The organism is Streptomyces sp. 142MFCol3.1 (assembly GCF_000424945.1).
In the GTDB taxonomy this organism is placed as follows: Bacteria; Actinomycetota; Actinomycetes; order Streptomycetales; family Streptomycetaceae; genus Streptomyces; species Streptomyces siamensis.
In genome coordinates this window covers 342,770-399,057 of sequence record NZ_AUKV01000001.1, presented here as the reverse complement: position 1 = coordinate 399,057, position 56,288 = coordinate 342,770, and the positions used below count along the sequence as shown (strand labels likewise).

Sequence of the window (56,288 nt, the reverse complement as noted above, 5' to 3'; positions counted from 1 at the left end):
GCTCCGCATGCTGGACGCCTTCGAGGCCGATCTTCACCGTGTGTTCGACTCGACCCCGCGTCATCCCCTGCTGCGCAGGCTCCAGCCGACCGTGCGCCGCGCGGCCCTCACCCCCGAGCCCTTCCTCGGCCTGATCGCGGCCAACCGCCAGGACCAGCTCGTCGCGCGGTACGAGACCTACGACGACCTCGTCGCCTACTGCGAACTGTCCGCCAACCCCGTCGGCCGCCTTGTCCTCTCCGTCACCGGCACGTCGACGCCGGAGCGGGTGCGCCTCTCCGACGCGGTGTGCACCGCGCTGCAGATCGTCGAGCACCTCCAGGACGTCGCCGAGGACCTCGGACGCGACCGTGTCTACCTGCCCGCCGAGGACATGAAGCGGTTCCACGTGCGGGAGGCGGACCTCGCCGCACCCACAGCAGGCGCATCGGTGCGCGCACTGGTTGCATACGAAGCAGAACGCGCCATGAACCTCCTGAATGAAGGCACCCCCCTCGTGGGTAGCGTCCACGGCAGGCTGAAGCTGCTGCTCGCGGGGTTCGTTGCGGGGGGAAGGGCGGCGATCCGTGCGATCGCCGCCGCCGAATACGACGTACTTCCCGGCCCGCCCAAGCCCGGCAAGCTGCAGCTGCTGCGCGAGGTGGGAGTGACTCTGCGAGGAGAGGGGTGATCCGGACCGTGGAGTCGGAACAACACGTGTCCGCACCGGTACTCGCCGCGTACAGCTACTGCGAGGCAGTGACCGGTCAGCAGGCCCGTAATTTCGCGTACGGCATCAGGCTTCTGCCGACGCCCAAGCGTCGCGCGATGTCGGCGCTCTACGCGTTCTCGCGGCGCGTCGACGACATCGGCGACGGCGCGCTCGCGCCCGACGTCAAGAGCGCGCGCCTGGAGGAGACCCGGGCGCTGCTCGCGCGGGTCCGCACGGGGTCCGTGGACGAGGACGACACCGACCCGGTCGCGGTGGCGCTCGCCCACACCGCCGAGATCTTCCCGGTGCCGCTCGGCGGCCTCGACGAACTCATCGACGGCGTGCTGATGGACGTGCGCGGCGAGACGTACGAGACCTGGGACGACCTCAAGGTCTACTGCCGGTGCGTGGCCGGGGCGATCGGCCGGCTCTCGCTCGGCGTGTTCGGTACGGAACCGGGGGCGCGTGGAGCAGAGCGCGCGCCGGAGTATGCCGACACGCTCGGGCTCGCGCTCCAGCTCACCAACATCCTGCGGGACGTCCGGGAGGACGCCGCGGGAGGGCGCACCTATCTGCCCGCCGACGATCTCGCCAAGTTCGGCTGCTCGGCCGGGTTCGACGGACCGAACCCACCGGAGGGTTCCGACTTCGCGGGCCTCGTGCACTTCGAAGTGCGTCGGGCCCGCACTCTTTTCGCCGAGGGATACCGGCTGCTGCCCATGCTCGACCGGCGCAGCGGCGCGTGCGTCGCCGCCATGGCCGGCATCTACCGCCGGCTCCTCGACCGGATCGAGCGCGAGCCCGAGGCGGTGCTGCGCGGCCGGGTCTCGCTCCCCGGACGCGAAAAGGCGTACGTCGCCGTACGCGGTCTGTCCGGGCTCGACGCCCGCCATGTGTCCCGGCGCGCCGTCAGGAGGCGCGCCTGATGGACAATCTGGGCCAAGGTGACACCGGCGGCGAAAAGCGGCGCGCAACCCTCCGGCGCCGGGCGGCGTCCCTGACTGAGACGGCCGACCGTGCACCGCTCAACCATCGCGGCGCGGCCGCAGGGGAGGGGGCACGATGAGCGACGTCACGCAGTCCGCGGGCACTTCGGGCCGCCCCGAGGGGGCGGCCGCCGTAGTGGTCGGCGGAGGGCTCGCCGGGATCACCGCCGCGCTCGCGCTCGCCGACGCCGGGGTCCGGGTGACCCTGCTCGAAGGGCGTCCGCGCCTCGGCGGGCTCGCCTTCTCCTTCCAGCGTGGCGATCTGACCGTGGACAACGGGCAGCATGTGTACCTGCGCTGCTGCACCGCCTACCGCTGGTTCCTCGACCGCGTCGACGCCGCCTCGCTCGCACCCCTGCAGGATCGTCTCGACGTGCCCGTTCTCGACGCCGAGGGCAAGCCTGGACGACGGCTCGGCAGACTCGGCCGCACCGCGCTGCCCGTGCCCCTGCATCTCGCGCGCAGCCTCGCGACCTACCCGCATCTCTCACTCGCCGAGCGCGCCAAGGTCGGGCGTGCCGCGCTGGCGCTGAAGAGCCTGGACCTCGCCGATCCGGCACTCGACGCGCAGAACTTCGGCAGCTGGCTCGCCGAGCACGGTCAGTCGCGGCGTGCCGTCGAGGCACTGTGGGACCTCGTGGGGGTCGCCACCCTCAACGCGGTGGCCCAGGACGCCTCGCTCGGGCTCGCCGCGATGGTGTTCAAGACGGGTCTGCTGTCCGCCCCGGGTGCGGCCGACATCGGCTGGGCACGCGTCCCGCTGGGCGAACTGCACGACACCCTGGCCCGCAAGGCGCTCGACTCCGCGGGCGTCCGTACCGAAGTCCGTACACGCGTCACCTCCATCTCCCCCAACGAAAACGGGCGTTGGGACGTTCAGGTTCCCGGCGAGCGCATCGAGGCCGACACGGTCGTCCTCGCCGTGCCGCAGCGCGAGAGCCACGATCTGCTGCCCGAGGGAGCGCTCGACGCCCCGGAGCGGCTCCTGGAGATCGGCACCGCCCCGATCCTCAACGTCCATGTCGTCTACGACCGGAAGGTGCTCGGCAAGCCGTTCTTCGCCGCGCTCGGCTCCCCGGTGCAGTGGGTCTTCGACCGGACCGAGGCGTCGGGACTGCGCGAGGGCCAGTACCTGGCGCTGTCGCAGTCGGCCGCGCAGGAGGAGATCGACACGCCCGTCGCCGACCTGCGCGAGCGCTACCTGCCCGAGCTGGAGCGGCTGCTGCCCGCCGCACGGGGCGCCGGCGTGAAGGACTTCTTCGTGACCAGGGAGCGGACCGCGACGTTCGCCCCCACCCCGGGAGTCGGCCGCCTGCGGCCCGGCGCCCGCACCAAGGCACCCGGCCTGTACCTGGCCGGAGCGTGGACCGCCACCGGGTGGCCCGCGACCATGGAGGGTGCGGTCCGCAGCGGTGTCAGTGCGGCGGACGCCGCGCTCGGCGCCCTGGGCCGGCCCCGCGATCACCTCCTCGCAGTCTTCGAGGAGGCGGCATGACGCTCGACCAGAGCACGGCAGGTCCCCGCACCTCCGGTACCGCAACAAGAGGAGAGACTGTGCCCACTGTGCCCCCGGCCGAGACGGCTGCCGACGCGGTGGACGTGACCGCGCTCCTGGAGCGCGGCCGGACCCTGGCCACACCGGTCCTGCGGGCGGCCGTCGACCGCCTGGCGGCGCCCATGGACACCGTCGCCGCCTACCACTTCGGCTGGATCGACGCCGAGGGCAATCCCGCGGACGGCGACGGCGGCAAGGCCGTGCGCCCCGCGCTCGCCGTGCTCTCCGCCGAGGCGGCCGGTGCCGCCCCCGAGGTGGGCGTGCCCGGCGCGGTCGCGGTCGAACTGGTGCACAACTTCTCGCTGCTGCACGACGACCTGATGGACGGCGACGAGCAGCGCCGCCACCGGGACACCGTCTGGAAGGTGCACGGCCCCGCCCAGGCCATCCTCGTCGGCGACGCCCTGTTCGCCCTGGCCAACGAGATCCTGCTGGAGCTCGGCACCGTCGAGGCGGGCCGTGCCACCCGCCGTCTGACCACGGCGACCCGGGCCCTGATCGACGGTCAGGCCCAGGACATCTCGTACGAGCACCGCGACCGGGTCAGCGTCGAGGAGTGCCTGGAGATGGAGGGCAACAAGACGGGTGCCCTGCTCGCCTGTGCCTGCTCCATCGGCGCGGTCCTCGGCGGCGCCGACGACTTCACCGCCGACACGCTGGAGAAGTACGGCTACCACCTCGGCCTGGCCTTCCAGGCCGTCGACGACCTCCTCGGCATCTGGGGCGACCCGGAGGCCACCGGGAAGCAGACCTGGAGCGACCTGCGCCAGCGGAAGAAGTCCCTGCCGGTGGTGGCCGCGCTCGCCGCGGGCGGGCCCGCCTCCGAGCGGCTGGGCCGGCTCCTCGCCGAGGACGCCAAGGCCAGCGACTTCGAGAACTTCTCCGAGGAGGAGTTCGCCGCACGCGCGGCGCTCATCGAGGAGGCGGGCGGCCGCGAGTGGACGGCCCAGGAGGCGCGCCGCCAGCACACGATCGCCATCCAGGCGCTGGACGCCGTTCAGATGCCCGACGAGGTCCGGGCCCAGCTCGTGGCGCTCGCCGACTTCGTCGTCGTACGGAAGAGATGATCATTATCGGTCGAATACACCTCGCGTAGTCGCCGGCCGGTGCGACCCCGAGCCCAGTGATCTTCCGGGCAGGGACATCGCCTTGGAGCGACGCACCGGCCGACGGCGGACCCACAGCAGAGACGTACCACTGCACGAAGGGGAAGCCATGACAGCGACGACCGACGGAAGCACCGGGGCCTTGCCGCCCCGCGCTGCCTCGGCCAGCGAAATCCAGCACGAGACGACTCCCGAGGCGGCCGGGACAGTCGGGACCCGAGACGCCGCCACGCGCGCGATGCGGCGCGCCACCGACTTCCTGCTCGCACGCCAGGACGCCGAGGGCTGGTGGAAGGGCGACCTGGAGACGAACGTCACCATGGACGCCGAGGACCTGCTGCTGCGTCAGTTCCTCGGCGTCCTGGACAGGTCCACCGCCCACGCGGCTGGGCTCTTCATCCGCGGCGAACAGCGCGAGGACGGCACCTGGGCCACCTTCTACGGCGGTCCCGGCGAACTCTCCACCACCATCGAGGCGTACGTCGCCCTGCGGCTGGCCGGCGACGCACCGGACGCCCCGCACATGGCGAAGGCCTCCGCCTGGATCCGTGAGCGCGGAGGGATCGCCTCGGCCCGCGTCTTCACCCGGATCTGGCTGGCCCTGTTCGGCTGGTGGAAGTGGGAGGACCTGCCCGAACTGCCGCCCGAGCTCATCTACTTCCCGAAGTGGATGCCCCTCAACATCTACGACTTCGGCTGCTGGGCACGGCAGACGATCGTGCCGCTCACCATCGTGTCGGCCAAGCGGCCGGTACGGCCCGCGCCGTTCCCGCTCGACGAGCTGCACACCGACGCCGGCGACCCCAACCCCGTCAAACCGCTTGCTCCCGTGGCGAGTTGGGACGGCGCCTTCCAGCGCCTCGACAAGGCTCTGCACCAGTACCGCAAGATCGCACCGCGCACGCTCCGCCGCGCGGCGATGAACAGCGCCGCCCGCTGGATCATCGAGCGGCAGGAGAACGACGGCTGCTGGGGAGGAATCCAGCCACCCGCCGTGTACTCGGTCATCGCCCTGCACCTGCTGGGCTACGACCTCGAACACCCGGTGATGCGCGAGGGGCTCGCGTCGCTGGACCGTTTCGCCGTGTGGCGCGACGACGGTGCCCGGATGATCGAGGCCTGCCAGTCACCCGTGTGGGACACCTGCCTGGCGGCCATCGCGCTCGCCGACGCGGGGCTGCCCGCCGATCACCCGCAGCTCGTCAAGGCCGCCGACTGGATGCTCGGCGAGGAGATCGTCCGGCCCGGCGACTGGGCGGTCAAGCGTCCCCAACTGCCGCCCGGCGGATGGGCGTTCGAGTTCCACAACGACAACTACCCCGACATCGACGACACCGCGGAGGTCGTGCTCGCGCTGCGCCGCGTCAGGCACCACGACCCGGAGCGCGTGGAGAAGGCCATCGGGCGGGGGGTCCGCTGGACCCTCGGCATGCAGTCGAAGAACGGCGCCTGGGGCGCCTTCGACGTCGACAACACCAGCTCCTTCCCCAACAGGCTGCCCTTCTGCGACTTCGGGGAGGTCATCGACCCGCCGTCCGCGGACGTCACCGCGCACGTCGTGGAGATGCTCGCCGTCGAGGGGCTCGCGCACGATCCGCGCACCCGCCGGGGCATCGAATGGCTGCTCGCGGAACAGGAGGCGGACGGCTCCTGGTTCGGGCGCTGGGGTGTCAACTACGTCTACGGCACGGGTTCGGTGGTCCCGGCGCTCGTGGCGGCGGGACTGCCCGGGTCCCACCCGGCGATCCGCCGCGCCGTGGCCTGGCTCGAAACCGTCCAGAACGACGACGGCGGCTGGGGCGAGGATCTGCGCTCCTACCACGAGGCCGCCGAGTGGAGCGGTCGCGGCGCGTCCACCGCATCCCAGACGGGATGGGCCCTGCTCGCCCTGCTGGCCGCGGGAGAGCGCGACTCCAAGGCGGTGGAGCGAGGGATCGCCTGGCTCGCGCAGACCCAGCTGTCCGACGGTTCCTGGGACGAGCCGTACTTCACCGGCACCGGCTTCCCGTGGGACTTCTCGATCAACTACCACCTCTACCGACAGGTCTTCCCCCTCACCGCGCTCGGCCGCTATGTCCACGGTGAACCGTTCGCCGGGGTCCAGGGGCGGCGATGAGCGCGACGACGTCCGGCCCGGCACCACTGCTGATCGCCTGCGCGCTCGGCATCGAGCATCTCGCCCTGCGCAGCGGCGACCGGACCGGGGCCGGCGCGCCCGTCACCGTGCTGCGCACGGGCATGGGGCCCAAGGCCGCCGAACGGTCGGTCACCCGCGTCCTCGCCGACCCGGCGCTGCACGGGGCCGCCGTCCTGGCCACCGGCTTCTGCGCGGGGCTCGCCCCCGGTATGCACCCCGGTGACCTGGTCGTCGCCGAGGAGACCCGGGACCCGCACGGCACGACCCCGTGCGTCGGCACCGACCTGCTCGTCAGGGAACTCGTGCGCGCCGTGCCGGGGCGCACCGTCCACACGGGGCCGCTCACCGGCTCCGATCACGTCGTCCGTGGTCACGAGCGGTCGGATCTGCTCGCGACCGGCTCCATCGCGGTCGACATGGAGTCTGCGTCGACGCTGCTCAGCGCCGTCCGGGTGGGTGTGCGCCCGGTTGCGGCCGTCCGGGTGGTCGTGGACGCTCCGGAACATGAACTCGTCCGTATCGGCACGGTGCGCGGTGGAATATCAGCTTTCCGTGTTCTTCGTGCCCTTCTTCCCGCTTTTTTTGAATGGCACCGTTCTTTGCTGCTCCCTCGGAGGTGAGCCAGATGGCCATGCCGCTTCGGCAGTCCATGAAGGTCGCTGCGTACTTGTTCGAACAGAAGCTCAGGAAGCGGGACAAGTTCGCCCTGCTCGTCGAGTTGGAACCGCTTTTCGCGTGCAACCTGAAGTGCGAGGGCTGCGGAAAGATCCAGCATCCCGCGGGTGTGCTCAAGCAGCGCATGCCCGTGGCCCAGGCGGTGGGAGCGGTTCTGGAGTCCGGCGCGCCGATGGTGTCCATCGCCGGCGGAGAGCCGCTGATGCACCCTCAGATCGACGAGATCGTACGGCAGCTGGTGGCGAAGAAGAAATTCGTCTTCCTCTGCACCAACGCGCTGTTGATGCGCAAGAAGATGGACAAGTTCAAGCCCTCGCCCTATTTCGCCTGGGCCGTGCACATCGACGGGCTGCGGGAGCGGCACGACGAGTCAGTGGCCAAGGAGGGCACCTTCGACGAGGCGGTCGAGGCCATCAAGGAGGCCAAGCGACGCGGCTTCCGGGTCACCACCAACTCCACCTTCTTCAACACGGACACCCCGCAGACCGTCATCGAGGTCCTCAACTTCCTCAACGACGACCTGAAGGTGGACGAGATGATGCTCTCGCCCGCCTACGCCTACGAGAAGGCGCCCGACCAGGAGCACTTCCTCGGCGTCCAGCAGACCCGGGAACTGTTCAAGAAGGCCTTCGCCGGCGGCAACCGGCGCCGCTGGAGGCTCAACCAGAGCCCGCTCTTCCTGGACTTCCTGGAAGGCAAGGTCGATTTCCCCTGCACCGCCTGGGCGATCCCCAGCTACTCGCTCTTCGGCTGGCAGAAGCCCTGCTACCTGATGAGCGACGGGTACGTGCAGACGTACAAGCAGCTTCTGGAGGAGACCGACTGGGACGCCTACGGCCGCGGCAGGGACGAGCGGTGCGCCAACTGCATGGCCCACTGCGGCTACGAGCCGACCGCGGTGCTCGCCACCATGGGCTCCCTCAAGGAGTCCCTGCGTGCCGCCCGTGAGACCTTCACGGAAAGCCGCGGGTGACGCCGTGACGGCCGTGTCCCTGGGCCTTCCCGAGGTGCCGGTCCGGCCGATCGCGGAGCGCCGTGTCTCACGGCGCATCCAGGTCGGACCGGTGGCGGTCGGGGGCGGAGCACCGGTGTCGGTGCAGTCGATGACGACGACGCGTACGTCGGACGTCGGCGCCACCTTGCAGCAGATCGCGGAACTCACCGCGTCCGGCTGCCAGATCGTCCGCGTCGCCTGTCCCACGCAGGACGACGCCGACGCCCTCGCGACCATCGCACGCAAGTCGCAGATCCCGGTGATCGCGGACATCCACTTCCAGCCCAAGTACGTGTTCGCCGCGATCGACGCCGGCTGTGCGGCGGTGCGGGTGAACCCCGGCAACATCAAGCAGTTCGACGACAAGGTGAAGGAGATCGCGCGGGCCGCGAAGGACGCGGGGACCCCGATCCGCATCGGCGTCAACGCCGGTTCGCTCGACAGGCGACTGCTCCAGAAGTACGGCAAGGCGACCCCCGAGGCGCTGGTCGAGTCGGCGCTGTGGGAGGCGTCGCTCTTCGAGGAGCACGGGTTCCGCGACATCAAGATCTCCGTGAAGCACAACGACCCCGTGGTGATGGTCAACGCCTACCGGCAGTTGGCTGCGCAGTGCGACTACCCCCTGCACCTCGGCGTGACCGAGGCCGGGCCCGCCTTCCAGGGGACCATCAAGTCGGCTGTCGCCTTCGGGGCATTGCTGAGCGAGGGCATCGGGGACACCATCCGGGTGTCCCTGAGCGCGCCGCCGGCCGAGGAGGTCAAGGTCGGCATCCAGATCCTGGAGTCGCTCGGGCTGCGGCAGCGCCGCCTGGAGATCGTCTCGTGCCCGTCCTGCGGCAGGGCCCAGGTCGACGTGTACAAGCTGGCCGACGAGGTCACGGCCGGTCTGGAGGGGATGGAGGTCCCGTTGCGCGTCGCCGTCATGGGCTGCGTCGTGAACGGCCCCGGCGAGGCGCGTGAGGCGGACCTGGGGGTCGCCTCCGGCAACGGCAAGGGGCAGATCTTCGTCAAGGGCGAGGTCATCAAGACCGTGCCCGAGTCGAAGATCGTGGAGACCCTCATCGAGGAGGCGATGAAGATCGCCGAACAGATGGAGAACGACGGCGTCGGGTCCGGGGATCCGGCCGTCACCGTGAGTTGATCAGCACGGACCGAGAGGGGGCCCGAGCGTGACGATTCTGGAGAACATCCGGGGACCACGCGACCTGAAGGCGCTGTCCGAGGCGGAAATCGGTGAACTGGCCGAAGAGATAAGGGAGTTCCTGGTGCACGCGGTCGCCAGGACCGGCGGTCACCTGGGGCCCAATCTGGGGGTGGTGGAGCTCTCCATCGCGCTGCACCGGGCCTTCGAGTCACCCGGTGACCGCATCCTGTGGGACACCGGCCACCAGAGCTATGTGCACAAACTGCTGACCGGACGTCAGGACTTCTCCAAGCTGCGCGGCAAGGGCGGCCTGTCCGGCTACCCGTCGCGCGAGGAGTCCGAGCACGACGTCATCGAGAACAGCCACGCCTCCACGGCGCTCGGCTGGGCGGACGGGCTCGCCAAGGCCCGTCAGGTGCAGGGGGAGAAGGGCCATGTCGTCGCCGTCATCGGAGACGGCGCGCTCACCGGCGGTATGGCGTGGGAGGCCCTCAACAACATCGCCGCCGCCAGGGACCGCCCGCTGATCATCGTCGTCAACGACAACGAGCGCTCGTACTCGCCGACCATCGGCGGGCTCGCGAACCACCTCGCGACACTGCGTACGACGGACGGCTACGAGAAGGTGCTCGCCTGGGGCAAGGACGTGCTGCAGCGCACGCCCGTCGTCGGCAACACCCTCTACGAGTCGCTGCACGGCGCGAAGAAGGGATTCAAGGACGCGTTCGCCCCCCAGGGCATGTTCGAGGACCTCGGCCTGAAGTACGTCGGGCCGATCGACGGGCACGACGTGGGCGCCGTGGAGTCCGCACTGCGCCGCGCGAAACGTTTCCACGGACCCGTGCTCATCCACTGCCTCACCGAGAAGGGCCGCGGCTACGAGCCGGCACTGGCGCACGAGGAGGACCACTTCCACACGGTAGGCGTGATGGACCCGCTCACCTGCGAGCCGCTCGCCCCCTCCAACGGCCCGTCCTGGACCTCCGTGTTCGGCGACGAGATCGCGCGGATCGGGGAGGAGCGCGCCGACGTCGTGGCGATCACGGCGGCCATGCTGCACCCCGTCGGACTCGGCAAGTTCGCCGAGCGGTTCCCCGACCGGGTGTGGGACGTCGGGATCGCCGAGCAGCATGCCGCGGTGTCCGCGGCCGGACTCGCCACCGGCGGTCTCCATCCCGTCGTCGCCGTCTACGCCACCTTCCTCAACCGCGCCTTCGACCAGCTCCTCATGGACGTCGCGCTGCACCACTGCGGTGTCACCTTCGTCCTCGACCGGGCCGGTGTCACCGGGGTCGACGGCGCCTCGCACAACGGCATGTGGGACATGTCGATCCTCCAGGTCGTGCCCGGCCTCAGGATCGCCGCGCCGCGCGACGCCGACCAGCTGCGGGCCCAGCTGCGTGAGGCGGTCGCCATCGACGACGCGCCGACGCTGGTCCGCTTCCCCAAGGAATCGGTCGGCCCCGCGATTCCCGCGGTCGGCCACGTGGGCGGGCTGGACGTCCTGCACCGGGCCGAGGGGACCCCGCAGGTCCTCCTCGTCGCCGTCGGGGTGATGGCGCCGGTCTGCCTCCAGGCCGCCGAACTCCTGGAGGCCCGCGGCATCGGCTGCACGGTCGTCGACCCGCGCTGGGTGAAGCCGGTCGACCCCTCGCTGCCCGGGCTGGCCGCCGAGCACCGGCTCGTCGCCGTCGTCGAGGACAACAGCCGGGCATCCGGGGTCGGCGCGGCCGTCGCGCTGGCGCTCGGGGACGCGGAGGTCGACATCCCGGTGCGGCGGTTCGGCATCCCCGAGCAGTTCCTCGCGCACGCCAAGCGCGGTGAGGTGCTGGCCGACATAGGCCTGACGCCCGTCGAGATCGCCGGGCGGATCAGTGCCGGCCTGGCCGTCAGGGAAGAGCTCTCCAAGGAGAAACAGGAATGACCGAACCAGCGCCGAAGGGGGAGTTCGACCTCGGCGCGCTCCTCGCCGAACGTGGCGCCGAGCGCTATGAGCTGCACGGCAAGTACCTGAACCACCAGCTACCCCGGATGCTGCACACCATCGGCTTCGACAAGGTCTACGAGCGCGCCGAGGGGGCGCACTTCTGGGACGCGGACGGCAACGACTACCTGGACATGCTCGCCGGGTTCGGGGTGATGGGCCTGGGCCGCCATCACCCCGTGGTCCGCAAGGCGCTGCACGACGTCCTGGACGCCTCGCTCGCCGACCTGACCCGCTTCGACTGCCAGCCGCTGCCGGGCCTGCTCGCGGAGCGGATGCTCGTCCACAGCCCGCACCTGGACCGGGTGTTCTTCGGCAACAGCGGTACGGAGGCGGTCGAGACCGCGCTGAAGTTCGCCCGCTACGCCACCGGGAAGCCGCGGGTCCTCTACTGCTCGCACGCCTTCCACGGGCTGACCACCGGCTCGCTGTCGGTGAACGGCGAGGACGGCTTCCGCGACGGCTTCGCACCGCTGCTGCCCGACACTGCCGTCCCGCTCGGAGATCTCGACGCGCTGGCCCGGGAGCTGAAGAAGGGCGACGTCGCCGCGCTGATCGTCGAGCCCATCCAGGGCAAGGGCGTCCACGAGGCACCGCCCGGCTACCTGCGCGCCGCCCAGGAACTGCTGCACAAGCACAAGGCGCTGCTCATCGCCGACGAGGTGCAGACCGGGCTCGGGCGCACCGGGGACTTCTACGCCTACCAGCACGAGGACGGGGTCGAGCCCGACCTGGTGTGCGTGGCCAAGGCCCTGTCCGGCGGATACGTGCCGGTGGGCGCCACCCTCGGCAAGGACTGGATCTTCAAGAAGGTCTACTCGTCCATGGACCGGGTCCTCGTCCACTCGGCGAGCTTCGGGGCGAACGCGCAGGCCATGGCGGCGGGGCTGGCGGTCCTGTCCGTGATGGAGAACGAGCAGATCGTGGCCAACGCGCGCGTCACGGGGGAGCGGCTGAAGTCCCGGCTCGGCGCGCTCGTGGACCGGTATGAACTGCTCGGTGACGTACGCGGCCGGGGGCTGATGATCGGCATCGAGTTCGGCCGTCCCAGGTCGCTGAAGCTGCGCAGCCGCTGGACCATGCTGCAGGCCGCCCGCAAGGGGCTGTTCGCCCAGATGGTGGTCGTGCCACTGCTGCAGCGCCACCGCATCCTCACACAGGTCTCGGGCGATCATCTGGAGGTGATCAAACTGATCCCGCCGCTGATCATCGGCGAACGGGACGTGGACCGCTTCGTGGAGGCCTTCACCGCGGTGATGGACGACGCGCACAGCGGCGGCGGCCTGATGTGGGACTTCGGCAAGACGCTGGTGAAGCAGGCCGTGGCCAACCGCTAGGGGTGCCGTCGCCGTACCGCGCCGGGCGCCCGTACCGGGGCGGGCTCCCCCGACGAGCCCGCCGCCGGTGCGCTGAGCCAGGTCGGGCGGGCGGGTTTGCCTCAAAGGCAAGAAATTTGCCCCAAAGGTAATAGTGCGGCTCAATGGAGGGCATGAACCCTGTCGAGGGTAGCGACCCTTCCACTCCGCAAGCGGCAGAGGGGCCTGCCGCCGAGCTCCCCGCCGTCGCGCCCCAGCTGCGCGAACTGCGCCGCCGTGCCGCCCTGACGCTGGAGGCCGCGTCCCGCGCGGCCGGGCTCTCACCCGCCCATCTCTCCCGTCTGGAGACCGGGCAGCGCCAGCCCTCGCTCCCGATGCTGCTCGCGCTCGCCCGCGTCTACGGTACGACGGTTTCCGAGCTTCTGGGCGAGACGGTCGTCGAGCGGCACGCGATCGTGCGCGCCGCCGACATGGAGCCGACACAGGCCGGCGGCTGGACGTACTGGCAGGCCGGAGCCCCGGGCCGCGGTATGCAGGCCCTGCGGGTGCACGTCCCGCACGGCTCGCAGGGCGACATCGTGCGCGTCCACCCCGGCGAGGAGTGGCTGTACGTCCTCACCGGGCGACTGAGTCTGCGCCTCGGGGACACCGCGCACATCCTCACGCCGGGGGACAGTGCGCACTTCGACTCACTGACCCCGCACCGCATCGCCGCCGCCGACCCCGGCGGGGCCGAGCTCCTCTTCGTACACACCCTGTTGCAAAGTCCGACCGCCGCGCTGTGCCTCGGCCCGGCGGCGGGACACCTCACCCCGGGAGAGCCGTCATGACCGAACCCACTCCGACCGGTCCCCGCAAGTCCATGGAGGAGAAGTTCCCCCGGGCGCTGTGGGTGAGGCTGATCATCTACGTCGCCGTCGGCCACCTCTTCGCGGCCTTCATCTACCTGCTCTTCACGCTGGGCGCGCAGGGCCAGTAGACGTGCCGGGCCGCAGGGCCGGTCCAGGGCCGCGTCAGTCGAGCAGGCGCTCGCGCAGGCGGTCCCGCACCTGCGGGGTGACCCGCAGCGCCTGCTCCAGGTAGGTGTCGACGCCGCCCCAGGTCTCCTCGATGGTCTCGAAGGCCGCCGTGAGGTACTCGGCGCGCGCGTCGAACAGGGGGCTGAGCAGCTCCATGACCTCCGGGGAGTACGCGGAGGGGGCGGAACTGCTGCGGTGCACCTTGTAGCGGCGGTGCTTGGCGTTCGACTCCAGGTAGTCGGCGACGATCGCGTCGCGCTCGACACCGAGGGCGAGGAGCGTCACGGCTATGGACAGGCCCGCGCGGTCCTTGCCCGCCGCGCAGTGCATCAGCGCGGGCACGCTGTCCTCGGCCAGCGAGTGCAGCACCTGGGAGTGCTCCGTCGTGCGCTCCTTGATGATCGTGCGGTAGGAGACGACCATCCGGTTCGCGGCCTTGCCGTCCGAGAGGATCGAGCGCAGCTGGTCGAGGTCGCCGTCACGGACCATCTTCCAGAACTCCGCGCCGTCGGCCGGGTCGGTGAGCGGAAGGTTCACGTTCCGTACGCCGGGGAGGTCGACGTCGGGGCCCTCCAGCTTCTGGTCCGAGGCGTTGCGGAAGTCGAAGATCGTGTGCAGGCCCAGTGAGGAGAGGAACGTGGCGTCCTTCTCGGTCGCGTGCGCGAGGTGGCCGCTGCGGTACAGCCGCCCCTGTTTCACCCGTCGGCCGTCCACGGTGGGCAGGCCGCCCACGTCCCGGAAGTTGCGTACTCCGGCCAGCTCGGGCTCGGTCGACGGGACCTGCTGCGTCACGTGGACTCCTCACATTCGGCCGCCGGTGCCGCCCAGGTCCTGCCCGGTGGCGTGTGTCGGCGGGTTGCGCTCTCGACCATACGACATGGGTTCCTGAGGCAATGAGTTGTCCACAGGCGTTGCCCGCGGGGCACGGCCGCCGGGAACATGCCGGTATCTGATCGAGGTCCGCGTGGAGCGAGGAGGAGCTCGCCGAGGCGCGGGAATGGGTCGGCCTCTACAAGGAGATCCGCCCTGTCGTGCAGCGCGGGGACCTCTACCGTCTGCGCCCTCCGGAGGGCGGCCTGAGTGCCGTGCAATACGTCCACGGCGACGAGACGGTGGTGCTCGCCTGGCTCCAGGCCCAGCGGTACGGCGAGCCGACAGCTCCGCTCCGACTGCGCGGACTCGACCCGGCGCAGGCGTACGAATGCCGCGAAACGGGTGAAATCCATCGTGGTGCAGTGTTGCTGCACCACGGACTGCGGACAGGCCTGCGAGGAGACCTCGATGCCGCGGTAGTCCGACTGCACCGCATATGACCGTTCTGCCGGAATCGGGACCTTCGTTCCAACTGGCCCTGGATTGGGGCGCCATGCGGTGGGCCGCGTGAGCAGCGTCATATTCGTGACGATGCGTCGCGGCCCGCTTTTCGCAACGCGCCCGTACCCACGGGCCGGTTGAGGGGGAGAAAAGATCATCTCTTCACGGAGTGTGACGGGCATTTCCGACATGGATCAAGAAAGGTGGGCGCGCGAAGAAATCTCCTGGTTGTGGATGCGCTCTCGTCTCGCTTACGTTCGCCCTCACTCCGGACGGACGCCTAATCCTGCCGCCGGCCGGAATCCGCACACAGACCCGCACACGGCAGGAGCGGGGGACCCAAGGTTCCATGCCTGTTCCGGTCTCCGGAACGGCTCGGGGTACAGCCGCGCCGACGCGTGGCCGGGCATCTCCAGCCCGCACCCGACAGCTCACCTCGCAGGCGCCGGAGAGGAACTCGTCATGCCCGCGAAGGGTAAGCACCGCCGCCCCAAGTCCCCCCGCCTCGCCCGCTCGATCGCCGTCGCCTCAACCGGTGGCGCCGCACTCGTGCTGCCCCTGCTGGGCGCCACGGGCGCCCATGCCGCGGCCCCCGCCGCCACCGTCGCGCAGAAGGCCGGGAAGGCCGTGGCCGCCGCTCCCGTCGCGGCGAAGAAGGTCGCCGGGAACAAGACCTACCGCGTCAAGGCCGGCGACTATCTCTCGAAGATCGCCGACGAGCAGAGCGTCCGCGGTGGCTGGAAGAAGCTGTACTCCGACAACCGCCCAGCCATCGGCGGCGACCCGGCACTGATCCACCCGGGCCTGGAGCTGACGATCGGCGCGAAGGCCGTGTCCGCCGGCGCCACCCAGTCGTCCGCTCCGGCCGCGAAGACCGCCGGCGCTCCGGCCGCGAAGACCGCCGGCGCCCCCGCCCCCCAGGCCGCCGCGAAGAGCTACTCGGGCTACACGCTGCCGGTCGCGGGCGGCAGCGTCGGCACCTCCTACAAGGTGGCGGGCAGCATGTGGTCCAGCGGCTACCACACCGGCGTGGACTTCGTGGTCCCGACCGGCACCACCATCAAGTCCATCGCCGCCGGGACCGTCGTCTCCGCCGGCTGGGGCGGCGCCTACGGCAACCAGGTCGTCATCCAGCACGCCGACGGCAAGTACTCCCAGTACGCCCACATGTCGGCCCTGTCCGTGTCGGCGGGTCAGACCGTGGCCGCCGGCCAGCAGATCGGCCTCTCCGGTGCGACGGGCAACGTCACCGGACCGCATCTGCATTTCGAGATCCGCACCACGCCGAACTACGGCTCGGACGTGGACCCGGTCGCCTACCTGCGCTCGCACGGTGTCGCCGTCGGCTGACACCTCACGCAGTCCCCGGCGCCCGCCGCTTCCTGCCGCGGACGGCGGGTCCCGCTCCTGACGGCGGGACCCGCCGTCCGCGAGGCAGGACCCCCTCCGAAGGCCGGACCCCCGATCCCCGGGGTCCGGCCTTCGGTGCGTCGACTCGTCAATCCGGCGCCACCGGTGCCGGATTGCGGCCCTCCGCGTGCGGACTCGGTCAACGCTCCTGATCAGGGCCCTATTCCGGATTGACCAATACTTGACGAGTGTCTTATATCACCATCCGTCAACCCTTCCTTACGGTCGCGTAGCTCACATCGAAAGGTGAATCATGGTCCGACGTGGCAGACGATTCGAAGAGTGACAACAGATCAGTGATCGGGTCGTACGTGGCGGTGGGGGACAGCTTCACCGAGGGCGTCGGCGACCCCGGTCCGGACGGGGCCTTCGTGGGCTGGGCCGACCGCTTCGCGGTGCTCCTCGCGGACCGGCGCGCCGAGGGCGACTTCAACTACACCAATCTCGCCGTGCGCGGGAAACTGCTCGACCAGATCGTCGCGGACCAGCTCGGGCGCGCCAAGGAACTCGCCCCGGACCTGGTCTCCTTCTGTGCGGGCGGCAACGACATCATCCGGCCCGGCACCGACCCCGACGAGGTCGCGGAGCGCTTCGAGCGCGCGATCGCCGACCTCACCTCCGCCGTCGGCACCGTCATGGTGACCACCGGCTTCGACACCCGTGGTGTGCCCGTGCTCAAGCACCTGCGCGGCAAGATCGCCACGTACAACGGACATGTGCGTGCCATCGCGGACCGCTACGGCTGCCCCGTGCTCGACCTCTGGTCCCTCAAGACGGTTCAGGACCGCCGTGCCTGGGACGGCGACCGGCTGCACCTCTCGCCCGAAGGGCACACCCGGGTGGCGCTCCGCGCCGGTCAGGTCCTCGGTCTCGACGTGCCGGCTGATCCGGACCAGCCCTGGCCGCCGCTGCCGCCCCGCGGCACGCTCGAAGTGCGGCGCGACGACATCCACTGGGCGCGCGAGTACCTGGTCCCGTGGATCGGGCGCCGGCTGCGCGGCGAGTCGTCGGGAGACCATGTGGCCGCCAAGGGCGCCCTCTCCCCGGACGACATCAAGATGCGCATAGAGGCGGTCGCCTGAGCCGCGCCGGCGCCGGCGGATTCCCCCGCGGGCGGCTCGACCAGTGAGGTGACGGCCCGGGAGTGGCGTGGGGCGGAGCGCGGCACGCGGTGCTGGGATGACCGCGAACCGCCCCCGCGTCCCGAGGGGGCCCGAAGGAGACCTCCATGCCCGCCCGCCGCGTGTCCACCGCACTCGCCGCGACCCTCCTCGCCCTCGCCCTCCCGCAGGCCGCCGCGGCCCCCGCCCTCGCGCTGGGGGCCCGCCCCGGCGACGCCGCCGAGTCCACCCCGTCCACGGTCACCGTCACCGGACAGGGCAGCGCCACCGCCACACCGGACGTCGCCGTCCTCGGCATGGGCGTCGCGGCCACCGCGAAGACGGCGAAGGAGGCTCTCGCCGCACAGACCACCGCGTCGAACGCCCTGCTCGCCGCCGCGCGCGCCCAAGGTGTGGAGGAACGGGACATCCGCAGCGCGAGCCTCTCGCTGTCGCCGGTCCACGAGATCCACGACGGGACCTCCGAGTCGACCGGCTACGAGGCGGCGCAGTCGTTCTCGGTGAAGGTCCGCGACATCGCCGCCACGGGCAGGGTCCTCCAGGCGGTCACGGACGCGACCGGGGACGCGGGACGCATCCAGTCCGTCGTCTTCGACGTGGCCGACCCCGCCCCGCTGCACACCGCCGCCCGCGAGGCCGCGTACGAGGACGCGCACGAGAAGGCACTCCAGTACGCGCGCCTGGGCGGCCACCGGCTCGGCCGCCTGGTGTCCCTCACCGAGGACGGCGGCGGCGAGTCCCGTCCGGTCCCGATCGCCGCGGCGGCCTTCGACCAGGGCGGGACGGTGCCGGTCGCACCCGGAGAGATCCGGGACACGATCACGGTCATGGCGGTGTACGAACTCCGCTGAGCCGTCGCCGAGGACCGCTCGGCCAGGACGGCTCCGGCAGGGACACCGTGGCCGGCGCTCAGGGCTCAGTCGTGCGCCGAGGTGAGGCGTGGACCGGCAGTCGCTCCCGCAGGGGGCGGGGCTCAGCGCACCGCCGCCACCAATGCGGCCCGCTCCAGGCCCAGTTCGCGCGCAAGGGCCTCGTCCACCCACTCGTGGGTGCGCGCCCGTGACACCGCGCCCGCGTACGCCGTCATCTGCACGGCCAGACCGTCCAGCAGCGCGGTGAGCCGCAGCGCCGCGCCGGTCGGGTCCGGGCAGTGGAACTCGCCCGCGGCCACGCCTTCCGCGATCACCTCGGTGAGCGCGGCCTTCCACTGCTTGTCGAGGTCACGCGTGACCTCCCGCAGCGCGGGCTCGCGCAGCGCGGCGGCCCAACCCTCGATCCACAGCCGCCAGCCCTTGGCCTGCCCGGTCGGCGCGTACCAGCGCACCGCGGTCCGCAGCCGGCGCAGCGCGGTGGTGCGTCGGCCGAGAAGTTTGCGCAGATGGGCGAGGTCGTCCTCGGCCGCGTGGGCGAAGGCCGCGGCGACCAGCTTCTCCTTCGTCGAGAAGTGGTACAGGACCAGGGCGTTACTCACCCCGAGCGCCGAGGCCACATCGGCGATCCGCACCGCCGCCACACCCCGCGCCTGGATCTGCTCGACGGCGGCCCGCAGCAACTCCTCGCGCCGCTCCGCCACGCTCAACCGCACTCTCGCCACGCCGCAACCCTAGTCCCTCGCCCCCGGTGATACGGGCGCAGGGCGCCATCGCGGGGCCCCTCCAGGCACGCGAACGCGGCATCCTCGGCCGGGCGTCCGCCCGCCCCGGCGCCCGCACCTCGACCCGTGGACCCGCCCGCCCGGCTGATGCCGGACCCCTTGACACCGTCGCACGGCGGCGACCACAGCACCGCGCCTACTGACTGTTCATTCAGTCAGTAGGCGTCAGGTGTGTGTCAAGGCATTGAGGCCGGTGAAGGCCTCCTCGAGGTGCGCCCCGTACGTCCCGCCGCTCGTGCCGTTCGTGGGGATCGGGCTCGCCTGCTACGCGGCGGGCGCGCGGACCCGGCGGGATAAGGGCCGGCCGGGGAAGCCGCCGGAACCGGCCGGCCGGACCGGCTGGTGCGCGTCGGGCGAGCCGCCTGAACCGGCCGCACCCGTCGGCCCGAACCCGGACGGCCCGGGCCGGGCCGGTTCCGGCGCTCCGGGTGATCAGTCGACGAACTGGTAGTCGGCCTCGATGCGGCCGTCCTCGCCGAGGACGAGGAACTCCAGGCCGCCGCCCGTCACCCGGTCCTCGACCCGGTCGAAGGATTCCCAGCGGAACGTGATGACGTCCCGGAGCACGCGGGCGGGCTCCTGGATCCTGAAGAGGTACGTCCCCGGCGCCACGAACTCCTCGTACGCGCGGGTCACGCGCGCGTGCAGTTCCTCGTGGCCGCGGGCCTCCAGGACGACGGTGCCGAAGCCCAGGGCCACCGCCCGGTCGTGCATCTCCTGCGGAGGGCGGAGGACGTGCAGGCCGTCCTCCGCCCAGAGGCCGTGGACGGTCTTGCGGCGGATCTCGGGGTCGGGCTCGTTCCAGACGCCGATGTAGCGCTCGATCAGGTCCTGCGCGTCGAAGGCGGGCATGATGCTCCTCGTGCGGGTCGGTGCGCCGGCCGCGGTGTCCGCGGCGGCCGGCGGGTTCTCGTGATGTCACCGACTCTGCTCGCGGCCCGCCCGTGCCTCAATTCCCGCCAGGGAATGGCCGTTCGGCCAGGACTCCGTGGACGCCCAGGGCGATCGCCCCGCCCGGGTGCGTCATCAGGGGGTCGACCTCATGCTCGGCGAGCTCGGGATGCTCGGCGGCGGCTCGGGCCGTCGCGCACACGGCCCCCGCGACGGCCCGGAGGGACACGGCCGGCGCGCCGCGCAGGCCGGTCAGCAGGGGTGTGTGCCGCAGCTCGGCGAGCAGGGCACGCGCGCGCGGCCGTCAGCGGCGCCGTGCCGGCCGGCTGCTCCGCCGTGACGCCTTTGACGCCCACCATCGTCAGGGGACCGAAGGCAGCGCCGGTCCGACCGGGCCGGAACGGCGCTTCGTCCAGTCCGCCGCCGAGCCGGTCCACCAGGTGGAGCGACCGGCGGCCACGGCGCGCCGGGGCGTCCTACGCCGGCCGGTAACCCCACTTCCCGGGGTTGCCGGACGCGCCGACCACGGCGACGGAGGCCGGGTCGAAGAGGGCGGCCAACTGCGCCATTGCCGTCATTCGTACCACCCGAAGCGTTCGGCGATCACCGGCAGCCGCTCGGTGACGAGGGAGTGCGCGGCGGCCCGCGGCGTCGTCCCGTCGGCCTCGGCGCGGGCCAGCATCTGGTCGATCAGGGCGCGCATGGACCGCCGTGTGTACGTGAACGCCTCGTCCGCGTCGGCGCCGATGTCACCGAACAGCGTCCACCACCACCAGGCGTTCGTGCCGGAGTTGACGACGACGTCCGGGAGGACGGTGACCCCGCGCGCGGTGAGCGACTCCTCCGCCTCCGGCAGCACGGGCATGTTGGCCGCCTCGACGATCCAGCGCGCGGTGATCCGCCGCTGGTTCGCGCCGTCGATCGCGTACGAGACGGCCGCGGGCACCAGGACCTCCGCGTCGGCGGACAGCCAGGCGTCGCCCGGCAGTTCACGGTCGACGGGCCGCAGCGCGGAGCGGTCGACCGTCCCGTACACGTCCCTGGCCGCGAGGAGCGCCTCCACGTCGAGGCCGTCGGGGTTGGCGATCGTGCCCTTGACGTCGGCGACGGCCACCACGCGCAGTCCCGCCTGGGACAGGAAGCGCGCCGTGGCGCCGCCCATGGTGCCGAGCCCCTGCACGGCCACCCGCGTGCCCGCGTACGGCACGCCCGCGCGGTCCAGCGCCGCGAGCAACGACTCCGCGACACCACAGCCGCCCACCAGTTCGTCGAGCCCGATGCCGTCGACGTCGACCGCGAAGGCGTTCGCGAGCCGTCGCCGGGCCGTGGCCTCGTCGTCGAGCAGCGGATACACAGCCTGGATGGAGGAGACGAGCCCCGCCTCCTCGACGGCACGGTCGACCAGGTCCTGGGTGAGGCCGAGGTCCTCACCGGTGGTCCAGCAGCGCTCGATGTACGGGCGCATGGCGCGCAGGTAGCGCACGAGGATGCCGTACGCCGCCGGGTCCTGGGGGTCGCAGTCGATGCCGCCCTTCGCGCCGCCCAGCGGGACGTAACGCCCCTCGGGGTTGTAGTGCAGCGCTTCCTTCATGGTCATGCCGCGGGCGAGCCCGGCGACCTCCTCCAGCGTGCATCCCGGGCGCATGCGGAGGCCGCCGCTGGAGACGCCTCGCACCAGCCGGTCGACCACGAGGAAACCCTGGCGGCCGGTGACGTGGTCCGTCCAGGTGAGTGACATAAGAGGGGCGGTCATGGGGTCTCCTCGGGGATGGTGATCAGGGTGAGGCCGGGGGTGCGCAGTGCCTGGGAGAGCGCGGTCGTCAGCTCCTGCGGGTCACGCGCGCGCGTGCCCTGCCCTCCGTAGGAGCGGGTCAGGGCGGGCAGGTCGACCGGTGCGAGATCCACCGCGGTGGGGGTGTCGCCCCGTGCGGCCGTCTCGTCGCGGATCTCTCCGTAGCCGCCGTTGTCGGACACCGGCACCAGCAGGGGAAGCCCGAGCCGCGCCGCGGTCGCCGGTTCCTGCACCGTGAACTGGAGGCCACCGTCGCCGCTGAGCGCCACCACCTGGCGATCCGGGCACGCCACCCTGGCGCCGATCGCCGCGGGCAGCGCGTGGCCGAGCGTGCCGAAGCCGGTCGGGTGAAGATAGCGGCCCTCGGGGCCCAGCGGGAGGTGGGGAAGGCCTCCGTAGCAGCGGCACTGGGCACTGTCCGAGGCGACGACCGCGTCGTCGGCGAGGACGGCACGGACCGCCCGCAGGTACGGCAGCCACCGGGCGTCGCGTGCAGAGGTCTCGGCGACGCGGGCCGCTCGCAGGAGCCGCGCCGCGTGGGCGGGCCCGGTGTCGTCGGGGACGGCGTCTTCGGGGACCGCGATGCGAGGGCGGTCCGGGCGTCCGCGGCCGTCGGCACCTCGGCTCGGACCGCATCGTCGTCGTGGACCGCGTCCTCGCCGTGGTTCGCGCCGTGGTCGCGGACGGATCTCGTCCCGCGCGAAGGACCGCGTCAGCTCCACGATGTCGCGCCGCTGCGCGCTGAGCAGCTCGGTGGGGAGGTCGGACATCGTGCCTCCGGGTGCGGACGGGGCGATGGGGCCGGGGCCGCGGGTGATCCGGGAACCGGAGGACCGGGTATCCCGGGGCCCGGCAGACGATTACTGAATCATCAGTCAGTATCGGAAGCGACCTCGTGCCGTGTCAACGTACTGAACGATGAATCAGTAAAAGGCGTTCTCACGTCCCTCGGCGGCGGGAGAGGAACCGGTGACTTCACGATGTACGCGGTGCGATGCCCCGGGGGCGACTTCGCCGGCTCGTGGTCGAGTACGGTTCCCTCGCGCGGAAGAAGTGCGTGCGCGGTGGGGTTGAGGGATGCAGAACGAGGCCGGTGGACATCGCGCTGTGACCGGGGCGACCCGGTGCTGTCAGAGGCGACGACCATAATGAAAAGCCTGACCGACTCCATCTGGAGGTATCCGTGACCGGTTTCCGTACGTTGAGCTCCGGGCTCCGCACCTTGCGGCCCGCCGCCTTCGGCGCGGATCCGGGTGGTGAGCGCCTGGAGCGCATCCGCCGGTCCCCGAACTTCGCGGACGGTGTCTTCCAGAATCCGGAGCGTGCCCGGACCCGCCCCGACGGGTCGATGCTGGAGTTCGCGAAGGTCTACTTCCGCTCGGAGGAGCGCGTCCACCGCACCCCGACCGGGACGGTACCGGTGCACGCGACGACGCTCGCCGACCTCGCGCGGCCCGCGCCGAGCGGGCTGCGGCTCACCTGGATGGGGCATTCCAGTGTGCTAGCCGAGATCGACGGGCACCGCGTGCTCTTCGACCCCGTCTGGGGCGAGCGCTGTTCCCCCTTCGCCTTCGCCGGCCCCAAGCGACTGCACCCGGTGCCCCTGCCGCTGGCCGCGCTCGGCCCGGTCGACGTGGTCGTCATCTCCCACGACCACTACGACCACCTGGACCTGCCCACCATCAAGGCCCTGGCCGGCACGGACACCCTGTTCGCCGTGCCGCTCGGCGTCGGAGCGCACCTCGAACATTGGGGAGTGTCGCCCGACCGGCTGCGCGAGCTGGACTGGCAGGAGTCGACGAAGGTCGGCGGCATCACCCTGACCGCCACTCCGGCGCGCCACTTCTGCGGGCGTGGCCTGCGCAACACCCAGCACACCCTGTGGGCCTCCTGGGTCGTCGAGGGCGACGCGCACCGGATCTACCACAGCGGCGACACGGGGTACTTCGACGGATTCAAGGACATCGGCGCCGAGCGCGGCCCGTTCGACGCCACCATGATCCAGATCGGCGCGTACAGCGAGTTCTGGCCCGACATCCACATGACGCCCGAGGAGGGTATGCGGGCCCACCTGGACCTCCAAGGCGGGCAGCCCACCGGCGTGATGCTGCCGATCCACTGGGCCACGTTCAATCTGGCGCCCCATCCGTGGGCGGAGCCCGGGGAGGGGACGATCGCCGCCGCGCGCGCGAGGGGCGCGCGCGCCGCGCTGCCCCGCCCCGGCGAGCCCTTCGAGCCGACCGCCGAGACGGTTCCGGCCGAGCCCTGGTGGCGAGGCGTGGCCACCGCACCGGCCGGTGGCTGGCCCCCGGCCGGGGGCGAGCGCACCGATACGCCGGGTGACGTCGCCGAGGGCGCGGCGGAGGGCACCGGAGAGCCGGAGACGGTGCCCGCGGGCTGAAATTCGTATCGACGGCGAGGGCCGGGGAGCGCATCGCTCCCCGGCCCTCGCCGTTTGTTTGCGACCGCTTCTGACCAGCTCCGATCGAATCGAGGCGCCAGGGGAACGCATGTCCGAGAGGGTTATCGGTCGGTCGTGCGACGCCTCATACCAGAGCGGGACGTCGGCCGGGGGACTTTGTCAACTGCCCACCGCACATGATGGCTTGGCGACTACTGTCAGTTGCCGTCGGGCGACGCGGGGCCGATTTTTTCGGCTCTCCCGACTGACACCGCGATGGCGCACGCCCGAGTCGCGGACCCGCGGGAGCCCCATGCCCCGACGTACCAGTACGAGGACGCCGATGTCTCACCTTCGCGCACCGGCCGCACGCGCAGACCGTCGTGAGGGCGGCGGGCGGCACGGACGGCCGGTCGCCCACACCGCCCCGTCGCAGCCCGAGACGCATCTGCGGCCCCAGCTGCTGCGCCTCGCGGTGCTCCCGCCGACCGCCGTGGCCCTCAGCGCGTGCGCGGCCGTCCTGTTCATCGTGCGCTCCACCGGAGCCCGGCCCGGCCTCGTCCTGTGGGCCGTCCTCGCCGGAGCCGGCGGCGTCGCCCTGGCCGGCATCCTGATCGCCGCCGTGGCGGCCGGCCGCGCCGCCAGGTCCGTACGGGACCGCGTCGGCGCACTGCGGCGCAGCAGCGCCCGCACCGAGGACGAACTGCGCGCCCTCGTCGAAGGACTGCGCCGTGGCGAGAGCCCGCCCGCGCGCAGGACGCGCCGTCAACCCCCCGCGCACGCCGACGACTTCGATCTGCTCGCCGCCGACCTCTCGCGCGCCCACGACGGTGCCGTCGCCGCCGTCGTGCAGGCCGCCCAGCTCTCCAGTCGGACGGGCAGCGAACAGAAGGTCGAGGTCTTCGTCAACCTGGCCCGGCGCCTCCAGTCGCTCGTGCACCGGGAGATCTCGATCCTCGACGAGCTGGAGAACGAGATCGAGGACCCTGATCTGCTCAAAGGCCTCTTCCACGTCGACCACCTCGCCACCCGCATCCGCCGCCACGCCGAGAACCTCGCCGTGCTGGGCGGCGCCGTCTCACGCCGCCAGTGGAGCAACCCGGTCTCCATGACCGAGGTGCTGCGGTCCGCGATCGCCGAGGTCGAGCAGTACTCCCGGGTCAAACTGGTGCCCCCGATCGACGGCACCCTGCGCGGGCACGCGGTCGCCGACGTCATCCATCTGCTGGCCGAACTCGTCGAGAACGCCACGGTGTTCTCTGCCCCGCACACCCAAGTGCTGCTGCGCGCGGACCTGGTCACCTCCGGCCTCGCCGTCGAGGTCGAGGACCGCGGCCTCGGCATGCCCGTGGACGAGCAGAACAAGATGAACGCGCTCCTCACCGATCCCGACCAGGTCAACGTCGCCAGCCTGCTCCAGGACGGACGGATCGGCCTGTACGTCGTCTCGCAACTGGCCCGGCGGCACGGCATCCACGTCCGCCTCCAGAGCAACATCTACGGCGGGGTCCAGGCCGTGCTCGTCGTCCCGCAGGAACTGCTCGGCAGGGCCCCGGGCGAGACAGGGGCGCTGCCGCAGGGACGGCCCGACGCGACGGGAAGGGGACCGCGCCCCGCGTCGGCGGATCCGAACCCGCATCCCGCGCCGGCGGGACCCGCCGCTCGGCCCGTGCCCGCACCCGCGGATGCCCGGGTGGCGGCGCCCGTGCCCCGGCAGGCCCAGCGGGAGCAGCAGCCCCGGCGTGTCCCGCAGGCCCGGCCCGGCGGTGCCCCCGCACCGCTCCCCGTACGCGGGACCCGGGCGGCGCGGCCCAACCCGGCGGACGCCGTGCCCGGCATCCGCCCGGAGGACCGGCACACCGTCGCGGAGAACGGGACCGCCCCGCCCACGCCACGCGTCGGGACCGTGCGCGGCACCATGGGCAAACCCCAACTGCCCAGGCGGCGGGCCCAGGAGCACATCGCGCCCCAGCTGCGTGACGGGCCGGCCCCACGCCAGGACCCCGAGTTCGTCGCCGGTCACGACCCGGGGCTGATGGCCGCCTTCCAGCGGGGCATCGGGCTCGCGGAGGCCGCGCACGCCGAGGCGGCGCGCGGGGAGGAACCGCCCGCGGACCGGCCGCACCTGGACCTGGTCCGCACGGACCTGCCGACGCCCCGGGCAGCGGGTGCCGCGGATGCCGGGCACGGCGGCGACCACCACGCAAGCCTCGGAGGCACGGGCTTGGGCAGCGAGGGTCCCGGGAGCGGCGGTTCCCATTACGCGGGTCTCGGCAGCGCGGGCCCCGTGAACGGCGGCGCCCATTACGCCGGTCTCGGCAGCGCGGGTCCCGGTCGTGCAGACCCCGGCAGCGCCGACGCCCACCACACGGGTCCGGGGACCTCGGGTCCCGGTCCCGGTCATGAGGGCCCCGGCAGCGCGGACGCCCAGCACACGGGCCTGGGCATCGTGGGTCCCGGGCACGGCGACGACCACCTCGCGGTTCTCGGAAACGCGGGCGTGAGCCACGCGAATGTCGGGAACGTGGGCCGCTGGGTCCGGGGCGCCGGTCCCGCGGATCTCGGGAGCACCGGTGCCGGTCACCCGCGCCTGGGGGACCTGGGCGCATGTCAGGCGGACCTCCGGAACACCGACGCGGGGTTCGGCAGCATCGGTGCCGGCGACCTGCTTCACGGAAACGCGGGCACCGGTCATACCGAGGCGGGGCTCGGGAGCACCGGCGCCGGTCACCCGCGCCTGGTGAACCCGGGCGCAGGCCAGGCGGACCTCCGGAACACCGACGCAGGGTTCGGGAGCACCGGTGCCGGTCACCCGCTTCACGGAAACGCGGGCACCGGTCATGCGGAGTCCGCGAGCACCCGCAGCGGGCTCGCGGAGGAGCCGGCCACGGCTCACATGGCCGAAGCGCCCACGCCGCACGGGCCGACACCGCTCGGGACACGACACACGGCGTACGCGCCGGCACCGCACGAGACACAGGGGACACGGCACACCCTGCCCGCGCCCGGACACGACCTCGCTCCCCGGCACGACGGGAGCGCTCCGGCCGGATGACCAGCCCCCTCACCACCCCCACCTCCTGCGCTCCCGCAGGCCTTCGTACCCCAAGGAGTCGATCCACCATGGCGAGCGATGCGCCGACCGGCCTCGTGTCCGACCTCGACTGGCTGATGAGCGGACTCGTACAGCGCGTGCCCCACACGACGAGCGCCGTACTGCTGTCCTGCGACGGGCTCGTGAAGTCGGTCCACGGTCTCGACCCGGACAGCGCCGACCACATGGCGGCGCTCGCCTCCGGCCTCTACTCCCTCGGACGCAGCGCGGGCGTCCGCTTCGGGGACGGCGGCGACGTACGACAGGTCGTCGTCGAACTCGACTCGACCCTGCTGTTCGTCTCCACCGCGGGCTCCGGCACCTGTCTCGCCGTGCTCGCCGGACGCGAGGCCGACGCGGCGGTGCTCGGCTACGAGATGGCGATGCTGGTCAAGAGCGTCCGCCCCTACCTGATGACCGCGCCCCGGCACTCCGTCGAACCCCCGGCGATGAGGCCTTGAGCGTGGCCGCGGCCGGGGACGGGCCTTGGCTCGACGACGCGGCCGGACGCCTGGTGCGTCCCTACACGGTCAGCAACGGCCGGACCCGGCCGACGACCGCGCTCGACCTCCTGTCACAGGTGATGGCCACCGGGGCGACCCCCCTCGGCTACCTCGGCCCCGAGCACACCCAGGCACTGGAACGGTGCCGGGCACCCGTCTCGGTCGCGGAGATCGCCGCCCACCTGCGGCTTCCGGCGGTGGTCACCAAGGTGCTGCTGTCCGACCTCGTCGACTGCGGGGCGCTCACCACCAAGCCCCCGGAGTTCCACCACAACCCCACTGACCGGTCTCTTCTGGAGGCAGTGCTCGATGGACTACGACGACAGCTCTGACCCGTTCCCCACCGCGCTGAAGATCTTGGTGGCGGGAGGGTTCGGGGTCGGCAAGACGACCTTCGTCGGAGCGGTGAGCGAGATCGCACCGCTCAGCACGGAGGAGCTGCTCACCACGGTCAGTGCCGCGACCGACAATCTCGACGGCATCGAGAACAAGGTCGAGACGACCGTCGCGATGGACTTCGGGCGCATCACCCTCGACCCGGAACACACGCTCTACCTCTTCGGCACCCCCGGGCAGGAGCGGTTCTGGTTCATGTGGGACGAGCTCTCCGAAGGCGCGCTCGGCGCGGTGATCCTCGCCGACACGCGCCGTCTGGAGGACTCCTTCGCGGCCGTCGACTTCTTCGAGCAGCGCGGTCTCGGATTCATCGTCGCGGTCAACGAGTTCGACGGTTCCTACCGCTACGACCCCGAGGAGGTGCGCGCGGCCATCGACCTCGACCCCGAGATCCCCGTGGTGCGCTGCGACGCCCGGATCTCCAGTTCGGGCGTGCAGACCCTGCTCACCCTGGTCCGGCATCTGCTCGCCCACGCGCCTTCCCGCGCCCCGAGCCACGGGGCCCACACATGACGTACCCGCCACGTCACGGAGCCCACGCATGACGCCATTCCCGAGCCACGGAGCACGCAGATGAGCTACGACCCGCCGCGTCCGGCCGGGCGTCTGCTGCTGACGCCGGAGGACAAAGACGCGCCGGCCCGGGTGCGGCGGCTACGTCTGCTGGGGCTGGGCACGCACGCGGAACCCGCCTTCGACGCCTTCGCCGACCGCCTCGCGGAGGTCGCCGCGGTGCCGTACGCCATGGTCAACTTCATCGACGAACAACGGCAGTTCTTCGCCGGCCTGCACACCCCGGACGGCAACGTGACGGGCGTCGCGCAGACCGTGCCGGACACCGGGGACGGCGTCGCGACGACCGCGGGCGCCACGGCCGCAACCGAGCCGGGCACGGACCCCGCCGCGGGGCGCTACCGGGGCCGCGACTTCGGCTACTGCCCCCATGTGGTGGTCCGCCGCAGGGCGCTCGTCCTGGAGGACGTCTGCGACTACCCGCGCTTCGCCGGAAACGCCGTCGTCGACGAGATCGGCGTCCGCTCCTACCTCGGAGCCCCGCTCATCGACCGCACCGGCATCGCCCTGGGCACGATCTGCGCCGTCGACGTCGAGCCACGCCCATGGGGGAAAGCGGGCCTGGAGACCATCAAGGCGATGGCCGCGGAACTCGTCGAGCAGATCGGACGACGGGAGGACGGGCGGACACTGTGAGGGCGCTCCGGCGTCGCGGCCCGGCGTCGGTCAGGGAGACGGCCCACAAAGCGCGACGGAGGGCGCACCGACACCTTCCCGGTCGCCGCGCGCATGGCGGTGGCGGCGGCGTTCCGTGCCGCACAGTCGCTGCGGGACGCGGCGCTCCGCTCGACGTGCCTCGGCTCGACCGGGGACTGGTCGCCGACTTCGAGCGGGGGCAGCTCCGCGAGGGGGCGTGAAGGAAAGCTGGGGCCGCGCTTAAGAAAACCTCGATGGACCAGGAGCACACGCGTACGGCAGATTTCTCGGGGAATTCACCCCTCTCCCCGGACCGGGCTCCTTCGGCGTGCCCTTTCCCGGGAACCTCACCCACAGGAGCCGTCGCGTGAAGGCGCTGGTCAAGGAGAAGGCGGAGCCCGGACTCTGGCTCACGGACGTCCCGGAGCCGCAGGCCGGCCCCGGCGACGTACTGATCAAGGTCCTCAGGACCGGTATCTGCGGCACCGACCTGCACATCCGCAACTGGGACGGCTGGGCGCAGCAGGCCATCAGCACGCCCCTGGTGCTCGGCCACGAGTTCGTCGGCGAGGTCGTCGAGACCGGCCGTGACGTCGCCGACATCGAGGTCGGCGACCGGGTCAGCGGCGAGGGCCACCTGGTCTGCGGCAAGTGCCGCAACTGTCTGGCCGGACGCCGTCACCTCTGCCGGGCCACGGTCGGCCTCGGCGTCGGTCGCGACGGAGCGTTCGCCGAGTACGTCGTCCTGCCCGCGTCCAACGTCTGGGTGCACCGCGTCCCCGTCGACCTCGACGTCGCCGCGATCTTCGACCCCTTCGGCAACGCCGTGCACACGGCGCTGTCCTTCCCGCTGGTCGGCGAGGACGTCCTGATCACCGGCGCGGGCCCGATCGGTCTGATGGCCGCCGCCGTGGCCCGCCACGCGGGAGCCCGCAACGTCGTGATCACCGACGTCAGCGAGGAGCGCCTGGAACTCGCCCGCAAGATCGGTGTGAGCCTGGCCCTCGACGTCTCGGAAGCGACGATCGGCGACGGCCAGCGCGAGCTGGGTCTGCGCGAGGGCTTCGACATCGGCCTGGAGATGTCCGGCCGCCCCGAGGCGATGCGCGACATGATCGCCAACATGACGCACGGCGGCCGGATCGCCATGCTCGGCCTGCCGTCCCAGGAGTTCCCGGTCGACTGGTCCCGGATCGTCACCTCCATGATCACGATCAAGGGCATCTACGGCCGCGAGATGTTCGAGACCTGGTACGCCATGTCGGTCCTCCTCGAAGGCGGACTCGACCTCGCCCCGGTGATCACCGGCCGCTACGGCTTCCGCGACTACGAGGCGGCCTTCGCCGACGCGGCGAGTGGCCGTGGCGGCAAGGTCATCCTCGACTGGACTGCTTGACCTCCGGCTCGGTTCGCCTCCGGGGCGCACAAGGCTGTGTCGAGAGCCCGACCGTGCTCGGCCTTCGGGCCTCAGCGCGCTCGCCCTCTCGGCACAGGTGCGCCCCTGCGGCTCACTCGCCCCTTGCACCTGCGCCCCCTGCACTTGATGGAGCCCCTTATGTTCGACTCCGTACGCGACGATCTCCGCGCCACCCTCGACGAGATCCGCGCCGCGGGCCTGCACAAGCCCGAGCGGGTCATCGGCAGCCCGCAGTCCGCGACGGTGAACGTCACCGCCGGCGGCCGCCCCGGCGAGGTCCTCAACTTCTGCGCCAACAACTACCTCGGCCTCGCCGACCACCCCGACGTCGTCGCGGCCGCCCACGAGGCGCTCGACCGCTGGGGCTACGGCATGGCCTCCGTGCGGTTCATCTGCGGCACGCAGGAGGTGCACAAGGAGCTGGAGGCGCGGCTGTCCGCGTTCCTCGGCCAGGAGGACACGATCCTCTACTCCTCCTGCTTCGACGCCAACGGCGGGGTCTTCGAGACCCTGCTCGGCGCCGAGGACGCGGTCATCTCCGACGCCCTCAACCACGCCTCGATCATCGACGGCATCCGGCTGTCCAAGGCGCGCCGCTTCCGGTACGCGAACCGTGACATGGCCGACCTGGAGGCCCAGCTCAAGGCGGCCTCGGACGCCCGTCGCCGGCTGATCGTCACCGACGGCGTCTTCTCGATGGACGGCTACGTCGCGCCGCTGCGGGAGATCTGCGACCTCGCCGACCGCTACGACGCCATGGTCATGGTCGACGACTCGCACGCCGTCGGCTTCGTCGGCCCCGGCGGACGCGGCACGCCCGAGCTGCACGGTGTCATGGACCGCGTCGACATCATCACGGGCACCCTCGGCAAGGCGCTCGGCGGCGCCTCCGGCGGCTATGTGGCCGCCCGCGCCGAGATCGTCGCGCTCCTGCGCCAGCGTTCGCGCCCGTACCTCTTCTCGAACACGCTCGCCCCGGTGATCGCGGCGGCCTCGCTCAAGGTGCTCGACCTGCTGGAGTCGGCCGACGACCTGCGGATCAGGCTCGCCGAGAACACCGCGCTGTTCCGTTCCCGGATGACCGAGGAGGGCTTCGACGTCCTTCCCGGCGACCACGCGATCGCCCCTGTCATGATCGGGGACGCGGCCGTCGCCGGACGCATGGCGGAGCTCCTGCTGGAGCGGGGTGTCTACGTGATCGGCTTCTCGTACCCGGTCGTTCCGCAGGGCCAGGCCCGCATCCGGGTGCAGCTGTCGGCCGCGCACTCGACCGAGGACGTGAACCGCGCGGTGGACGCCTTCGTGGCGGCCCGCGCGGAACTCGACGGCTGAGGAACCCCCGCGACCTGAGAGAATCGGTCGCATGATCGAAGCGCGGCGGCTCCACATCCTCCGTGCGGTGGCCGACCACCGCACGGTCACGGCGGCTGCCGCCGCGCTCTACCTCACGCCCTCGGCGGTCTCCCAGCAGCTGACCGCACTGGAGCAGGAGACGGGCCACCGCCTCGTCGAGCGCGGCGCGAAGGGCGTGAGGCTGACGCCCGCCGGTGAGATACTGCTCGGCCACACCCACGCGGTGCTGGCCCAACTGGAGCGCGCGGAGGCCGAGTTGGCCGCGTACGGCGCGGGTTCGGCGGGCACGGTGACCATCGCGTCCTTCGCGACCGGCATAGGCCTGGTGGTCGCGCCCGCACTGGCGCGCCTGTCCGGTACGGACCCCGGGATCCACGTCCGGGTGCAGGACGCCGAGGGCGACGCAAGCCTGCCGATGGTTCTCGACCGGCAGATCGACATCGCGGTCGCCGTCGAGTACCGGGGCGCTCCCGACGCCGACGACCCCCGCCTGACCCACGTCCCGCTGTACGCGGAGCCCTTCGACGCGGTCGTCCCGGTCGCCCACCGCTTCGCCGACGCCGACGAGGTGCCGCTCGCCGAGCTGGCCAAGGATCCGTGGATCGGCCCCTACCCGGGCAACCCCTGTCATGACGTGGTCGTCCTGGCCTGCGAGAACGCGGGCTTTCAGCCCCGTCTCGAACACTCCTCCGACGACTTCCGCGCCGTCGTCGCGCTGGCCTCGGCCGACGCGGGTGTCGCACTCGTGCCCCGCTCGGCGCTGCGCGGCATGGACCTCACGGGCGTGGTCGTGCGCCCTGTCGACGGCGTCGCGCCCACGCGCCGTGTCTTCGCCGCCGTACGCCGCGGGGCGGAGGGGCATCCGCTGATCCGGCCGGTCCTGGACGCGCTCACCGAGGCCGCGACCGCGGATTGAGGAAGCTGCCGTCCCGGATGCGGGATAGCATCCCGAATGAGGGACGTGAGAGGAAGGCGCCATGGGCGACGAGGTCGATGTCCGGCTCGGTGCCCGGCTGGCCGAGCTGAGGGCCGAGCGCGGCTGGTCCCTGGGCGAGCTGGCGGAGCGCAGCGGAGTGAGCCGGTCCACCCTGTCCCGCACCGAGCGCGCCGAGATCAGCCCCACCGCGTCGCAGCTCAACCGGCTGTGCGCGGTCTACGGACGGACCATGTCGCAGCTGCTCAGCGAGATCGAGCCGGAACCCGCCCTGCTGGTACGGGCGGCCGACCAGGCGATCTGGGAGGACACGTCCTCGGGCTTCGTACGACGGTCGGTGTCGCCGCCGCACGCCGGGCTGCGCGGCGAACTCGTCGAGGGGCGGCTCGCGGCGGGCGCGGCCATCGACTACGACCGGCCCCCCGTACCCGGCCTGGAACAGCACATCTGGGTCCTCGACGGAACCCTCGAGGTGACCGCTCAGGACGTCGTGCAACGGCTCGGCACCGGGGACTGCCTCCGGCTGCGGGTGTGGGGGCCGACCCGCTTCTGCTGCCCCGGCCCCGAGGCCGTGCGATACGCCCTGGTGGTGGTGCTGCCGTGACCGTCGTCGCCCGCCTGGACGCCTCCGAAGTCCTCGCCTGCGCGGAAGAGTTGGCCGACCTCCTCACCGACACCGTGCTCGGGGGAGCCTCCGTCGGCTTCCTCGCGCCGCTGGACCGGGCGACAGCCGTGGCCTGGTGGGAGGAGCGCGCCGCCGCGGTGTCGGCGGGCCGGCTCGCCGTATGGGTGGCCCGCGACGCGGACCGGCTGCTCGGCACGGTCGGGCTCGCCTTCGCGGACAAGCCCAACAGCCGTCACCGCGCCGAACTCGTGAAGCTGATGGTCCACCGCGACGGCCGGGGACAGGGCGTCGGCCGTACGCTCCTGACCGCCGCCGAGGCGGCCGCCGCCCGTTCCGGGGTCACCCTCCTGCACCTGGACACGGAGACCGACAGCCCCGCCGAGTCCCTCTACCGATCCGCGGGCTGGACCCGGATCGGCGCGATCCCCGACTACGCTGCGGACCCGTCCGGAGAGCTGCGCGCGACGGCGATCTACTACAAGCAGGTGGGAGCGGCGGCGCCCGCACCGGCCCCTCGAGCTCGTATCCAGGCGTGATTGTCAGTGCCTTTGGCTACGGTGCGTCCCATGCCGGAAGCCGAAGACGTACGCCGTGTCGCCCTCTCCCTGCCCGACACGACGGAGAAGATCGCGTGGAGCATGCCCACCTTCAGGGTCGCGGGCAAGATGTTCGCCACGCTCCCGGAGGACGAGACCTCCATCGCGGTGCGCTGCCCGAAGGAGGAGCGCGACGAACTCGTCCTGGCCGAGCCCGGCAAGTTCTGGATCGCCGACCACGAGGCGGGCTTCGCCTGGGTGCGGGTCCGCCTCGCCGCCATGGAGGACGACGTTGAACTGCGTGACATCCTCGCCGACTCCTGGCGCCAGGCGGCACCGCCCCGGCTGATCGACGCCTACCCGGACCTGGGCCTTCCGTCCGCCGACTGAAACGGCTCCGGCGGCGTCCGTGCCCCGTGGCATGATCCGGAAGCGTGAGCCGAGCGCACGGCGCCCGGTTCCGCGGGGGACGGACGGGGCATGGGTTGTCAGGGGAGGGGAACCAGCGGGATGGCCGGGACGTCATCGGGCGGGACATCACAGGGCGGCGAGCCGGGCGGCGAGCGACGGGACCAACCGTCGGACCGCGCGGGGAAAGCGCGACCCGGAGAGCGGCGGTGTCGCGACATCGACGCCGCCGGGACGCCCTCGCCCGTCTGGTCGCGGGCCTTCGCCCTCTTCTTCGTCGCACGCGCCCTCGCCAGGCTCGGCGACACCATGCTCCCGGTGGCGCTGGCCGCCGGACTGCTGCGGTACGGATACGGGGTCGGCGCGATCGGCCTGGCCATGGCCGCGTCGGCGGCCTCGTTCGCGGGCCTGGTGATCTTCGGCGGGGTCATCGCCGACCGGTTCAGCACACGCAAGCTCATGATCGGTGCCGATCTGGTGCGGCTGGTCACCCAGTCCCTCGCCGCCGCGCTGTTCTTCGCCGGCCACGTGGTGCTCTGGCAGATCTGCGTGATCGGCGCGGTCAACGGCGTGGCCGGCGCGGTGTTCCAGCCCGGCGTCGCCAGTACGGTGCCGCGCCTCGCCACCGACGTCCAGGGGGCCAACGGCGCCATCCGGATCGCCGAGTCCGCCGCCCAGCTCGCCGGCCCCGCGCTGGCGGGCCTGCTGGTCGCGTTCTCCTCCGCCGGCGGGGTCTTCGCCGCCCACGCGGCGACCTACGCGCTGAGCGCCCTGTGCCTGCTCCTGCTCCGGCTGCCCCCGGTCGCCCCTGGAAGCCGGTCCCACAGCGGCAGCTTCAGGGCCGATCTCGCCGAGGGCTGGCGGGAGTTCAGATCCCGCACCTGGCTCTGGGGCGTCATCGTCATCTGGTGCGTCTACATGATCTCCATCTGGGGGCCGACCGTCCCCCTGGTCGCCACCGAGGTGGTGCAGGAGCACGGCCCGCGCGCCTACGGCCTGGTCAACTCGGCTCTCGGCGCCGGCACCGTCATCGGCGGACTGATCGCGCTGCGGCTGCGCCCCCGCCGCATGCTGCGGGCCGGCGCGTTCGCCCTCTTCGCCTTCGCCTGCTTCCCGGCGACCGTCGGATGGGAGCTCGGCGTGGCGGCCATGTCTGCCGGCGCGGTCGTGGCCGGCGCGGGCATGTCGCTGTGGGGCGTCATGTGGGCGACGAGCGTGCAGACACAGGTGGCACCCGACGTCCTCAACCGCATCCACGCGTACGACGTCGCGGGCTCCCTGGCCATGATGCCCGTCGGCCAGGCACTGGCCGGACCGGCTGCCGCGGCGCTCGGCGCCGACCATGTGCTGCTCATCGCCGGCGCCATGACCCTCGTCGTCTCGACCGCCCTGCTGGCGGTGCCCGCGATACGCAACCTCGTGCGTGTCGACGGCCCCCCGCCGCTGCCCCGCCCGCCCGCCGCGACGGAACCCGTGTCCGCCGCGGCCGCCCGGCGGGAGGACCGCCCGGCCGTATGAACCCATCGGCGGGCAGCGCGCCGCTCACCCGTCGACCCGGGCGCCGGCGTTCGGTCATCCGTGGACCCGGGCCCCCAGGAAGGCGCCGATCCGCTCCCGCAGGGACGCCGGGTCCAGACCGTGAGCGGCGACGTGCTCCTCGACCGTCCCGTACCGGCGCAGCTCGCGGCGGCCCACGCCGAGGCCCAGGACCCGGTGCGGCACGTCGGCGAGCGCGTCGGCCGCCTCCTTCGTGGACGTGCCCGCCAGATACGGCTCGACGAGGACCACGTCGGTGCCCGCCGTCTCGGTGGCCCGGCGCAGCGCCGCCGCGTCGAAGGGTCGGACGGTGGTCGCGTACAACAAGGTCACGTCGAGCCCCTCGGTGGCGGCCAGCGCGGCGTCGAGGATCGGACCGACCGCGACGACCACGCCCGCGTGTCCCTCGCGCACGGTGCGAAAGCGCGCTCCGTCGACCGGCAGCCCCTGCGCGTTCGACTGCACGGACAGGCGGACGTACACCTTGTCGTCCCCGGCCGCCACCGCGTGGCGCAGCAGCGTCTCGGCCTCGTCGGGATGGCCCGGGACGTGCACGGTCCAGCCGTCCAGGGTGTCGAGAAGGGCCACGTCGCCGGGCGACATGTGGGTGAAGCCGCCCGCCGGCCAGTCGAAGGACGCGGCGGCACTGACGAGCACCGCGCCCGCGTCCTGGTGCCCGAGGTCCAGTTTGACCTGCTCGAAGGGCCGTTCCACGAGGAAGCCGGCGAAGGTGTGCAGCACGGGACGCAGCCCGGTCAGCGCGAGGCCCGCGCCCGTGCCGATCAGCAGCTGCTCGCGAATGCCCACGTTGACGACCCGGTCGGGATGCCTGCTCCTGGCCTCCGAGAAGCCGTCCTTGCCGATCTCGGCCAGGACGACCGCGACACGGGGGTCCTCGTCGAGGAGTCGGGAGACGACAGGGGCGAAACGGTCACGCATGGTGTCCATGGGATGTGTGTCCTTCCGTCGGCTCAGGCCGACTTCGGTTCGACCTGGGCGACGACCACGCGCGGACGTCCCGGATGGGGCGCCGTGAAGGCGGCGTACAGGGCTTCGTGGTCGCGGCCGTCGACCGTCGCCGCGGACCAGCCGGCCGCCTCGAACCGGGCCGCGATGCCGCCGGGGCGGGCGTGACTGGCGGACGAGTTGTCGACGACCACGGTGTGGAGCCGTTCCAGACCGGCCGGACCGGCGAAGGCGATCGCCTCGTGATTGCTTCCTTCGTCCAGTTCCGCGTCGCCGATCAGCACCCATACGCGAGGCTCGTCCAGTCCCTGCGCGCGCAGCCCGAGAGCCGTTCCGACGCCGATCGGCAGTCCGTGCCCGAGGGATCCGCTGCCGATCTCGGCGCCCGGTACCAGGACACGGTCGGGGTGGTGGCCCAGCGGCGACGCGTAGGAGCCGAATCCGGGCAGCCACGACTCGGGCACGAACCCCTTGGCCGCGAGCACGGCGTAGTACGCCATGGGTCCGTGTCCCGTGGAGAGCAGGAACCGGTCGCGCTCCGGATCGTCCACGCGGTCGGGCGCGACCCGCAGCACCCGGTCGTACAGCACCCACAGGACGTCCATGGTCGACGTCGCCGCGGGTCCGTGCTTCTCGTCGCCGGTCATCAGCCCCATGAGACGGGGCAGGTCCGTGTACGCGTACCGCTGCGTCGCTGTGATCGTCATGCCGACGATCGTGCAACCTCAACCAAACTTCAGGTCAACCCACGCTTGTCCCGGGCGCGGACCCGCATAAACGGGTGCGCGACCACAGGCACGAGTGCGGTATTGTTTCCGTGCACGTTCGGCCCGGGGAAACCCCAGGTCAGACGGGCACCGGGACGTGGCGCAGCTTGGTAGCGCACTTGACTGGGGGTCAAGGGGTCGCAGGTTCAAATCCTGTCGTCCCGACGGTGCGAAGGGTCTTCGCGGGCAAGAGCCCGCGGGGCCCTTTTTGCGTTTCCCCGCGACGGCGACGGCGACGGCGACGGCGACGGCGACGGCGACGGCGGGTGACGTGTGCCGGCCTGACGGGCGACGGTGACGTGTGCCGGCTGACGGGCGACGGTTGAGGGCGTGTGCCGGCCGGCGTCCGGGCCGAACTCGTGGCGCGGGCGGGCGTCTCCGGTCAGTCGGCGCGGCGGGTGAAGCGCGCGGGGCGGGTGCGGTGTAGATCGGTTGAATGCTGAATACATTGCGAGCTACTACTACGCAAGGTATTAGGTAGTTAGCGAGTTAATAGGTGGGCGGGGTATTCTCGGCAGTAGGTCAGGACTCGGGATCGGACTACGGGAGCCGGCGCATGGGGGCGTCCCAGCAGCCAGTGGAGCGGGCCGGGTGTCCCGGCGCGGCGGACCGGTGTCCGAGCGCCGAGGAGACCGACCTGCTGCAGCGGTGGAACGGCCTGGCGACGGGGTTCCGTGACCTCACGGACGAACTGCTCGCCGAGGCCCAGCGCGAGGTGGGGCTGCCGCCCTCGTCCCTCGAAGTGCTCTGCTTCCTGGTCGCCTCGCCGGACCGGGCCGCTCCGATGCGGCTGCTGTCCCAGACGCTCGGCTTCTCCACCGCGGGGACGACCGGAGTGGTCGACCGGCTGGCCGACGCCGGTCTCGTCGAGCGCCGCCCGTCCCGTACGGACCGCCGGGTGACGTATGCCGTGCTGACGCCGCTCGGCCGGGAGACGGCCACGACCGCGGCGAAGGTGTTCGCCGACGCGGTGCGGCGTCGTGTCGTGGAACCCCTCGGGGAGGAGGGCTTCGCCTCCTTCACCCGCGCCTTCGTCACGCTGGGCATCGTGGACGCGCCCTGCGAGGAGCCGACGGAGTCCTGCTGACGCCTGTGCCCGGGCCGCAAGGCCGTGCGCGGCGCGCCCTCCGGCCTGCTGGGGCCGGCCCTGAGGCGCGAGGTACCCGCCCGGTCGCGGCTCGTCGGCGGCGGCTCGTACCAGCCCGGTGCGGGTGCCCGCCGGGAAGTCGCTCGCCCCGTACGCCCGCCCGTCGCCCGCGCCCGCCGCGCGGTCGCTCACCCGGCGCGGCTGCTCACCGTCCCAGCGGCTGCTCACCCGGCGCGGCTGCTCACCGCCCTCCGCCCGTCGCGCGGTCGCCCGGCACTCGTCCTCCGCTCCCCGCCGCGTGATCGCCCTCCGCTCCCCGCCGCACTGTCGCCGGCCGCCCGCCGTCGACGGCGGGCGGCCGACCGGACCGGTGCCCGTCAGGCCTTGAAACCGACCCCGCCGTACAGGGAGACCGGCGCCTCGCCGATGGAGGTCTCGTCCTCCGCGAGCTCGGGATGCCAGTCCTTCACGGAGACGACGCCCGGTTCGACCAGGTCGAGCCCCTTGAAGAAGCGGCCGACCTCGGCGTGGGAGCGGCCGACGAGGGTCACCCCGCCCTTCGCGTACGTCTCGATGCCGCGCCGTACGTTCTCCGGCTCGAAGTCGGCGGTCATCGCCGACAGCGCCAGGCAGCTGCCCGGCGCCAGGGCTTCGACCAGGGTCTCCACCAGCTCGTACGCGCCGCTCTCGTCCGCGATGAAGTGCATCAGGGCGATCAGGGACAGGGCTACGGGCCGGTCGAGGTCGAGGACGCGCCCCGCCTCGGCGAGTATCTTCTCCGGCTCGCGCACGTCGGCCTGGATGTACTCCGTCACGCCCTGCGGGGTCCCGCGCAGCAGCGCCCCGGCGTGGGCGAGGACGATCGGGTCGTTGTCGACGTACACCACCCGCGCGTCCGGGGCGGTGCGCTGTGCGATCTGGTGGAGGTTGGGCTCAGTGGGGATGCCGGTGCCGATGTCGAGGAACTGCCGGATGCCCGCCGCGCCGACGACATGGCGCGTGGCCCGCTGCATGAACCAGCGGTTGCTGCGGGCGGCCCGTTTGGCGCCCGGATCGAGCGACATGATGTGCCGGCCGAGCTCCTCGTCGACCGGGTAGTTGTCCTTGCCTCCGAGGTACCAGTCGTACACCCGTGCCGGATGCGGCCTGCTGGTGTCGATCCGGTCCGCGGTGGACTCGGGCCCCGTCATGCGGCAACTCCTTTGCTAGACCTGCCTGTTCGCCCTGCCTGGGGGTGTTCGGCAGTACGTGCGAGCAGTCTGCCATCCCGGCGAGGCGCCAGGGGCCCGGGTGACGTTCCGGTGTCGGGGGAGCGGGATCTTCCCAGACGGCCGGGCGCGGGTCTATAGTCGAAAACTAGCAGTGCTAATTAATGTTTCCGTCCCTTCGCCGGTCCCCGCGATCCGGAGATCACGCGTTCGCGGGACCGGCGATCGCGTGATCCGCGCCCGCGTCACACCGTGATCGCGTGATCCGCCGTCCCTCAGGAGTCCTGTCGTGCGTCCCGTCCACTTCGCGGCCGCCCGCCGCACCCCCATCGGAAAGCTGCGCGGAGCCCTGTCCTCCGTGCGGCCCGACGACCTCGCCGCGACCGTCGTGCGCGGGCTGGTCGCCGGACTGCCCACGCTCGATCCGGCCCGTATCGACGACGTCTACTGGGGCGCCGCCAACCAGGCCGGCGAGGACAACCGCAACGTCGCCCGCATGGCCGCGCTCCTCGCGGGCCTGCCCGAGTCCGTACCCGGCGCCACCATCAACCGGCTGTGCGCCTCCGGCCTGGAGGCCGTCACGACCGCGGCCCGCGCCATCGCCTCCGGTGAGGCGGACATCGTGCTCGCGGGCGGCTCCGAGTCGATGAGCCGGGCGCCCTTCGTCCTGCCTCGCCCGGACGAGGCCCTTCCCCATCGCGTCGAGACGGTCGACACCCGGCTCGGCTGGCGCCTGGTCAACCCCGCGATGAAGGACCTGCACGGCCTCCTGTCCATGGGGGAGACGGCCGAGGAGGTCGCCGAGCGGTACGGCGTCTCGCGCGAGCGCCAGGACGCGTTCGCGCTGCGCAGCCACCAGCGCGCCGCGGACGCCCGCAAGAACGGTTACTTCGACGCCGAACTGCTCCCCGTCGAACGCCCCGACGGCGTCGTCGTCGACACCGACGAATGCGTACGCGAGGACACCTCGCTCGACAAGCTCGCCCGCCTCAGGCCGGTGTTCCGCGAAGGCGGCACGGTCACCGCGGGCAACGCCTCCCCGATGAACGACGGCGCGGCCGGCCTGCTGCTGGTCAGCGAGGACGCCCTGAACGACCTGGGGCTGGAGTCCTTCGGACGCTACGTCGCCGGTGCGTCGGCCGGTGTCCACCCCGACGTCATGGGCATCGGTCCCGTCCCCGCCACGCAGAAGGCGCTGGGACGCGTCGGCTGGGGCATCGGCGACATCCAGGAGGCCGAGTTCAACGAGGCCTTCGCCGCCCAGGCCCTCGCCTCCGTGGACCGGCTCGGGATCGACCCGGAGCTCGTCAATCCGACCGGCGGGGCCATCGCCCTCGGCCACCCGCTCGGCTGCTCCGGCGCCCGCATCCTCACCACCCTGCTGCACCGCATGCGCCGCACCGGCGCCGCGCGCGGTCTGGCCACCATGTGCGTGGGGGTCGGGCAGGGCAGCGCGGTCCTGGTCGAGCGCGGCTGAGCCCGTTGCGGGAGTTGCGGGCCCCGTTCACCGGCTGAGCCACCGGCGCAGGTGCCACCTGTCGAGACGCTCCTTACGGCAGCCGGATAGGTGCGCATAGCATCGGTTCCCGCATGAACACGATGACGCTCTGGCACATATCCGGCTGGGAGTTCGCCGCGCTCGCCTTCGCGGCCCTGCTCGTCGGCTTCTCGAAAACCGCGGTGAGCGGGGCCAACACGGTCAGCCTCGCCGTCTTCGCGGCCGTCCTGCCCGCCCGCGCCTCCACCGGCGTGCTGCTCCCGATCCTGATCGCCGGGGACGTCCTCGCGGTCCTCACCTACCGGCGACATGCCCACTGGCCCACGCTGTGGCGGCTGTTCCCGGCGGTCGCGGCAGGAGTGGTCGTCGGCACGCTGTTCCTGGTGTGGGCGGACGACGCGGTCGTACGGACCTCGATCGGCGCGATCCTGCTGCTGATGGCCGGGGTCACGATGTGGCGGCGGCGCGGGGCCGCCGCCGAGGACGAACCGGACGCCGTCACGAGCCGCGCGGGTCGCATCAAGGCTCGCTCCTACGGAGTCCTCGGCGGTTTCACCACGATGGTCGCCAACGCGGGCGGCCCGGTCATGTCGCTGTACCTCCTGTCGGCGGGCTTCCGCAAGCTCGGCTTCCTCGGCACGTCCGCCTTCTTCTTCCTGATCGTGAACGTCTCGAAGGTGCCCTTCAGCGCCGGACTCGGTCTGATCGACCGCCGCTCGCTGCTGCTGGACGCGGCTCTCGTGGTCTTCGTCGTCCCGGGTGCGCTCCTCGGCAAGTGGGCCGTGAACAGGATCAACCAGCGCTTGTTCGAGCAACTCGTCATCGCGGCGACCGTCGTCGGCGGCGTGCAACTCCTACTGCGTTAGCCCGAGCAGCTCCGGAAGGCCGGCGAACGAGTCGATGACGTGGTCGGGTTCGCCGCTCGCGGCCCGGTGCGTCTGCGGCAGGTACTTGCCGGTCCTCACCAGCACCCCTGTCACCCCGGCCCGTTGCGCCGCGAGGACGTCCGTCTCGATGTCGTCCCCGACCATCGACGCCTCCCGCGCGCTCACTCCGAGATGTGCGAGCGCCGCCCCGAAGAACGCGGCCGACGGCTTTCCCGTGATCACGGCCTCGGTGCGGGCGGCGGCCTCCAGCCCCGTCACGAAGGCCCCCGAGTCGAGCTGGAGACCCTCGTCGGTCCGCCAGTACAGGTTGCGGTGCATGGCGACCAGCCGGGCGCCACGCTGGAGTTGCCCGAAGGCACGGTTCAAGGAGGCGTAGTCGAACTCGGGACCGGCCCCGCCGAGGACGACGACGTCGGGAACCACGCCGGGATCGTCGACCAGGGTGACGCCCGCCAGGTCCTCGCGGATGTCGCCGCTGTTGAGCAGGGTGCAGCGCGCGCCCGGGAAGTGCTCCGCGAGGTGTGCGGCCGTCACCGCGGGCGCGGTCAGGATGTCCTCGGCGGTCACCGCGAAACCCGCGTCCGACAGCGTCCGGGCGATCGACGCCCGCGTGCGCGAGGTCGTGTTCGTCACCAGTGCCACGGGGAGACCGGCGTCGCGGATCCGGCGCAGGGCCCCGACCGCGCCGGGCAGCGGCTGCCACGACACCGTGAGCACACCGTCGATGTCGATGAGAACCGCGCGTACCGACTCCATGTCTGGACGATACCGACGGGCCGGTCCGTCGGCCGCTCGGCGACCCGGCTGCCCTCCCGCACGTGCCGCCGTCGCGCCCGTTAGTCCCGCGGGTTCCGGCGCAGCAGGTAGGTGTCCATGATCCACCCCTTGCGCTCCCGGGCCTCGGCCCGCAACCGCTCGATGCGCGGCGCCGTCTCGGCGAGGGGACCGGACGCGAGGATCTCGTCGGGCGTGCCGATGTAGGCGCCCCAGTAGATGTCGATGTCCTCGTCGGTGTACTGCCGGAAGGTCTGGTGGGCGTCGAGCATGACGACCACGTCGTCCACACCGTCGGGGAAACCCTCGGCGAGGCGGCGGCCCGTGGTGATCTGGACGGGCCGGGCGACGCGGTTCAGCCCCGTGCGGTGCCGTGCCACCAGGGCGGAGACGCTGCTGACACCGGGCACGACGTCGTACGTGAACGACACCGAGCCGCGCTCCAGGATCCCCTCCAGGATGCCGATGGTGCTGTCGTACAGCGCCGGATCGCCCCACACCAGGAAGGCGCCGCTCTCGTCCTCGCCGAGCTCCTCGGCGATCAGCCGCTCGTAGACGGCGGCGCGGGCACTGCGCCAGTCACCGACTGCGGGCGAGTACGCCGTGCCCTCGGCGGTCCGGTCGCGGTCCGGGTCGCGGGCCTCGACCAGTCGGTACGCCCCGTCCGGTATGTGCGTGTCGAGGATGTCACGGCGCAGCTGGACGAGGTCCGACTTCACCTCGCCCTTGTCCAGGATGAAGAACACGTCCGTGCTCCTCAGCGACTTGACCGCCTGCAGCGTGAGCTGATCGGGGTCGCCCGCCCCGATCCCGATGACATGAATCTTTCGCACACCCAGAGTCTGCCGCACGCCACCGACCGTGGACGCACCGCACCCGGGATCGGTCCGGACGCCGGTCCGGCGCAGGTGTCAGGAGCCCCGCCCGGCCAGCCGCGGAGCCGATTCCCGCGCGTCGACCGCCGTGCCCTCGCGCTCCACCGCGGCGGCCACGTCACGCGCCCAGGCGCCCAGTTCCCCGAGGTCCATTCCGTAAGGCCGCTCCCGGCCGGTCAGGGCCGACCACTGTGCGGTGCCCCCGGCGCCGCGCCGCAGCAGCCGGGCTCCACCCGTGACGTTCCCGCGGGCCGCGTGTGTGAGCCCCACCGCGAGCTGGGCCAGCCCGCGCCACAGCGCGCGCTCGTCCTGGGGGCCGGACTTCCAGGCGTCCTCGAAGACCTCGTGTGCGTGGAAGGGCTTGCCCGCGTCCAGCAGCGCCTGCGCCTCGGCGACGGTCTCCTCGGGGGTGCGCACGACGCCCTCCGGTTGTCGTTCCACCCCGTCCGCGCCGTACGGCAGCGGCCGTCCGAGGCCGTCGCGCGGCCGGGCGTTGCGCGCGCGGCCCTCTGTGTCCCGGTCGCGCCCGTCGTCCTGCCGGGCCTCGGATGCTGCGCTCATATCCCGATTGTCGCGCGTTCCGCGCCTCCTTCGGAGCAGCCCCCGGTGTGGGGTAAAGTTCTGTTCGCACGATCACGCGGGTCACCGTGGGTGAAGGCACCGGGACGTGGCGCAGCTTGGTAGCGCACTTGACTGGGGGTCAAGGGGTCGCAGGTTCAAATCCTGTCGTCCCGACCAGCATTGAAGCGGGTCGGAGGCCGTTTTCTCAGCGATGGGAAGACGGCCTTTTCCGTTGCCTCCTTCAGGACAGCCGGCCGACGTGGGCGAGCGCCTGCCTGAGCAGGACCCCGTGCCCGCCCGGCATCTCGTCGATGACCAGCGGCGACGACGCCTCCTCGGGACTGAACCAGACCAGGTCGAGGGCGTCCTGCCGGGGGCGGCAGTCGCCGGTCACCGGGACGATGTAGGCGAGCGACACGGCGTGCTGGCGCGGGTCGTGGAACGGAGTGACCCCCAGTGTCGGGAAGTACTCGGCGACCGTGAAGGGCTGGAGGGAGGCCGGCACCCGGGGGAGTGCCACCGGTCCGAGGTCCTTCTCCAGGTGGCGCAGCAGGGCGTCGCGGACGCGCTCGTGGTGCAGCACCCGACCGGAGACGAGGGTGCGGCTGACCGTCCCGTCCGGACCGATGCGGAGCAGGAGCCCGATGTGGGTGACTTCGCCGCTGTCGTCGACGCGCACCGGTACCGCTTCGACGTACAGGATCGGCATGCGGGCGCGGGCCAGTTCCAGCTCGTCGGGAGCCAGCCAGCCGGGCGTGGTTTCGGTCATGTCAGACATTGGTTGATCATACTTTCAGGGTGCCCTGCTTCATGTGTTCCGCGTCACGTGTGCCGCTCGGAACAGCATGTCATCGTGATCCGCCGGACGTCACCGGCTTCGGGAAGTGCTCCGGCCGCATCGTGTCCACGACCCTGCCGGGCGCCCCGCGTCGCACGCGAGGACGGCCCCCCGGGCCTCGGACCGGGGGCGCGCACGGTCTCGTGCCCGCGGCACATGCCTGGCAGGATGACCTGCCGGACCAGGGGAGCGGTAATGACGCCATTCACCACCGACATCACCCGGGCAGTCGGCACGTGCCTCGACGGTACGGCCGATCCGCGGCCGAGTGAGCTCCTGAGCGCGCTCACCCGGCACCTCCACGACTTCGCCCGCCGGACGGACCCGTCGATGCAGGAGCGGGAACGTGCCGCCGCCCTGGCGCGGGGGCCCGGAGTGGCCGGCCCCTTCCGGCACGCCTGCTTCGACCTGGTACTGGAGCCGCGATGAGCACCCCCCTCGAATTCTCGTACGAGACCAGGCCCGCGCGCGTCGTCTTCCGGCCCGGCGCCTCGGTGACCGCGACGCCGGGCGAGGTCGCGCGGCTCGGCCTGCACCGGGTGCTGGTGGTCTGCGGCGGCAGGGGCGAGACGACGGCACGGGCGGTCGCGGACGCACTGGGCGGCGACTGCGTGGGGGTGCATGCCGAGGCGCGCATGCACGTGCCGGTGGAGGTCGTCGACCGAGCCGTAGAGGTGGCACGCGAGCTGGGCGCCGACGGATGCGTCGCGGTGGGCGGCGGCTCGGCGATCGGCCTGGGCAAGGCGATCGCCCTGCGCACCGGTCTCCCGCTCGTCGCCGTGCCGTCCACCTATGCCGGATCCGAGATGACCTCCGTCTGGGGGCTCACCGAGCACGGCGCCAAACGCACCGGCCGCGACCTCGCCGTGCTGCCCCGCAGCGTCGTCTACGACCCCGAACTCACCCTCGGGCTGCCCGTCCCGCTCTCCGTCACCAGCGGCATCAACGCGCTGGCCCACGCCGCGGAGGCGCTCTACGCACCCGACGCCTCGCCCCTCGTCTCCCTCATGGCCGAGGAAGGCGTACGGGCGATGGCCGGAGCGCTGCCCCGGGTGGCCGCCGCGCCCGGCGACCTCGACGCGCGCAGCCGCGCGCTGTACGGCGCCTGGCTGTGCGGCGCGTGCCTGGGTGCCACCACGATGGGACTGCACCACAAGCTGTGCCACGTGCTCGGCGGCACCTTCGACCTGCCGCACGCCGCGACCCACACGGTGGTCCTCCCGTACGTGCTCGCCTACAACGCGTCCGCGGCGCCCGGCGCGCTCACGGCGCTGTGCCGCGCCTTGGGGACCGACGACGTGCCCCGCGCGCTGCGCGAACTGGCCGGCATGCTGGGCGCACCGCAATCCCTCGCGGAACTCGGCCTGAAGGAAGCGGACTTGACGGTGGCGGCCGCGCAGACCGCCGCCCAGACGTACCCGAACCCCCGTGAGGTCACCGCGAGCGGCGTGCTGGGGCTGTTGACGGCGGCCTACGAGGGCTGGGACCCGCGCAGCGAGACGTCGCACTGAGGGTGCGGCGAAGTCGGCCTGGGAAGTCGTCGGCCACTCGGCCTGAAGGGTCGTCAACTGTTTTAAAAGCAAGTGTGGTTGGTGCGAAGGGTGCCGTTCGGTCGTCGGGGGCGTGGCGCACATCACCCCCTGAACGGACCGAAGGTGAAGCAGTGCTTCACGGGTTCATGGAGGGCTCACCACTGGTTACCCGCTGGTAATCCACCTTCACCCCCCACCCCCTCTTGCGCATCCGCAAGTGGCCCTCGCGTGACGTCATGCCCGTACTTGCCGCATCCGCCCTCCTTCTTGCCGTCGGCTGCTCCTCGGAGCCCGTGGCGTCCCCGGCGCCCGGGCACTCCCGGGGTGCCGAGATCTCCGGCCCCGCGGCCGCCCGCACGGCGGCGGCCGTGGTCGCCGCTCCCGAACCCGCGGCCACCTCGACAGCCGTCGCGCGGGCGGGTGTGGCCGGCGGCAAGGCCCGCAAGACCTCGATGAAGGTGAGGTCCTACGACAGTCACACCCGACGAGCCGTCATATCGGCTCCGGACAAGGGAGGTTCGGGCGGGAAGTTCACCTCCGCGCCGTCCCCTGCCGGCGGGAGTCCGGAGCGTCCGCACCGCGCCGCCGTCGGCGACGTCATCGCCAGTGCCCCCGTGCCGGGCGCTCCTCGGGCACCGCCGCGTGGTCAACCGGGCTGCCCCACCCGTCAATTGGTCCTTCCTTCATCGCTGTGACACCTCCTGACGCTGGCGTTTTCCGTATGCGCCCTGGAAAGCTGATCTGGGCATGCCAAAATGACCGCCTGGCCTGCCTGCCCCCACGCCGCGGTCCATCAGGAGGACGCAGTGAAGAGAAGCTCGCGGATCCGCAAGGCCTCGTTCATCCTCGGCAGCGCCGTCGCGCTGGTCGTCGCCGTCCCCGGCAGCGCGCTCGCCGACCCCCCGAAGTCCTTGCCCGCGAACGCGGACGGACTGGAGCAGACGTTCCAGCCGGCCTACGACTACGACACCGACGGCTGCTACCCGACCCCCGCCATCGGTCCCGACGGCGCCATCAACGGCGGGCTCAAGCCGTCCGGCGCCCTCAACGGCCAGTGCCACGACTCCTGGGACCTCGACAACACCAACGGCTACTCCCGCGAGAAGTGCAACAACGGCTGGTGCGCCATCATGTACGGCCTCTACTTCGAGAAGGACCAGGCCCTCCCCGGCAGCGGCCTCGGCGGACACCGCAACGACTGGGAGCACGTCGTGGTGTGGGTCCAGGACAACGAGGCCAAGTACGTGTCCACCTCAGCCCACGGCGACTTCAACATCTACGGCCGTGACCAGATCCGCTGGGACGGCACGCATCCCAAGGTCGTCTACCACAAGGACGGCATCGGCACCCACTGCTTCCGGCCCGCCAACTCCAACGACGAACCGCCGGAGAACCACCAGCACACCTGGCAGTTCCCCACCCTGGTCGGCTGGAACGGCTACCCCGCCGGACTGCGCGACAAACTGAGCGCCTACGACTTCGGCAGCGCCCACTTCGGCCTCAAGGACGGCAACTTCAACTCCCACCTGGAGAAGGCCAAGCCGGCCGGCATCCCCTTCGACCCCAACGCATGACCGGCGGGGCCGGTGGCGGTCGGCGCCTCGGGTGCCCTCACCACCGGCCCCAGGTCACAGGGGCGTACCCCGGTCACCGGCGCAGGAGCTCCTCCTGCCGCCGCGGAGGGCCTCCCGCACGCGGCGCCGGCCTGCTCGGCCTGCGACCGGTCGGGGGTGAGCGGAGCGCTCGCGTTCGACACCACGACGTCCACCCCCGCGACCGGGGCGCCCCCCTTCCTGGTCCGCGCGCACCGGCTCGTCCTGGCCCGCCTCCCGCGCCTCCTGCCGCAACCGGCGGCACGCCTGGCCGACGCATTGCGGGCCGCGGCCGCCGACCTGGACGGCGGGGACCGACCGCCCGCACGGTTCCGCACCCCGGACCGGCGGAAGCGGCCGTCACGACGTGTGCACGGCCATCCACGCACGTGCGGTAGGGTTTACCTGCACGATCACCCGGGGCAGCCCGGGTGGGACGCATCGGGACGTGGCGCAGCTTGGTAGCGCACTTGACTGGGGGTCAAGGGGTCGCAGGTTCAAATCCTGTCGTCCCGACAGCATGAAGGGCCTTCGCGGGCGGAAATCCGCGGGGGCCCTTCGTACGTCGTCATCCGGCCTGGTGCCGGGCATGCCGCCGCATCGCCCGAGCCGGCCGCGATCGCCCCGTCCGGCGCACGGCTGACGGCCGGACACACGGGACACCCGCGAACCCGCCCCGTCCACCCGTGGGCGCCCCGGAGCGCGAGGTGCCGATGGCCGAGAAAAACGCTTGGCCCGGCCAGGTGCCCTCGCGGGAAAATGCGATGTCCGACCTGCCTGCATCGCCGCCCCCGAGAGCCGCGCGGGGGATCCGTCGACATGCCCCGCCGGTCGGAGGGCGCCCCGGACCGGGGCGCTCACCCGGACCGCAGTTCCGCACGGCCATCGAGACGACCGCAGCTCCGCGGGAGCTCCCGTGGCGGGCTGCCACACGACGACACAGGGTTGGGATGGGATCGCCTGAATCGCGCGAGGTATCCCCGGGCAGGGGCTCGGTGCTCCTCGCCCTTCGCTACTACGGACGGGAGTTGGCCCGGCTCCGGCGGCTGACGCTCCCCGCCATGCTGCTGCCGGCGCTCGGCAACATCGGCATCAACTACGTGGCGCCGCTGGTCGTCGCGAAGCTCGTCGGCCGGATAGCCGACGACGCCGACACCGGCTTCGGCTCCACACTGCCCTACGTCCTCGGCTTCGCCGCAGTGCTGCTGCTCGCCGAGACGTTCTGGCGCATCGGACTGCACTGCCTGAACCGTCTCGCCGCCCACGGCGTCGAGCGGCTCTACGTGATCGGCATGGACGAGCTGTTCGCCAAGGACGCCGCGTTCTTCCACGACAACTTCGCCGGTGCGCTGACCAAGCGGGTCCTGAGCTTCGCCTCCCGCTTCGAGGAGTTCGTCGACACGATGACCTTCCAGCTGGTGGGCAGGTTCGTGCCGCTGCTGTTCGGGTCGGTCGTGCTCTGGCGCTACGAGCCGCTGCTCGTCGTCGGGCTCCTGCTGATGATCGCGCTGACCGCTCTGTGCGCGGCGCCCCTCATCCGCCGACGGCAGGCTCTCGTCGACCAGCGCGAGGAGGCGATCGCCCGGGTGTCCGGCCATGTCGCCGACAGCCTGATGAACATGGACACGGTCCGCGCCTTCGCCGCCGAGGAGCGCGAGGCCGCCGAGCACCGCTCCCGCGTCGCGACGTCACGGCGGCTCACCCTGCGGTCGTGGGACTACGGCAACCTGCGCATCGACACGCTCGTCGCGCCGATGTCCGTGCTGACCAACGCGCTGGGCCTGCTGCTCGCGGTCACGCTCAGCGGCAGCGGACAGGGCGTGGAGACCGTCGTCGTCGCCTTCACGTACTACACGAACGCGACGCGGATCATGTTCGAGTTCAACCAGATCTACCGCCGCCTGGAGAGCTCGATGACGGAGGCCGCGCAGTTCACCGCACTGCTGCTGACACCGCCCACCGTGCTCGACCCGGCGACGCCGGAACCGCTGACCTCCCGGGCCTCGGACGTCCGCTTCGAGAAGGTGACGTTCGCCCACGCGGGGGCCGAGCCGCTCTTCGCGGACCTCGACCTGGCCGTGCACAGCGGGGCGAAGATCGGCCTCGTCGGCCGCTCAGGCGGCGGGAAGACCACGCTCACCCGGCTGCTGCTGCGGATGACCGACATCGACGCCGGACGGATCCTGATCGGTGGTCAGGACATCAGCAGGCTGCGCCAGGCCGACCTGCGGAGCCTGATCGCCTATGTGCCGCAGGACCCGGCGATGTTCCACCGCACGCTGCGGGACAACATCATGTTCGCCCGCCCCGACGCCACCGACGCCGAGATGCGCCGCGCGGCCGAGGCGGCCCACGTGACGGAGTTCGCCGACGCGCTGCCGGAGGGCTTCGAGACGATGGTGGGCGAGCGCGGCGTCAAGCTGTCCGGCGGTCAGCGCCAGCGCGTCGCCCTCGCCAGGGCGATCCTGCGCGACGCCCCGATCCTGCTGCTCGACGAGGCGACCAGCGCGCTGGACTCGGAGAGCGAGATTCTCGTGCAGGAGGCGCTGTGGCGGCTCATGGAGGGGCGGACCACGCTCGTGGTGGCGCACCGGCTGAGCACGGTCGCCGCGATGGACCGGCTCGTCGTCCTGGACCGGGGACGGATCGTGGAGCAGGGCACCCACCAGGAGCTGCTCGCCTCGGAGGGCGCGTACGCGAAACTGTGGCAGCACCAGTCGGGCGGCTTCCTCGACGACAGCCCGGCCCGCGCCGACCTGCGCTGACCGGTGGGGCGGAGGCCGCACAAACAAGGCCGCACAGGCAAGGCCGCACGAGCAAGGCCGCACGCGGAAGGCCGCACACGGGAGGCCGTGCCGGACTGTTCCGGCACGGCCTCCCGTTCCTGGTCACGCCGAAGGGCGTGACCGGGGGTCAGCGGCGGTCCAGGACCGCCGCGAGTACCTCACGCAGCGCGGTCGCGGGATCCGCCACCGCCCCTTCCGAGCGCCAGGCGACGAATCCGTCCGGACGGACCAGCACCGCGCCGTCCGCGGTGACGCCGTGGACCGCGGCCCAGTCGGCATCGCCCTCCGGGATCAACTCCGCGTCGGGGCCCGCTCCGACCCGGTACGACTCGAGCGGCACGGACATCCGCCGCGCGACCTCCTTCGCCGCGGCGTGCCAGTCGCAGGCGCCGCCCGCCGCGCTCAGCAGCACCGGCGTCCGCTCGTACAGGTCGAGGGTGGAGACCCTCGCACCGGAGCTGTCGAGCCACATGTGCGGCGCGCGGCTGCCGGGCTCGCCGTTCAGACGCATGCCCTCGGGCACGATCGGCAGCGCCGGGTCGGCGCCGAGGACCGCGCCCCGGGGGTACCGGTAAGCCAGCGCCACGTTGAGGATCCCGCCACCGGGTCCCCCGGGTCCACCGGGACCGCCCGGCCCGCCCGGACCACGGCCGGCAGCCGCACCGGGTCCGCCGGGTCCACCGGGTCCACCGGGTCCGCCCGGTCGTCCCGGACCCCGGCCGGCAGCCGCGCCAGGTCCGCCGGGCCCTCCGGGACCGCCCTGGCCGGAAGGCGCACCGGGACCACCCGGGCCCGCGGGGCCGCCGACTCCGGGCTCGGGCGTGTAGCCGGGGTGGCTGTGCTCGACCGAACGGGACGAGGCACGCGCGCTCGTCGCCTGCGCGACCGGACGGCGTTCGGCGTCGTAGGACGTGAGCAGCTCGGGACCGGCCCAGCCGCCGAGTACCGCGGCCAGCTTCCAGGCCAGGTTGTGGGCGTCCTGGATACCGGTGTTCGAGCCGAAGGCGCCGGTCGGGGACATCTCGTGGGCCGAGTCGCCCGCGAGGAACACCCGCCCCTCCCCGTACCGTTCGGCGACCCGCTCCGCGGCGTGCCAGGCGGCCCTGCCGGTGATCTCCACATCGAGGTCCGGTACGCCCACGGCCCGCCTGATGTGCTCCGCGCACCGCTCGTCGGTGAACTCCTCCAGCGTCTCGCCGTGTTCGGGGTGCCATGGGGCGTGGAAGACCCAGTGCTCCTTGTTGTCGACCGGAAGCAGGGCACCGTCGGCGTTCTCGCTGGTCAGGTAGCACACGATGAAGCGCCGGTCGCCTACGAAGTCCGCGAGGCGGCGCGAGGTGAAGGTGACGCTCACGTTGTGGAACAGGTCACCCGGGCCGGTGTGCCCGATGCCCAGACTCTCCCGGATGGGGCTGCGCGGACCGTCCGCGGCGACGAGATAGTCCGCGCGGATGGTCGTGTGCTCGCCCGTCTCGCGGCTCTTCACCCGGGCGGTGACCCCGTCCGAGTCCTGCTCGAACGACATCAACTCCGTGGAGTAGCGCAGATCTCCGCCCAGCTCCCGGGCGCTGCGCAGCAACACCGGCTCAAGGTCGTTCTGGCTGCACAGGCACCACGCCGCGGGGCTGAAGCGGGCGAGCCCGCCACCCGGGTCGATCTGCTTGAACAGCCACTCACCGGCGTCGCCCACCAGGCTCGGCGTCTGCATGATGCCGTGGTTCTCCGCCAGGATCGACGCGGCCTCCTCGATGCGCCGCTGCACCCCGGCCACCCGGAACAGCTCCATCGTGCGCACGTTGTTGCCGCGCCCGCGGGGGTGGATCGACGTCCCCGAATGACGCTCGACGAGTGTGTGCGGCACACCCAGACGCCCCAGGAACAACGAGGTGGACAACCCCACCAGGGATCCGCCGACGATGAGGACGGGCGTGTGGTGACCGACCTCGCCGGCCTCTTCCAATCGGTTCATTGATCGCCTCCAGTGCCACCTGCGACACGAGTCAGGGATGGGGATGCAGGTTCCATGCCCTGTGCGGGCCCGTTCGCGCGGTCGGGGCACCCGGATGACACGCGGTTCACTCGTCCGCACCGTGGGGCTCGCGCACTTCGGGACTCCCACTAACGATCGGCTCATGGCGACCCCGGCCTTTCGGGCACGGCGGTCGTTCCTGACCAATCGTGAAAGAAGAGAAGAGGTGTGCCGGATGACCACTTCGGGACGCATATCGCAGTCGGCGTTCGACGGCTCCAGGCTTCGGGTGATCCTGCTGCTGGACCTGTACGAAGGTGCCCAGCAGCAATTCCTGGACGCGTACGAGCACATGCGCAACCAGGTCGCTTCGGTTCCCGGCCACATCAGCGACCAGCTCTGCCAGTCGATCGAGAACCCCTCGCAGTGGCTCATCACCAGTGAGTGGGAGAGCGCCCCGCCCTTCCTCGCCTGGGTGAACAGCGAGGAGCACGTCGAGACCGTACGGCCGATGCACAACTGCGTTCGGGACACCCGTTCGATGCGCTACAGCATTCTGCGGGAGACCAGCCCGAGCCAGCCGCACGAGGCGACGCAGGGCAGGCCGGACATGCAGGTGGAGGCCCGCGTGGGTGACGGTGTGGCACGCCACGCCCTCACTTTCACCGTGAAGCCCGGTTCGGAGTCGAAGGTCGCCGAGATCCTCGCCGGATACCAGTCCCCCGAGGCACGGGTGGACGACACCACCCGGTTGCGCCGTACCTCTCTGTTCATGCACGGCAACCGTGTCGTGCGTGCCGTGGAGGTCGAGGGCGACCTGCTCGTGGCCCTGCGTCACGTGGCGCGGCAGCCGGAGGTACGGGCGGTCGAGGAGGCCATCAACCCGTACCTGGAGCAGGAGCGGGACCTGACCGACGACGACTCGGCGCGGGTCTTCTTCACCCGGGCGGCGCTCCCGGCGGTGCACCACGTGGTGTGCGGCGGGCCGGCCCCGGCCGATCTGCGGCGCCACGCGCTGTTCTACCCGGCCAAGCGGGGCTGCGGGATGGACCTGGCCCGGCTCCTCGCCCACCAGGACGAGGCGGCGGCGGACGACCCGAAGAGCCCCGTGTACGGCAGCACCGTGTTCCAGCGGGACGACATCGTCGTCCGTCTGATCGACGTCGTGGGCGACTTCGACGCCGACCCCGTCGCCTCCCTCGGCCTCAAGGGGCAGAAGAAGGCGGCGGAGCTGGAGCGACTCCTCGACGGTGCGGCCATCGGTGTCGAGGGCTCCCTGGAGACGGAACGCAACATCAACCGCCTCCTGTCGCACGCCGACATGCTGCCCATCACCGACCGCAGCTCGGCCGACTCCTGACGGACAAGGCGGCCCCGCACCGGGGCCGCCCCACCCGTCCGTCACTGCAACACCGGAGGGAAGAACCATGATCAAGAAGCATCCACGCATCGTGGACCTGAGCGAGACAGAGCCCAACACCAGGCGCGGCGGCGACATCCGGGCCATGCTCACGCCCGCCACCGCCGGCTCCACCAGCGGCTTCATGGGGCTGGCCATCATCCAGCCCGGTGAGCGCATCGGCGAGCACTACCACCCGTACTCCGAGGAGTTCGTGTACGTCGTCAACGGCAAGCTGGAGGTGGACCTGGACGACGAGGCGTACGCGCTGCAGCCCGAGCAGGGCCTCCTGATCCCGATCAACATGCGCCACCGCTTCCGCAACGTCGGCGACACCGAAGCCCGCATGGTCTTCCACCTGGGCCCGCTCGCTCCCCGTCCGAGCCTCGGCCACGTCGACACGGAGGAGACCGACGACGCCGTGCCCGGCCGCGCGATGGCCACCGCCGGAGCGGACCTGTCCGCGCCAGACAACGGACGGCCGTCCGAGCGAAGTGGGGCCATAAAGTGACCCGGCGGGTGGCCGTCACCGGTATCGGTGTGGTCGCTCCGGGCGGCACCGGAGCGACGGCGTTCTGGGACCTCCTCGCCAACGGCCGCACCGCGACCCGCGGCATCACGCTGTTCGATCCGACGGGTCTGCGCTCGCGCATAGCCGCCGAATGCGACTTCGACCCGCTCGAGCAGGGCTTCGACCCCGACCTGCGAGACCACGCCGACCGGTACATACAGTTCGCCGTGGTCGCCGCCCGGGAAGCCGTACGCGACTCCGGACTCGACACCGGCCAGGAGAACCCCTGGCGCGTAGGCGTCTCACTGGGCAGCGCCGTCGGCGGCACCACCCGCCTGGAACACGACTACGTCCTGGTCAGCGAGCGGGGCCGACGGTGGGACGTGGACCACCGCACGGCCGAGCCACAGCTGCACAAGGCGTTCTCGCCCAGCACGCTCGCCTCCGTCGTGGCCGAACAGTTCGGTGCCCAGGGGCCCGTCCAGACCGTCTCCACCGGATGCACGTCCGGACTCGACGCGGTCGGCTACGCCTTCCACACCGTCGAGGAGGGCCGGGCGGACGTCTGCATAGCCGGCGCGTCCGACTCCCCGATATCCCCGATCACCATGGCCTGCTTCGACGCCATCAAGGCGACGTCGCCCAACAACGACGACCCGGAGCACGCCTCCCGGCCCTTCGACGCGCACCGCAACGGCTTCGTCATGGGTGAGGGCGGCGCCGTCCTCGTCCTGGAGGAGTACGAGCACGCCCGTGCCCGTGGTGCGCACATCTACTGCGAGATCAGCGGCTACGCCACCTACGGCAACGCCTACCACATGACCGGTTTGACCAGCG

The 56,288-nt window shown here is 71.9% G+C and carries 53 protein-coding genes, 3 tRNA genes, 2 pseudogenes and 1 riboswitch (2 of these 59 running past the window's edge); of the genes and pseudogenes, 44 read left to right on the top strand and 14 right to left on the bottom strand.

Annotated elements, in window-relative coordinates; genetic code table 11:
• The 13 genes from hpnC to H305_RS44190 all read left to right on the top strand — a co-directional run.
• Window positions 1–670: the 3' portion of a squalene synthase HpnC gene (hpnC, locus tag H305_RS0101750; RefSeq protein ID WP_028798891.1), read on the top strand. It extends 233 nt beyond the left edge of the window; the window shows 670 of its 903 coding nt (coding positions 234–903); its start codon lies off the left edge, out of view; the stop codon is at window positions 668–670.
• A complete protein-coding gene (gene hpnD, locus H305_RS0101745; RefSeq protein WP_028798890.1) occupies window positions 667–1,617 on the top strand; it encodes a presqualene diphosphate synthase HpnD in 951 nt (316 codons plus the stop codon). Before hpnC ends, hpnD begins: the two co-directional genes overlap by 4 nt.
• Complete coding sequence (locus tag H305_RS54320; RefSeq protein WP_234020595.1) at window positions 1,617–1,757, top strand: DUF6380 family protein; 141 nt, start codon at window positions 1,617–1,619, stop codon at window positions 1,755–1,757. The genes hpnD and H305_RS54320 overlap by 1 nt, the downstream gene beginning before the upstream one ends.
• A complete protein-coding gene (gene hpnE, locus H305_RS0101740; protein WP_028798889.1) occupies window positions 1,754–3,172 on the top strand; it encodes a hydroxysqualene dehydroxylase HpnE in 1,419 nt (472 codons plus the stop codon). Before H305_RS54320 ends, hpnE begins: the two co-directional genes overlap by 4 nt.
• Complete coding sequence (locus tag H305_RS0101735) at window positions 3,169–4,299, top strand: polyprenyl synthetase family protein (RefSeq protein WP_078628826.1); 1,131 nt, start codon at window positions 3,169–3,171, stop codon at window positions 4,297–4,299. The genes hpnE and H305_RS0101735 overlap by 4 nt, the downstream gene beginning before the upstream one ends.
• 148 nt (window positions 4,300–4,447) lie before the next feature.
• The gene (gene shc / locus H305_RS0101730) at window positions 4,448–6,454 is read left to right on the top strand and encodes a squalene--hopene cyclase (RefSeq protein WP_028798887.1); all 2,007 of its coding nucleotides are present in this window, start codon (window positions 4,448–4,450) and stop codon (window positions 6,452–6,454) included.
• The gene (locus tag H305_RS0101725; protein WP_028798886.1) at window positions 6,451–7,095 is read left to right on the top strand and encodes a hypothetical protein; all 645 of its coding nucleotides are present in this window, start codon (window positions 6,451–6,453) and stop codon (window positions 7,093–7,095) included. The genes shc and H305_RS0101725 overlap by 4 nt, the downstream gene beginning before the upstream one ends.
• A gap of 5 nt (window positions 7,096–7,100) precedes the next feature.
• Window positions 7,101–8,123: an adenosyl-hopene transferase HpnH gene (gene hpnH / locus H305_RS0101720; RefSeq protein ID WP_028798885.1), complete on the top strand. Its 1,023-nt coding sequence runs from the start codon at window positions 7,101–7,103 to the stop codon at window positions 8,121–8,123.
• Between the two features lie 4 nt (window positions 8,124–8,127).
• Window positions 8,128–9,285, top strand: a complete 1,158-nt coding sequence (gene ispG, locus H305_RS0101715) for a flavodoxin-dependent (E)-4-hydroxy-3-methylbut-2-enyl-diphosphate synthase (RefSeq protein WP_028798884.1) — start codon at window positions 8,128–8,130, stop codon at window positions 9,283–9,285.
• Between the two features lie 28 nt (window positions 9,286–9,313).
• A complete protein-coding gene (gene dxs, locus H305_RS0101710; protein WP_028798883.1) occupies window positions 9,314–11,212 on the top strand; it encodes a 1-deoxy-D-xylulose-5-phosphate synthase in 1,899 nt (632 codons plus the stop codon).
• Complete coding sequence (locus H305_RS0101705) at window positions 11,209–12,609, top strand: aspartate aminotransferase family protein (RefSeq protein WP_028798882.1); 1,401 nt, start codon at window positions 11,209–11,211, stop codon at window positions 12,607–12,609. Before dxs ends, H305_RS0101705 begins: the two co-directional genes overlap by 4 nt.
• 152 nt (window positions 12,610–12,761) lie before the next feature.
• On the top strand, window positions 12,762–13,418 hold the full coding sequence (locus tag H305_RS0101700; protein WP_028798881.1) for a helix-turn-helix domain-containing protein: 657 nt from the start codon (window positions 12,762–12,764) through the stop codon (window positions 13,416–13,418).
• A gap of 32 nt (window positions 13,419–13,450) precedes the next feature.
• A complete protein-coding gene (locus tag H305_RS44190; protein WP_037762114.1) occupies window positions 13,451–13,567 on the top strand; it encodes a DUF6126 family protein in 117 nt (38 codons plus the stop codon).
• Window positions 13,568–13,601: 34 nt separating this feature from the next.
• Here the strand turns inward: H305_RS44190 and H305_RS0101690 are convergent, their stop codons facing one another.
• Window positions 13,602–14,399: a tyrosine-protein phosphatase gene (locus H305_RS0101690; RefSeq protein ID WP_028798880.1), complete on the bottom strand. Its 798-nt coding sequence runs from the start codon at window positions 14,397–14,399 to the stop codon at window positions 13,602–13,604.
• 173 nt (window positions 14,400–14,572) lie between these two features.
• Between H305_RS0101690 and H305_RS49950 the strand changes: the two are divergent.
• The 4 genes and pseudogenes from H305_RS49950 to H305_RS0101670 form a co-directional block, all read left to right on the top strand.
• Window positions 14,573–14,920: pseudogene (locus H305_RS49950) on the top strand (GH36 C-terminal domain-containing protein); the annotation flags it as partial.
• Window positions 14,921–15,205: 285 nt separating this feature from the next.
• A riboswitch (cyclic di-AMP (ydaO/yuaA leader) is annotated at window positions 15,206–15,379 on the top strand.
• A 4-nt stretch (window positions 15,380–15,383) separates the two neighbouring features.
• Complete coding sequence (locus tag H305_RS0101680; RefSeq protein WP_028798878.1) at window positions 15,384–16,271, top strand: M23 family metallopeptidase; 888 nt, start codon at window positions 15,384–15,386, stop codon at window positions 16,269–16,271.
• Between the two features lie 356 nt (window positions 16,272–16,627).
• Window positions 16,628–17,413, top strand: a complete 786-nt coding sequence (locus H305_RS0101675; RefSeq protein WP_028798877.1) for an SGNH/GDSL hydrolase family protein — start codon at window positions 16,628–16,630, stop codon at window positions 17,411–17,413.
• Between the two features lie 146 nt (window positions 17,414–17,559).
• Window positions 17,560–18,303, top strand: a complete 744-nt coding sequence (locus H305_RS0101670; protein WP_028798876.1) for an SIMPL domain-containing protein — start codon at window positions 17,560–17,562, stop codon at window positions 18,301–18,303.
• 122 nt (window positions 18,304–18,425) lie between these two features.
• Here H305_RS0101670 and H305_RS0101665 read toward each other — a convergent pair whose 3' ends face one another.
• From H305_RS0101665 to H305_RS44185, 5 genes are all read right to left on the bottom strand, one after another.
• Window positions 18,426–19,046, bottom strand: a complete 621-nt coding sequence (locus tag H305_RS0101665; protein ID WP_028798875.1) for a TetR/AcrR family transcriptional regulator — start codon at window positions 19,044–19,046, stop codon at window positions 18,426–18,428.
• A 492-nt stretch (window positions 19,047–19,538) separates the two neighbouring features.
• Window positions 19,539–19,958, bottom strand: a complete 420-nt coding sequence (locus H305_RS0101660) for a hypothetical protein (protein WP_028798874.1) — start codon at window positions 19,956–19,958, stop codon at window positions 19,539–19,541.
• A 97-nt stretch (window positions 19,959–20,055) separates the two neighbouring features.
• On the bottom strand, window positions 20,056–20,244 hold the full coding sequence (locus tag H305_RS54315) for a hypothetical protein (protein ID WP_234020604.1): 189 nt from the start codon (window positions 20,242–20,244) through the stop codon (window positions 20,056–20,058).
• A gap of 327 nt (window positions 20,245–20,571) precedes the next feature.
• A complete protein-coding gene (locus tag H305_RS0101645; RefSeq protein WP_028798873.1) occupies window positions 20,572–21,750 on the bottom strand; it encodes a glutamate dehydrogenase in 1,179 nt (392 codons plus the stop codon).
• Entirely contained in the window at window positions 21,747–22,559 is an 813-nt protein-coding gene (locus tag H305_RS44185; RefSeq protein ID WP_028798872.1) for a thiamine pyrophosphate-dependent enzyme, read from the bottom strand. The genes H305_RS0101645 and H305_RS44185 overlap by 4 nt, the downstream gene beginning before the upstream one ends.
• A gap of 413 nt (window positions 22,560–22,972) precedes the next feature.
• Here H305_RS44185 and H305_RS0101635 point away from each other — a divergent pair, with 413 nt between their 5' ends.
• From H305_RS0101635 to H305_RS44175, 13 genes and pseudogenes are all read left to right on the top strand, one after another.
• Complete coding sequence (locus H305_RS0101635) at window positions 22,973–24,190, top strand: MBL fold metallo-hydrolase (protein ID WP_028798871.1); 1,218 nt, start codon at window positions 22,973–22,975, stop codon at window positions 24,188–24,190.
• A gap of 343 nt (window positions 24,191–24,533) precedes the next feature.
• Window positions 24,534–26,222: pseudogene (locus tag H305_RS55655) on the top strand (ATP-binding protein); the annotation flags it as partial.
• A 1,091-nt stretch (window positions 26,223–27,313) separates the two neighbouring features.
• Entirely contained in the window at window positions 27,314–27,745 is a 432-nt protein-coding gene (locus tag H305_RS0101625) for a roadblock/LC7 domain-containing protein (protein ID WP_028798870.1), read from the top strand.
• A gap of 2 nt (window positions 27,746–27,747) precedes the next feature.
• Entirely contained in the window at window positions 27,748–28,119 is a 372-nt protein-coding gene (locus H305_RS0101620) for a DUF742 domain-containing protein (RefSeq protein WP_028798869.1), read from the top strand.
• Window positions 28,097–28,696 carry a GTP-binding protein gene (locus tag H305_RS0101615; protein WP_028798868.1) on the top strand — a complete coding sequence of 200 codons (600 nt, stop codon included), beginning with the start codon at window positions 28,097–28,099 and terminating at the stop codon, window positions 28,694–28,696. Before H305_RS0101620 ends, H305_RS0101615 begins: the two co-directional genes overlap by 23 nt.
• A gap of 60 nt (window positions 28,697–28,756) precedes the next feature.
• Window positions 28,757–29,392, top strand: a complete 636-nt coding sequence (locus tag H305_RS0101610) for a GAF domain-containing protein (RefSeq protein ID WP_028798867.1) — start codon at window positions 28,757–28,759, stop codon at window positions 29,390–29,392.
• 367 nt (window positions 29,393–29,759) lie between these two features.
• A complete protein-coding gene (tdh, locus tag H305_RS0101605; protein ID WP_028798866.1) occupies window positions 29,760–30,788 on the top strand; it encodes an L-threonine 3-dehydrogenase in 1,029 nt (342 codons plus the stop codon).
• Window positions 30,789–30,947: 159 nt separating this feature from the next.
• Window positions 30,948–32,141, top strand: a complete 1,194-nt coding sequence (locus H305_RS0101600; protein WP_028798865.1) for a glycine C-acetyltransferase — start codon at window positions 30,948–30,950, stop codon at window positions 32,139–32,141.
• A gap of 31 nt (window positions 32,142–32,172) precedes the next feature.
• Window positions 32,173–33,078, top strand: a complete 906-nt coding sequence (locus H305_RS0101595; protein ID WP_028798864.1) for a LysR family transcriptional regulator — start codon at window positions 32,173–32,175, stop codon at window positions 33,076–33,078.
• A gap of 61 nt (window positions 33,079–33,139) precedes the next feature.
• Window positions 33,140–33,700 carry a helix-turn-helix domain-containing protein gene (locus H305_RS0101590; protein ID WP_028798863.1) on the top strand — a complete coding sequence of 187 codons (561 nt, stop codon included), beginning with the start codon at window positions 33,140–33,142 and terminating at the stop codon, window positions 33,698–33,700.
• Entirely contained in the window at window positions 33,697–34,257 is a 561-nt protein-coding gene (locus H305_RS0101585; protein ID WP_234020592.1) for a GNAT family N-acetyltransferase, read from the top strand. The genes H305_RS0101590 and H305_RS0101585 overlap by 4 nt, the downstream gene beginning before the upstream one ends.
• A 30-nt stretch (window positions 34,258–34,287) precedes the next feature.
• Entirely contained in the window at window positions 34,288–34,647 is a 360-nt protein-coding gene (locus tag H305_RS0101580; RefSeq protein WP_028798861.1) for an MmcQ/YjbR family DNA-binding protein, read from the top strand.
• Window positions 34,648–34,767: 120 nt separating this feature from the next.
• Window positions 34,768–36,183: an MFS transporter gene (locus tag H305_RS44175; RefSeq protein ID WP_078628825.1), complete on the top strand. Its 1,416-nt coding sequence runs from the start codon at window positions 34,768–34,770 to the stop codon at window positions 36,181–36,183.
• A gap of 54 nt (window positions 36,184–36,237) precedes the next feature.
• Here H305_RS44175 and H305_RS0101570 read toward each other — a convergent pair whose 3' ends face one another.
• The gene (locus H305_RS0101570) at window positions 36,238–37,149 is read right to left on the bottom strand and encodes a transketolase family protein (RefSeq protein WP_028798860.1); all 912 of its coding nucleotides are present in this window, start codon (window positions 37,147–37,149) and stop codon (window positions 36,238–36,240) included.
• Between the two features lie 23 nt (window positions 37,150–37,172).
• On the bottom strand, window positions 37,173–37,874 hold the full coding sequence (locus H305_RS0101565; RefSeq protein WP_028798859.1) for a transketolase: 702 nt from the start codon (window positions 37,872–37,874) through the stop codon (window positions 37,173–37,175).
• A gap of 151 nt (window positions 37,875–38,025) precedes the next feature.
• Here H305_RS0101565 and H305_RS0101560 point away from each other — a divergent pair.
• Both H305_RS0101560 and H305_RS44170 read left to right on the top strand, forming a co-directional pair.
• Window positions 38,026–38,099 (top strand) — tRNA-Pro (locus tag H305_RS0101560).
• A gap of 391 nt (window positions 38,100–38,490) precedes the next feature.
• On the top strand, window positions 38,491–39,021 hold the full coding sequence (locus tag H305_RS44170) for a MarR family winged helix-turn-helix transcriptional regulator (protein WP_051370319.1): 531 nt from the start codon (window positions 38,491–38,493) through the stop codon (window positions 39,019–39,021).
• Between the two features lie 377 nt (window positions 39,022–39,398).
• Here the strand turns inward: H305_RS44170 and H305_RS0101550 are convergent, their stop codons facing one another.
• Window positions 39,399–40,211 (bottom strand): SAM-dependent methyltransferase, encoded by an 813-nt coding sequence (locus H305_RS0101550; protein WP_028798857.1) that lies wholly within the window; start codon window positions 40,209–40,211, stop codon window positions 39,399–39,401.
• A gap of 307 nt (window positions 40,212–40,518) precedes the next feature.
• Here H305_RS0101550 and H305_RS0101545 point away from each other — a divergent pair, with 307 nt between their 5' ends.
• Entirely contained in the window at window positions 40,519–41,706 is a 1,188-nt protein-coding gene (locus H305_RS0101545) for a thiolase family protein (RefSeq protein WP_028798856.1), read from the top strand.
• Between the two features lie 113 nt (window positions 41,707–41,819).
• Complete coding sequence (locus H305_RS0101540) at window positions 41,820–42,593, top strand: sulfite exporter TauE/SafE family protein (RefSeq protein WP_028798855.1); 774 nt, start codon at window positions 41,820–41,822, stop codon at window positions 42,591–42,593.
• On the opposite strand, the gene H305_RS0101535 is transcribed toward H305_RS0101540, so the two are convergent.
• The 3 genes from H305_RS0101535 to H305_RS0101525 form a co-directional block, all read right to left on the bottom strand.
• A complete protein-coding gene (locus H305_RS0101535) occupies window positions 42,582–43,370 on the bottom strand; it encodes an HAD-IIA family hydrolase (protein ID WP_028798854.1) in 789 nt (262 codons plus the stop codon). The genes H305_RS0101540 and H305_RS0101535 overlap by 12 nt on opposite strands.
• A gap of 80 nt (window positions 43,371–43,450) precedes the next feature.
• On the bottom strand, window positions 43,451–44,221 hold the full coding sequence (gene cobF / locus H305_RS0101530; protein WP_028798853.1) for a precorrin-6A synthase (deacetylating): 771 nt from the start codon (window positions 44,219–44,221) through the stop codon (window positions 43,451–43,453).
• 78 nt (window positions 44,222–44,299) lie between these two features.
• Window positions 44,300–44,824: a DUF309 domain-containing protein gene (locus H305_RS0101525; protein WP_028798852.1), complete on the bottom strand. Its 525-nt coding sequence runs from the start codon at window positions 44,822–44,824 to the stop codon at window positions 44,300–44,302.
• A gap of 100 nt (window positions 44,825–44,924) precedes the next feature.
• Here H305_RS0101525 and H305_RS0101520 point away from each other — a divergent pair.
• Window positions 44,925–45,001, top strand: a tRNA-Pro gene (locus tag H305_RS0101520).
• Between the two features lie 64 nt (window positions 45,002–45,065).
• Here the strand turns inward: H305_RS0101520 and H305_RS0101515 are convergent.
• Window positions 45,066–45,602, bottom strand: a complete 537-nt coding sequence (locus H305_RS0101515) for an NUDIX hydrolase family protein (protein WP_095937919.1) — start codon at window positions 45,600–45,602, stop codon at window positions 45,066–45,068.
• A 255-nt stretch (window positions 45,603–45,857) separates the two neighbouring features.
• Between H305_RS0101515 and H305_RS0101510 the strand changes: the two genes are divergently transcribed.
• From H305_RS0101510 to H305_RS0101490, 6 genes are all read left to right on the top strand, one after another.
• On the top strand, window positions 45,858–46,091 hold the full coding sequence (locus H305_RS0101510; RefSeq protein ID WP_028798850.1) for a dioxygenase: 234 nt from the start codon (window positions 45,858–45,860) through the stop codon (window positions 46,089–46,091).
• A complete protein-coding gene (locus H305_RS0101505; protein WP_028798849.1) occupies window positions 46,088–47,173 on the top strand; it encodes a maleylacetate reductase in 1,086 nt (361 codons plus the stop codon). Before H305_RS0101510 ends, H305_RS0101505 begins: the two co-directional genes overlap by 4 nt.
• Before the next feature lie 257 nt (window positions 47,174–47,430).
• The gene (locus tag H305_RS53175) at window positions 47,431–47,889 is read left to right on the top strand and encodes a hypothetical protein (RefSeq protein WP_158690463.1); all 459 of its coding nucleotides are present in this window, start codon (window positions 47,431–47,433) and stop codon (window positions 47,887–47,889) included.
• Between the two features lie 111 nt (window positions 47,890–48,000).
• On the top strand, window positions 48,001–48,768 hold the full coding sequence (locus H305_RS0101500; RefSeq protein WP_028798848.1) for an NPP1 family protein: 768 nt from the start codon (window positions 48,001–48,003) through the stop codon (window positions 48,766–48,768).
• A gap of 460 nt (window positions 48,769–49,228) precedes the next feature.
• A tRNA-Pro gene (locus H305_RS0101495) sits at window positions 49,229–49,302 on the top strand.
• A gap of 434 nt (window positions 49,303–49,736) precedes the next feature.
• Complete coding sequence (locus H305_RS0101490) at window positions 49,737–51,551, top strand: ABC transporter ATP-binding protein (protein WP_051370318.1); 1,815 nt, start codon at window positions 49,737–49,739, stop codon at window positions 51,549–51,551.
• A 148-nt stretch (window positions 51,552–51,699) separates the two neighbouring features.
• Here the strand turns inward: H305_RS0101490 and H305_RS0101485 are convergent, their stop codons facing one another.
• Entirely contained in the window at window positions 51,700–53,541 is a 1,842-nt protein-coding gene (locus H305_RS0101485; RefSeq protein ID WP_028798846.1) for an FAD-dependent oxidoreductase, read from the bottom strand.
• 235 nt (window positions 53,542–53,776) lie between these two features.
• Here H305_RS0101485 and H305_RS0101480 point away from each other — a divergent pair, with 235 nt between their 5' ends.
• From H305_RS0101480 to H305_RS0101470, 3 genes are all read left to right on the top strand, one after another.
• Window positions 53,777–54,901, top strand: a complete 1,125-nt coding sequence (locus H305_RS0101480; protein WP_028798845.1) for a SchA/CurD-like domain-containing protein — start codon at window positions 53,777–53,779, stop codon at window positions 54,899–54,901.
• Between the two features lie 67 nt (window positions 54,902–54,968).
• Complete coding sequence (locus H305_RS0101475; protein WP_028798844.1) at window positions 54,969–55,451, top strand: cupin domain-containing protein; 483 nt, start codon at window positions 54,969–54,971, stop codon at window positions 55,449–55,451.
• Window positions 55,448–56,288, top strand: partial view of a beta-ketoacyl-[acyl-carrier-protein] synthase family protein gene (locus H305_RS0101470; RefSeq protein WP_028798843.1) — the 5' portion only. The gene runs 437 nt beyond the window's last position; the window shows 841 of its 1,278 coding nt (coding positions 1–841); the start codon lies at window positions 55,448–55,450; its stop codon lies off the right edge, out of view. The genes H305_RS0101475 and H305_RS0101470 overlap by 4 nt, the downstream gene beginning before the upstream one ends.

Bases quoted from the DNA above. Each gene is read 5' to 3' on its own strand.
- H305_RS54320 (WP_234020595.1), top strand. From the start codon at position 1,617: ATGGACAATCTGGGCCAAGGTGACACCGGCGGCGAAAAGCGGCGCGCA.
- hpnE (WP_028798889.1), top strand. From the start codon at position 1,754: ATGAGCGACGTCACGCAGTCCGCGGGCACTTCGGGCCGCCCCGAGGGG.
- H305_RS0101735 (WP_078628826.1), top strand. From the start codon at position 3,169: ATGACGCTCGACCAGAGCACGGCAGGTCCCCGCACCTCCGGTACCGCA.
- shc (WP_028798887.1), top strand. From the start codon at position 4,448: ATGACAGCGACGACCGACGGAAGCACCGGGGCCTTGCCGCCCCGCGCT.
- H305_RS0101725 (WP_028798886.1), top strand. From the start codon at position 6,451: ATGAGCGCGACGACGTCCGGCCCGGCACCACTGCTGATCGCCTGCGCG.
- hpnH (WP_028798885.1), top strand. From the start codon at position 7,101: ATGGCCATGCCGCTTCGGCAGTCCATGAAGGTCGCTGCGTACTTGTTC.
- H305_RS0101705 (WP_028798882.1), top strand. From the start codon at position 11,209: ATGACCGAACCAGCGCCGAAGGGGGAGTTCGACCTCGGCGCGCTCCTC.
- H305_RS0101700 (WP_028798881.1), top strand. From the start codon at position 12,762: ATGAACCCTGTCGAGGGTAGCGACCCTTCCACTCCGCAAGCGGCAGAG.
- H305_RS44190 (WP_037762114.1), top strand. From the start codon at position 13,451: ATGGAGGAGAAGTTCCCCCGGGCGCTGTGGGTGAGGCTGATCATCTAC.
- H305_RS0101680 (WP_028798878.1), top strand. From the start codon at position 15,384: ATGCCCGCGAAGGGTAAGCACCGCCGCCCCAAGTCCCCCCGCCTCGCC.
- H305_RS0101670 (WP_028798876.1), top strand. From the start codon at position 17,560: ATGCCCGCCCGCCGCGTGTCCACCGCACTCGCCGCGACCCTCCTCGCC.
- H305_RS0101660 (WP_028798874.1), bottom strand. From the start codon at position 19,958: ATGCCCGCCTTCGACGCGCAGGACCTGATCGAGCGCTACATCGGCGTC.
- H305_RS0101645 (WP_028798873.1), bottom strand. From the start codon at position 21,750: ATGACCGCCCCTCTTATGTCACTCACCTGGACGGACCACGTCACCGGC.
- H305_RS44185 (WP_028798872.1), bottom strand. From the start codon at position 22,559: ATGTCCGACCTCCCCACCGAGCTGCTCAGCGCGCAGCGGCGCGACATC.
- H305_RS0101625 (WP_028798870.1), top strand. From the start codon at position 27,314: ATGGCGAGCGATGCGCCGACCGGCCTCGTGTCCGACCTCGACTGGCTG.
- H305_RS0101615 (WP_028798868.1), top strand. From the start codon at position 28,097: ATGGACTACGACGACAGCTCTGACCCGTTCCCCACCGCGCTGAAGATC.
- H305_RS0101610 (WP_028798867.1), top strand. From the start codon at position 28,757: ATGAGCTACGACCCGCCGCGTCCGGCCGGGCGTCTGCTGCTGACGCCG.
- H305_RS0101600 (WP_028798865.1), top strand. From the start codon at position 30,948: ATGTTCGACTCCGTACGCGACGATCTCCGCGCCACCCTCGACGAGATC.
- H305_RS0101595 (WP_028798864.1), top strand. From the start codon at position 32,173: ATGATCGAAGCGCGGCGGCTCCACATCCTCCGTGCGGTGGCCGACCAC.
- H305_RS0101590 (WP_028798863.1), top strand. From the start codon at position 33,140: ATGGGCGACGAGGTCGATGTCCGGCTCGGTGCCCGGCTGGCCGAGCTG.
- H305_RS0101580 (WP_028798861.1), top strand. From the start codon at position 34,288: ATGCCGGAAGCCGAAGACGTACGCCGTGTCGCCCTCTCCCTGCCCGAC.
- H305_RS44175 (WP_078628825.1), top strand. From the start codon at position 34,768: ATGGCCGGGACGTCATCGGGCGGGACATCACAGGGCGGCGAGCCGGGC.
- H305_RS0101570 (WP_028798860.1), bottom strand. From the start codon at position 37,149: ATGGACACCATGCGTGACCGTTTCGCCCCTGTCGTCTCCCGACTCCTC.
- H305_RS0101565 (WP_028798859.1), bottom strand. From the start codon at position 37,874: ATGACGATCACAGCGACGCAGCGGTACGCGTACACGGACCTGCCCCGT.
- H305_RS44170 (WP_051370319.1), top strand. From the start codon at position 38,491: ATGGGGGCGTCCCAGCAGCCAGTGGAGCGGGCCGGGTGTCCCGGCGCG.
- H305_RS0101550 (WP_028798857.1), bottom strand. From the start codon at position 40,211: ATGACGGGGCCCGAGTCCACCGCGGACCGGATCGACACCAGCAGGCCG.
- H305_RS0101540 (WP_028798855.1), top strand. From the start codon at position 41,820: ATGAACACGATGACGCTCTGGCACATATCCGGCTGGGAGTTCGCCGCG.
- H305_RS0101535 (WP_028798854.1), bottom strand. From the start codon at position 43,370: ATGGAGTCGGTACGCGCGGTTCTCATCGACATCGACGGTGTGCTCACG.
- H305_RS0101525 (WP_028798852.1), bottom strand. From the start codon at position 44,824: ATGAGCGCAGCATCCGAGGCCCGGCAGGACGACGGGCGCGACCGGGAC.
- H305_RS0101515 (WP_095937919.1), bottom strand. From the start codon at position 45,602: ATGTCTGACATGACCGAAACCACGCCCGGCTGGCTGGCTCCCGACGAG.
- H305_RS0101510 (WP_028798850.1), top strand. From the start codon at position 45,858: ATGACGCCATTCACCACCGACATCACCCGGGCAGTCGGCACGTGCCTC.
- H305_RS0101505 (WP_028798849.1), top strand. From the start codon at position 46,088: ATGAGCACCCCCCTCGAATTCTCGTACGAGACCAGGCCCGCGCGCGTC.
- H305_RS53175 (WP_158690463.1), top strand. From the start codon at position 47,431: ATGCCCGTACTTGCCGCATCCGCCCTCCTTCTTGCCGTCGGCTGCTCC.
- H305_RS0101490 (WP_051370318.1), top strand. From the start codon at position 49,737: ATGGGATCGCCTGAATCGCGCGAGGTATCCCCGGGCAGGGGCTCGGTG.
- H305_RS0101485 (WP_028798846.1), bottom strand. From the start codon at position 53,541: ATGAACCGATTGGAAGAGGCCGGCGAGGTCGGTCACCACACGCCCGTC.
- H305_RS0101480 (WP_028798845.1), top strand. From the start codon at position 53,777: ATGACCACTTCGGGACGCATATCGCAGTCGGCGTTCGACGGCTCCAGG.
- H305_RS0101475 (WP_028798844.1), top strand. From the start codon at position 54,969: ATGATCAAGAAGCATCCACGCATCGTGGACCTGAGCGAGACAGAGCCC.